48 protein-coding genes (2 of these 48 running past the window's edge) are annotated in these 57,671 nt (G+C 35.7%); 18 read left to right on the top strand and 30 right to left on the bottom strand.

Going from position 1 to position 57,671, the window contains the following annotated elements; genetic code table 11:
* Together H1R81_RS24590 and H1R81_RS24585 are read right to left on the bottom strand one after the other, a co-directional pair.
* Positions 1 to 1,447, bottom strand: the 5' portion of a protein-coding gene (locus H1R81_RS24590) for a sialate O-acetylesterase (protein WP_181843407.1). Its footprint begins 596 nt before the window's first position; the window shows 1,447 of its 2,043 coding nt (coding positions 1–1,447); the start codon lies at positions 1,445 to 1,447; the stop codon falls past the left edge of the window.
* A gap of 21 nt (positions 1,448 to 1,468) precedes the next feature.
* Positions 1,469 to 3,661 (bottom strand): glutamine synthetase III, encoded by a 2,193-nt coding sequence (locus H1R81_RS24585; protein ID WP_181843406.1) that lies wholly within the window; start codon positions 3,659 to 3,661, stop codon positions 1,469 to 1,471.
* A 193-nt stretch (positions 3,662 to 3,854) separates the two neighbouring features.
* Between H1R81_RS24585 and H1R81_RS24580 the strand changes: the two genes are divergently transcribed.
* Both H1R81_RS24580 and H1R81_RS24575 read left to right on the top strand, forming a co-directional pair.
* On the top strand, positions 3,855 to 5,693 hold the full coding sequence (locus H1R81_RS24580) for an LTA synthase family protein (RefSeq protein ID WP_181843405.1): 1,839 nt from the start codon (positions 3,855 to 3,857) through the stop codon (positions 5,691 to 5,693).
* A gap of 2 nt (positions 5,694 to 5,695) precedes the next feature.
* Complete coding sequence (locus H1R81_RS24575) at positions 5,696 to 5,962, top strand: ferredoxin (RefSeq protein ID WP_181843404.1); 267 nt, start codon at positions 5,696 to 5,698, stop codon at positions 5,960 to 5,962.
* 99 nt (positions 5,963 to 6,061) lie between these two features.
* Here H1R81_RS24575 and H1R81_RS24570 read toward each other — a convergent pair whose 3' ends face one another.
* Positions 6,062 to 6,592: a ferritin gene (locus H1R81_RS24570; protein WP_181843403.1), complete on the bottom strand. Its 531-nt coding sequence runs from the start codon at positions 6,590 to 6,592 to the stop codon at positions 6,062 to 6,064.
* A gap of 114 nt (positions 6,593 to 6,706) precedes the next feature.
* Complete coding sequence (locus tag H1R81_RS24565; RefSeq protein ID WP_181843402.1) at positions 6,707 to 7,072, bottom strand: DUF6686 family protein; 366 nt, start codon at positions 7,070 to 7,072, stop codon at positions 6,707 to 6,709.
* Between the two features lie 872 nt (positions 7,073 to 7,944).
* Between H1R81_RS24565 and H1R81_RS24560 the strand changes: the two genes are divergently transcribed.
* Positions 7,945 to 8,961, top strand: a complete 1,017-nt coding sequence (locus tag H1R81_RS24560; RefSeq protein ID WP_181843401.1) for a glutamine synthetase beta-grasp domain-containing protein — start codon at positions 7,945 to 7,947, stop codon at positions 8,959 to 8,961.
* Between the two features lie 62 nt (positions 8,962 to 9,023).
* Here the strand turns inward: H1R81_RS24560 and H1R81_RS24555 are convergent, their stop codons facing one another.
* Positions 9,024 to 9,512 carry a GNAT family N-acetyltransferase gene (locus H1R81_RS24555; protein ID WP_181843400.1) on the bottom strand — a complete coding sequence of 163 codons (489 nt, stop codon included), beginning with the start codon at positions 9,510 to 9,512 and terminating at the stop codon, positions 9,024 to 9,026.
* A 109-nt stretch (positions 9,513 to 9,621) separates the two neighbouring features.
* Here H1R81_RS24555 and mtaB point away from each other — a divergent pair, with 109 nt between their 5' ends.
* Positions 9,622 to 10,950 (top strand): tRNA (N(6)-L-threonylcarbamoyladenosine(37)-C(2))-methylthiotransferase MtaB, encoded by a 1,329-nt coding sequence (gene mtaB / locus H1R81_RS24550; RefSeq protein WP_181843399.1) that lies wholly within the window; start codon positions 9,622 to 9,624, stop codon positions 10,948 to 10,950.
* A gap of 131 nt (positions 10,951 to 11,081) precedes the next feature.
* On the opposite strand, the gene H1R81_RS24545 is transcribed toward mtaB, so the two are convergent.
* A complete protein-coding gene (locus tag H1R81_RS24545) occupies positions 11,082 to 11,384 on the bottom strand; it encodes a response regulator transcription factor (RefSeq protein ID WP_181843398.1) in 303 nt (100 codons plus the stop codon).
* Positions 11,365 to 11,715, bottom strand: a complete 351-nt coding sequence (locus tag H1R81_RS24540; protein ID WP_181843397.1) for a response regulator — start codon at positions 11,713 to 11,715, stop codon at positions 11,365 to 11,367. The genes H1R81_RS24545 and H1R81_RS24540 overlap by 20 nt, the downstream gene beginning before the upstream one ends.
* A 242-nt stretch (positions 11,716 to 11,957) precedes the next feature.
* Here H1R81_RS24540 and H1R81_RS24535 point away from each other — a divergent pair, with 242 nt between their 5' ends.
* Positions 11,958 to 13,322 (top strand): M28 family peptidase, encoded by a 1,365-nt coding sequence (locus H1R81_RS24535; protein WP_181843396.1) that lies wholly within the window; start codon positions 11,958 to 11,960, stop codon positions 13,320 to 13,322.
* Between the two features lie 144 nt (positions 13,323 to 13,466).
* The gene (locus H1R81_RS24530) at positions 13,467 to 13,880 is read left to right on the top strand and encodes a hypothetical protein (protein ID WP_181843395.1); all 414 of its coding nucleotides are present in this window, start codon (positions 13,467 to 13,469) and stop codon (positions 13,878 to 13,880) included.
* A 245-nt stretch (positions 13,881 to 14,125) separates the two neighbouring features.
* On the opposite strand, the gene H1R81_RS24525 is transcribed toward H1R81_RS24530, so the two are convergent.
* From H1R81_RS24525 to H1R81_RS24510, 4 genes are all read right to left on the bottom strand, one after another.
* Positions 14,126 to 15,469 (bottom strand): ammonium transporter, encoded by a 1,344-nt coding sequence (locus H1R81_RS24525; RefSeq protein ID WP_220275307.1) that lies wholly within the window; start codon positions 15,467 to 15,469, stop codon positions 14,126 to 14,128.
* Between the two features lie 78 nt (positions 15,470 to 15,547).
* On the bottom strand, positions 15,548 to 16,672 hold the full coding sequence (locus tag H1R81_RS24520) for a porin (protein WP_181843394.1): 1,125 nt from the start codon (positions 16,670 to 16,672) through the stop codon (positions 15,548 to 15,550).
* 342 nt (positions 16,673 to 17,014) lie between these two features.
* Positions 17,015 to 17,365, bottom strand: a complete 351-nt coding sequence (locus H1R81_RS24515) for a 4Fe-4S dicluster domain-containing protein (protein ID WP_181843393.1) — start codon at positions 17,363 to 17,365, stop codon at positions 17,015 to 17,017.
* Positions 17,366 to 17,586: 221 nt separating this feature from the next.
* Positions 17,587 to 17,937 (bottom strand): 4Fe-4S dicluster domain-containing protein, encoded by a 351-nt coding sequence (locus H1R81_RS24510; protein WP_181843393.1) that lies wholly within the window; start codon positions 17,935 to 17,937, stop codon positions 17,587 to 17,589.
* A gap of 112 nt (positions 17,938 to 18,049) precedes the next feature.
* Between H1R81_RS24510 and H1R81_RS24505 the strand changes: the two genes are divergently transcribed.
* The gene (locus H1R81_RS24505; protein ID WP_181843392.1) at positions 18,050 to 19,069 is read left to right on the top strand and encodes an acyl-CoA reductase; all 1,020 of its coding nucleotides are present in this window, start codon (positions 18,050 to 18,052) and stop codon (positions 19,067 to 19,069) included.
* Here H1R81_RS24505 and H1R81_RS24500 read toward each other — a convergent pair whose 3' ends face one another.
* The 6 genes from H1R81_RS24500 to H1R81_RS24475 form a co-directional block, all read right to left on the bottom strand.
* Positions 19,070 to 20,263, bottom strand: a complete 1,194-nt coding sequence (locus H1R81_RS24500) for a VWA domain-containing protein (protein WP_181843391.1) — start codon at positions 20,261 to 20,263, stop codon at positions 19,070 to 19,072.
* A 21-nt stretch (positions 20,264 to 20,284) separates the two neighbouring features.
* Entirely contained in the window at positions 20,285 to 21,145 is an 861-nt protein-coding gene (locus H1R81_RS24495; RefSeq protein WP_181843390.1) for a MoxR family ATPase, read from the bottom strand.
* Between the two features lie 16 nt (positions 21,146 to 21,161).
* Positions 21,162 to 21,695: a hypothetical protein gene (locus H1R81_RS24490; protein WP_181843389.1), complete on the bottom strand. Its 534-nt coding sequence runs from the start codon at positions 21,693 to 21,695 to the stop codon at positions 21,162 to 21,164.
* Positions 21,696 to 21,698: 3 nt separating this feature from the next.
* Entirely contained in the window at positions 21,699 to 23,144 is a 1,446-nt protein-coding gene (locus tag H1R81_RS24485) for an MBOAT family protein (protein ID WP_181843388.1), read from the bottom strand.
* A 536-nt stretch (positions 23,145 to 23,680) separates the two neighbouring features.
* Positions 23,681 to 24,985 carry a dihydrolipoamide acetyltransferase family protein gene (locus H1R81_RS24480; protein WP_181843387.1) on the bottom strand — a complete coding sequence of 435 codons (1,305 nt, stop codon included), beginning with the start codon at positions 24,983 to 24,985 and terminating at the stop codon, positions 23,681 to 23,683.
* 31 nt (positions 24,986 to 25,016) lie between these two features.
* Complete coding sequence (locus H1R81_RS24475) at positions 25,017 to 26,291, bottom strand: competence/damage-inducible protein A (protein ID WP_181843386.1); 1,275 nt, start codon at positions 26,289 to 26,291, stop codon at positions 25,017 to 25,019.
* 237 nt (positions 26,292 to 26,528) lie between these two features.
* Here H1R81_RS24475 and H1R81_RS24470 point away from each other — a divergent pair, with 237 nt between their 5' ends.
* Positions 26,529 to 27,257 carry a DUF4197 domain-containing protein gene (locus H1R81_RS24470; protein ID WP_181843385.1) on the top strand — a complete coding sequence of 243 codons (729 nt, stop codon included), beginning with the start codon at positions 26,529 to 26,531 and terminating at the stop codon, positions 27,255 to 27,257.
* 92 nt (positions 27,258 to 27,349) lie between these two features.
* On the opposite strand, the gene H1R81_RS24465 is transcribed toward H1R81_RS24470, so the two are convergent.
* The 4 genes from H1R81_RS24465 to H1R81_RS24450 are packed head-to-tail and all read right to left on the bottom strand — an operon-like array spanning position 27,350 to position 32,233.
* Positions 27,350 to 28,696 (bottom strand): glycoside hydrolase family 105 protein, encoded by a 1,347-nt coding sequence (locus tag H1R81_RS24465; protein WP_181843384.1) that lies wholly within the window; start codon positions 28,694 to 28,696, stop codon positions 27,350 to 27,352.
* Between the two features lie 13 nt (positions 28,697 to 28,709).
* Positions 28,710 to 29,750, bottom strand: coding sequence for an L-rhamnose/proton symporter RhaT (rhaT, locus tag H1R81_RS24460; RefSeq protein WP_181843383.1), 1,041 nt, complete (start codon positions 29,748 to 29,750; stop codon positions 28,710 to 28,712).
* 13 nt (positions 29,751 to 29,763) lie between these two features.
* The gene (gene rhaM / locus H1R81_RS24455; protein ID WP_220275306.1) at positions 29,764 to 30,081 is read right to left on the bottom strand and encodes an L-rhamnose mutarotase; all 318 of its coding nucleotides are present in this window, start codon (positions 30,079 to 30,081) and stop codon (positions 29,764 to 29,766) included.
* Positions 30,082 to 30,094: 13 nt separating this feature from the next.
* A complete protein-coding gene (locus H1R81_RS24450) occupies positions 30,095 to 32,233 on the bottom strand; it encodes a hypothetical protein (RefSeq protein WP_220275305.1) in 2,139 nt (712 codons plus the stop codon).
* Positions 32,234 to 32,516: 283 nt separating this feature from the next.
* On the opposite strand from H1R81_RS24450, the gene gldC reads away from it, so the two are divergent.
* The gene (gldC, locus tag H1R81_RS24445) at positions 32,517 to 32,861 is read left to right on the top strand and encodes a gliding motility protein GldC (RefSeq protein WP_181843381.1); all 345 of its coding nucleotides are present in this window, start codon (positions 32,517 to 32,519) and stop codon (positions 32,859 to 32,861) included.
* Between the two features lie 64 nt (positions 32,862 to 32,925).
* Here the strand turns inward: gldC and H1R81_RS24440 are convergent, their stop codons facing one another.
* From H1R81_RS24440 to H1R81_RS24405, 8 genes are all read right to left on the bottom strand, one after another.
* Entirely contained in the window at positions 32,926 to 33,699 is a 774-nt protein-coding gene (locus H1R81_RS24440; protein WP_181843380.1) for an acyl-CoA desaturase, read from the bottom strand.
* 145 nt (positions 33,700 to 33,844) lie between these two features.
* A complete protein-coding gene (locus H1R81_RS24435; RefSeq protein ID WP_181843379.1) occupies positions 33,845 to 34,519 on the bottom strand; it encodes a DUF4159 domain-containing protein in 675 nt (224 codons plus the stop codon).
* Between the two features lie 29 nt (positions 34,520 to 34,548).
* Positions 34,549 to 35,244 carry a 16S rRNA (uracil(1498)-N(3))-methyltransferase gene (locus H1R81_RS24430; RefSeq protein ID WP_181843378.1) on the bottom strand — a complete coding sequence of 232 codons (696 nt, stop codon included), beginning with the start codon at positions 35,242 to 35,244 and terminating at the stop codon, positions 34,549 to 34,551.
* Positions 35,245 to 35,274: 30 nt separating this feature from the next.
* On the bottom strand, positions 35,275 to 37,203 hold the full coding sequence (locus tag H1R81_RS24425; protein ID WP_181843377.1) for a fibronectin type III domain-containing protein: 1,929 nt from the start codon (positions 37,201 to 37,203) through the stop codon (positions 35,275 to 35,277).
* A 164-nt stretch (positions 37,204 to 37,367) separates the two neighbouring features.
* Positions 37,368 to 39,611 (bottom strand): sialate O-acetylesterase, encoded by a 2,244-nt coding sequence (locus H1R81_RS24420; RefSeq protein ID WP_181843376.1) that lies wholly within the window; start codon positions 39,609 to 39,611, stop codon positions 37,368 to 37,370.
* A 140-nt stretch (positions 39,612 to 39,751) separates the two neighbouring features.
* A complete protein-coding gene (locus H1R81_RS24415) occupies positions 39,752 to 40,489 on the bottom strand; it encodes a murein L,D-transpeptidase family protein (RefSeq protein ID WP_181843375.1) in 738 nt (245 codons plus the stop codon).
* 12 nt (positions 40,490 to 40,501) lie between these two features.
* Positions 40,502 to 43,120 carry a DUF5686 and carboxypeptidase regulatory-like domain-containing protein gene (locus H1R81_RS24410; RefSeq protein WP_181843374.1) on the bottom strand — a complete coding sequence of 873 codons (2,619 nt, stop codon included), beginning with the start codon at positions 43,118 to 43,120 and terminating at the stop codon, positions 40,502 to 40,504.
* Positions 43,121 to 43,156: 36 nt separating this feature from the next.
* Positions 43,157 to 43,960: an alpha/beta hydrolase-fold protein gene (locus H1R81_RS24405; protein ID WP_310588111.1), complete on the bottom strand. Its 804-nt coding sequence runs from the start codon at positions 43,958 to 43,960 to the stop codon at positions 43,157 to 43,159.
* Between the two features lie 374 nt (positions 43,961 to 44,334).
* On the opposite strand from H1R81_RS24405, the gene H1R81_RS24400 reads away from it, so the two are divergent.
* The 6 genes from H1R81_RS24400 to H1R81_RS24375 all read left to right on the top strand — a co-directional run bounded on the left by H1R81_RS24400 (position 44,335) and on the right by H1R81_RS24375 (position 51,246).
* A complete protein-coding gene (locus H1R81_RS24400) occupies positions 44,335 to 45,054 on the top strand; it encodes an alpha/beta hydrolase-fold protein (RefSeq protein WP_181843373.1) in 720 nt (239 codons plus the stop codon).
* A 94-nt stretch (positions 45,055 to 45,148) separates the two neighbouring features.
* On the top strand, positions 45,149 to 46,249 hold the full coding sequence (locus tag H1R81_RS24395; protein WP_181843372.1) for a RimK family alpha-L-glutamate ligase: 1,101 nt from the start codon (positions 45,149 to 45,151) through the stop codon (positions 46,247 to 46,249).
* An 86-nt stretch (positions 46,250 to 46,335) separates the two neighbouring features.
* Positions 46,336 to 47,433 carry a carboxylate-amine ligase gene (locus H1R81_RS24390; protein WP_181843371.1) on the top strand — a complete coding sequence of 366 codons (1,098 nt, stop codon included), beginning with the start codon at positions 46,336 to 46,338 and terminating at the stop codon, positions 47,431 to 47,433.
* Between the two features lie 183 nt (positions 47,434 to 47,616).
* Positions 47,617 to 48,426, top strand: coding sequence for a type 1 glutamine amidotransferase (locus H1R81_RS24385; RefSeq protein WP_181843370.1), 810 nt, complete (start codon positions 47,617 to 47,619; stop codon positions 48,424 to 48,426).
* A gap of 113 nt (positions 48,427 to 48,539) precedes the next feature.
* Entirely contained in the window at positions 48,540 to 49,736 is a 1,197-nt protein-coding gene (locus tag H1R81_RS24380) for a hypothetical protein (protein ID WP_181843369.1), read from the top strand.
* Positions 49,737 to 49,878: 142 nt separating this feature from the next.
* Complete coding sequence (locus tag H1R81_RS24375; protein WP_181843368.1) at positions 49,879 to 51,246, top strand: glycoside hydrolase family 140 protein; 1,368 nt, start codon at positions 49,879 to 49,881, stop codon at positions 51,244 to 51,246.
* Between the two features lie 96 nt (positions 51,247 to 51,342).
* On the opposite strand, the gene H1R81_RS24370 is transcribed toward H1R81_RS24375, so the two are convergent.
* Positions 51,343 to 53,607, bottom strand: a complete 2,265-nt coding sequence (locus H1R81_RS24370; protein WP_181843367.1) for an aconitate hydratase — start codon at positions 53,605 to 53,607, stop codon at positions 51,343 to 51,345.
* A gap of 305 nt (positions 53,608 to 53,912) precedes the next feature.
* On the opposite strand from H1R81_RS24370, the gene topA reads away from it, so the two are divergent.
* The 3 genes in view from topA to H1R81_RS24355 are tightly spaced (at most 38 nt apart) and all read left to right on the top strand, a layout consistent with a single transcriptional unit that may run on beyond the window.
* On the top strand, positions 53,913 to 56,381 hold the full coding sequence (topA, locus tag H1R81_RS24365; protein WP_181843366.1) for a type I DNA topoisomerase: 2,469 nt from the start codon (positions 53,913 to 53,915) through the stop codon (positions 56,379 to 56,381).
* Between the two features lie 38 nt (positions 56,382 to 56,419).
* Positions 56,420 to 57,115 (top strand): NAD-dependent deacylase, encoded by a 696-nt coding sequence (locus tag H1R81_RS24360; RefSeq protein ID WP_181843365.1) that lies wholly within the window; start codon positions 56,420 to 56,422, stop codon positions 57,113 to 57,115.
* A gap of 21 nt (positions 57,116 to 57,136) precedes the next feature.
* Positions 57,137 to 57,671 carry the start of a serine hydrolase gene (locus H1R81_RS24355; protein ID WP_181843364.1) on the top strand. Its footprint extends 560 nt past the window's final position, so the window shows 535 of its 1,095 coding nt (coding positions 1–535); the start codon lies at positions 57,137 to 57,139; its stop codon lies beyond the right edge, outside the window.

The raw sequence follows: 57,671 nt of genomic DNA, 5'->3' as shown, positions 1-57,671 counted from the left end.
GGTAAGGTATTCCCATCAAAGACTCTGAATTAAGCGTAAAATTATCGGGGCAATAGGTTACTTGTCTTGCATTACTTGGCTCTGACAATTTTAATTTTATTTTATTGCCTGTTGCCGAACCACCAACAACCTTACCTCCTTCTCCATCAAGATAAACATAGTCTTTAAAAAATGCTACTCCCCCACCATTTTTGGTAACACTATAATTTGGATATTGCATTTTCTGGTTTTTATCAAATTCTAAAGTCAATGAATCTCTGTTCTCTGAGAAATAAGCTTTTTTTATATTAGGAGTATGCACTTCTGATGTGTCTGTACTATTCATAAAATCTTTGGCAATTAGCCTTGACAACTCCTGTCCATTCTGTTGGTACCCTTCAAAAGTATAATGCAATCCATCAAAGCCCGGTGTTCCTATGGTAGATAATCCTTCACAGTCTGGATATATCTGATTAACTTTTCTTTGGAAATCTCTTAAATCTCCTGCTTTATTATTATCAGTCCAGTAAATATTATTCTGAAACACATAGATTTTCTTAACTCCAGGATAGTCCTCAAGAATTTGTTTTCGTAATTGTGCAAATTTACCTGGGTAAACCTCAGCACGGTTTGCTTCAAAGGCTTCGCTTTCTCCCTGTCGCCAAATAAAAATCTTTGCAGTCTTACTTAAACCAACTTTATTAGCTTTTTTAAGCATCTGACCGTAATAGTATTGGATATCCTCATGATTTTTTTCATTACGTATCATCAATTCATCAATGCTTTTGTTCCCTACAGCTCCATTAATAACTCCAATCGGTACTTTATATTTTTCAATCAATTGTTTCTGAATTTCCAGGCCAATCAAACCCGACATATAGTAATTCCATTTCATTGTCGGAAACCACGAATAGTCATTGGTCTGAAAATTTGCAAAAGTAGTACGTCCATACTTAAATTCATCTTTAAATTTAAGCAGTTCATTCCCGTCATTTGCCTCTGCATTTGACTGTCCATAAATAATAATGTTATCTCCGCATAGCACCTGGGTAGCCTCCCTTACCAGTACAGAATCAGGTCCTTTAAAAGCGTAAAAATAAAATTCATATTCAACTAAACCAGAGGTAATTAATGGCTGAAACAGGAAAGGAGCATTCAGTAAGTCACCCGGTTGAAATATGAGTTTTTGTTTTTTATAATAAATGTCTTTTTTATCCTTTTTGGCTATGACAGCTACATCCGTAAATCCTTCCGTGTACAGTCTTCCTTTAATAGTCACTGTTCCTCTATTCAGGTCATCACGCTGGTAAATTTGGGCCGTAATCGGGAATTCATCATAAATTACTGCCTGAGAATAGGCTGAAAATGAGAAAATAGAAATTAATATCCCAGAAATAAAAAAAGTTTGTCCAATTATTGCAAACCGGACAAACCTTTTTACTTGTATGCAGATTGTTTTTGTATTCATTCAATATGACTGACAAAATATTTAACGAATATACAACAATTCTCTATATTTAACAAGTGGCCAGTCTTCATCATCAATCAATAGTTCCAGTTTGTCAACTGGGTATCTGATTTCATCAAAGAAATTCTTGATATCATTACCGTACAATTTTGCACGTGATTCTAAATCTTCCACTGCATTTGCATTTTTACGTGCTTCTGTCATTTCCTCAACTTTCTTTGAAATTTCAGAAACCCGTGCCGATATTTCTTTAATGATATTAACAACCGGTTCTGCTTCGCGATGCAGCTCCATATCTTTTAAGGATTTGGCTGTCTGTACCAGTTTAGCTTGGTAATTAATAGCAGTAGAAACCACATGATTCATGGCTAAATCGCCTATTAAACGAGACTCAATCTGAATTTTTTTAATATAATTTTCTAACTCTATTTCATAACGTGCATGAATTTCTCTCTCGGTCAATACACCTAATTTTTCAAAAATCTCTATAAATTCAGGTCTTAAATAGGCCTTTAGTGCTTCTGGGGTACTGGCTACATTAGATAAGCCTCTTTTCACCGCTTCAGCTTTCCATTCTTCAGAGTACCCATTTCCTTCAAACAATATTTTTTTTGAATCTTTAATATAGGTTTTCAGAATTTTCACAATCACCTCTTCTTTTTTTCCTTCATGATCTGTCATTTCAGCATCATAAGCCTCTCTGAATTTTATCAGTTGATTGGCAACTATAGTATTAAGAACCATCATTGGCTGCGCTGAGTTAGCCGAACTACCCACAGCTCTGTATTCAAACTTATTCCCGGTAAAGGCAAATGGAGATGTCCGATTTCTATCAGTATTATCTAATAGAATTGATGGAATCCTGTTCAGCCCTAATTTAATATAGGCGTTTTCTCCTTTTTCAATCGAAACTATTTCCTTGTTCTCAATGTCTTCCAGAACCTTAATCATTTGAGATCCCAGGAAGATAGAAACAATAGCAGGTGGTGCTTCATTGGCACCTAACCTATGTTCATTTCCGGCGGTAGCAATACTTGCCCTTAGTAAGTCAGCGTTATCGTGTACAGCTTTAATAACATTAACCAGAAAGGTTACAAAACGTAAGCTTTCTTTAGGTTTAGTACTTGGACCTAAAAGGTTTACACCAGTATCAGTTCCTAATGACCAGTTATTGTGCTTACCACTACCATTTATTCCTGCAAATGGTTTTTCATGAAAAAGAACCTCAAAATTGTGCTTTTTAGATACTTTACGCATCACATCCATTAGAAGGATATTATGATCACAGGCAAGGTTTACTTCTTCAAAAGTTGGAGCAGCCTCAAATTGAGCAGGGGCAACTTCATTATGTCGGGTTCTTACCGGAATTCCAAGTTTTAAACATTCAAATTCAAAATCAACCATAAAAGCATTTACACGCGGTGCTATACTTCCAAAGTAATGATCTTCCAATTGCTGCCCTTTAGCCGGTGCGTGTCCGAAAACAGTACGGCCCGACATCATTAAATCTGGACGAGCATTAAATAGTGCTTTATCGACAAGGAAATATTCTTGCTCTGCACCCAAAGTTGCCGAAACTTTTTCAACATGACGGTCGAAAATGGTGGCCACATCAGTAGCAGCTTTATCTAAAGCGTGTAAGGATTTAAGCAATGGAGACTTAGAATCTAATAGTTCTCCTGTATATGAAACAAAGATTGACGGAACACAAAGTGTACCTGTACCAGCCTCATTGTAGATAATAAATGCAGGTGATGTAGGGTCCCAGGCTGTATATCCTCTTGCTTCAAATGTCGCCCTTATACCGCCACTCGGGAAAGATGAGGCATCGGGTTCCTGCTGTACTAATGAACTTCCCTTAAACTTCTCTAAAGCTTTTCCGTCGATATTAATATCAAAAAAAGCATCGTGTTTTTCTGCCGACCCCCCTGTTAATGGTTGAAACCAATGGGTATAGTGAGTTGCACCTTTTGAGACAGCCCAGGATTTCATAGCAGAAGCAACCTCATCTGCAATCTCACGATCTATTTTTTCGCCACTCTTAATAGCTGTTGTTACCTTAGTATAAGCCTCAGGCGAAAGCATGGCACGCATTACATCATCGTTAAAAATGTTGGCACCATAATATTCTGTTACCTTACCAGCAGGTATGTCTACTTTGATAGTTTGACGGCGTTGCGCTTCATCAACCGCCTTAAATCGTAATCTTGCCATTTTTTATTAGTAGTTTTGTTGGTATGTCCTATATTTGGGGTTAAAAATAGAGAAAGAACATTGATAAAAAAAACATTTATGCTTCTAACAGGTATAATTTTAGCCATTATGCTGTTATAAACTGACAATATTTATAATAATAAGCATACGATAAATAAACCTGAACTGAAACTTATTTTACTAAACAGATTCGATGAAAGAACGCTTACAATTTTTACTTATTTATTATGGTTTTTGGGTAATTTTTTTTCTGGTTGCCAGAGTAATATTTTTAGGTTATCATATTGAAGATACGAAGTTATTAACGCTTCAGACTATATGGGGTATTTTCTGGAATGGAATACGAATGGACTTCTCAATGGCTGGTTATCTCTCAGTTATTCCGTTCCTGTTGGTTTCTCTATCAAACTTCATCAAAAAAAGCAGGCTTGAAAACTGGATTTTTTCTTATACATTTTTAATGGTACTGATTGCAAACCTGATTATTGTGATTGATTTACAGGTTTTCAATACTTGGGGTTACCATTTAGATGCTACACCGCTTCGTTATCTGAAAACCCCTCGGGAAGCATGGGCCTCCGTAAGTTCTTCTCCATTGGTTCAGTTATTTATCAGTTTTTTAATCTTGCTGGTTGTTGCTTCACTGATTGTTTATAGAATTATAACCAAAAACATTGATAACTGGAATCATATCGATAATATTCCATTTATACCGATAGCTATAGTATGTACACTTGCCCTTTTTGTTCCGATCAGAGGAAGTCTTGGTATCTCACCTATGAATCAAAGCACTGTGTACTTTTCAACAAATAATTTTGCCAATATTGCTGCTGTCAATCCAACCTGGAATTTTTTCAGTTCTCTTGTAAACGGTTCTTATGATAAAGTCAATCCATATACTTATTTACCCAAAGAAGAATTAAGCAATAATATTAAAGAGCTTTATGAAAACTCAAACACAACAAATAGTGTTATCAGAAATGATATAAAAAAACCAAATGTACTGATTATTATTTGGGAGAGTTTTACCAGGAAGGTAACCAGTCGAACAATTGGAGGCACTGAAGTAACGCCACGATTCAATGAGTTAAAAAAAGAAGGTATCTACTTCTCTAATATGTTCGCCAGCGGAGATAGAACTGACAAAGGTATCCCTGCAATTCTAAGTGGGTATCCGGCACAACCTATGGCTTCAATTATTACTGAACCAAACAAATCATCAAAATTGCCGGTTTTAAGTAAAGATTTTGAAAACAATTCATACTCAACAGATTTTTACTATGGTGGAGAGGTAGAATTTGCCAATATCAAATCATATCTATATTCAGCTGATTTTCAAAAAATTGTTAGTAAACAGGATTTTGATTCTAAGTACTGGAATTCCAAATGGGGAGCTCATGACGATATTGTATTCAAGAAGTACCTAAATGACCACTCCACAATTAATCAACCTTTCTTTTCAACAATATTAACCTTGAGTAGTCATGAACCATTTGAGATTCCTACTAAGAATACATTTGAAGGTGATGATGAGGAGTCAAAATTTATGAATGCAATGTTTTATGCTGATCAGTCGTTAGGTAATTTTATTGATTCAGCCAAAAGACAACCCTGGTGGTCAAATACGCTCATTATTATTGTTGCTGACCATGGGCATAGAATTCCAGAAACTGACAAAAAAGTAGATGATTTTAAGATTCCAATGCTATGGCTTGGCGGTGCCTTAGCTAAGCACGGTTTTGAAATGGAAGGAATAGCCTCGCAGATAGATATATCAGCTACACTACTTAAACAGCTTGGCCTGGATGCTTATGCTTATAATTGGAGTAAAAATATTTTCGATCCTAAAACAAAGCAATGGGCTTTCTTTTCGTTTAATAATGGATTTGGGTTTATTCAACCCAAACAAGAATTGATTTTTGATAATATTGGTAAAAAGATGATTCAATTGAACGGATCATTAAACACACATGATATTGATTTAGGTAAAGCATTAATGCAAAGAACTTTTCAGGATTATTTAGACAAATAGCTATGAGCAAAATAGATATACCCAACCATACTATTTTCGTTTGTGATGGAAGTAAATGTGGCAAGTATAGCAAAGAAATTCGTCGGGTTTTTAAAGATAAAATCAAAGATAACCATTTAAAAGGAGAGGTAATTTTGATAAAAATGGATTGCTCTGATAATTGTGACCACGCTCCAGTAGTAAGTTTTCAACCCGAAAACATCTGGCATGGAGAGGTAACGGAGAGAAAAGCCGAAAAATTTTTTGACAGGTATATCTTAGAACGATAAGTAAAAATGAGTCATCCCGGATTTTAATTAATTGCCTGCTTAATTAACAATTAATCAAAATCCGGGATGACTCATATCTATTCAACTAATTAAAAAATCTTATTCTGCTTCTCCACTACCAATTTTACCGATTTCTTTATCGATAACAAATAGGCCGGTACCATCTTTTCCAATCACATCAAATAATTCGATAGCCCGACGAGCGTTTGCTTCTTCTTCAACTTGTTCTTTTACAAACCATTGTAAGAAGTTCTCTGTAGCATAATCCTCTGCATTACGAGCCTTAGTAACCAATTTGTTAATGGCGTGCGTTACATTAATTTCGCTTTGTAGTGCATCTTCGAAAATACTTTGGAAAGTCCCCCACTCTACCTGTGGTGTTCCTACTTCAGGGCTGATAGCCGTGCCACCCACAGATGCCACATAGTGGAAGATTTTGAGCATATGCTCACGTTCTTCATTTGACTGTTTATATAAATAAGCGGCGCTTTTCAGATAACCATTTCGCTCACACCATGAGCCCATCGATAAATACTTGGCAGAAGCCTCCGCTTCCATTTTTATCTGTCCGTTTAATGCGGTTTCTATCTCTTCTTTTAAGGAGGTGCGAAGTCTAACTAAATCTTTCATATTCTATAATAATGTTTTTTCAAATGTATAACATTATTACAAACCAAGTAGTAAAATTGTTCAAAATATGACCTAAAGGAGCAAAATTTAGAGATATTCTAAATATAATTAGGATTAAATAACCTCATATTCGCCTAAAACTTCGTTCAGGAAAGAATTTACGTATAGGGCAAATCTGGCTCCTGACAGTAATTCTCTTAAATGAATAAGCTCACAAAGATGAAGAGTAAAGGTTTGATTGGAATTGGGAGCGTTGATAATATCGAAGTCTGCTTCGTCTGATAAATCGTAGAGTTTATCAATGATGTTTATGCCGTCAATTAGTCTCTTGAAATTAATAAAGTTATGAACCTTGAAAGCGGTAGTAATACCGCCGAATTCTAAAAAGATTCTGTTTGAAAGATTACACTGATAAGCTTGTCCTTTAGTAGTTTTATATAACTCTATTTGCGAAGATTCCATTACTTGTTGGCACTCCATTTCTAATTGACTTAAAATGATGACACAAAAGTATAGCTTATTTAGAATAAATCCAAATTTAATTAGGAATTATTTGGAACGGGTCTAAATAGTCTTAATCAAAGCGCTTGAAGAATAATACATTAGTATGATTTCACCAAAAATCTCCCGCAATACCTTTGAATAAGAATCAAAAATTGGAAATTTATAAAACGCCCGGTTGCGGAAACTCAGTATTCAATAATCATTCATAACCAGCCCTCAGCATTAAAACTATTAGAAAGACCGAAGAAAAAGAAAGACCACAAGCGCAGTGAAGGCGGCGAAGGTATAAATGCATTCAAGTACTATTTATCAGATGCAAAACAATGAAACTTTTAAGATATTAACTTTTAAAACGAAACCAGAAAAGGTTACCAATATGGTGGGAACCTTTTTGGCTGAGGGCAGTAATCATAGCCACTACCAAAGAAGCAGCGCCATGAATAATCATTAAAAATAGCGCAATTTATTTAGTTATTTCTACTTAAAATCATACTTCCTGAAAGAAGTATTAATTCTTAAAAAAATCAAATCCGACAAAAATGCAATTTTCACAATTATTAGTACAATTTTCCGTTATATAATAGATATTTTTTATTTTTTCTAAAAAATGAGGTTTCAAAAAAGTAGCTACGATTCATTTTTTTATACTTTTAAGTCAAAATAAGAATATAGTTTATTTACAAATCAGAAAGCAATCTTAATATTTCCATAATTAATTGTATTATTTAAAGAATATACAATTTTAATCTAAAATAATTAGACTTCACAGAATCTTATATTGTTTTTTGAGTATATATTTGTAACATATTCTTTGATTAATAACCGAAACATATTAAAAAATTACAACAATGGCAGTAGCTAAATTAGAGTACATTTGGCTTGATGGTTACAAACCAACACAAAGCCTTCGCAGCAAAACCAAAATAGAAAAAAATTTCAGTGGTAAATTGGAAGATTGTGATATGTGGTCATTTGATGGCTCATCTACAGAGCAAGCTCCAGGTGGTTCATCTGATTGTTTGTTAAAGCCTGTATATATCTGTCCTGACCCTGCTCGATTAGGTACAGGCTATTTAGTAATGTGTGAAGTATTAAATTCTGATGGCACTCCTCACGAGTCTAACGGCCGTGCTACAATCGAAGATGATGACAATGATTTCTGGTTTGGTTTTGAGCAGGAATATTTCTTGTGGAATCCTGAAACTAACAAACCACTTGGTTTCCCTGCAAACGGTTACCCGGCTCCACAAGGGCAATATTATTGTTCGGTAGGTGCTGCTAATGCATTTGGTCGTGAAATTATTGAAGAACACCTTGAAATCTGTTTACAGGCAGGCTTGAACGTTGAAGGGATCAATGCTGAGGTTGCTGCTGGTCAATGGGAATTCCAGGTATTTGCTAAAGGTGCAAAACAAGCAGGTGACGAAACCTGGATTGCACGTTATTTCTTAGAAAGATTAGGTGAAAAATATAATGTTGCTATTAACTGGCATTGTAAACCATTGGGTGCAACAGACTGGAATGGTTCAGGTATGCATGCTAACTTCTCAAATACAATTTTGAGAACTGCCGGTAAAAAAGAAACTTACGATATCATCTGTCAAGCGTTTGCTCCATTCGTGAAAGAACACATTGCAGTTTATGGCGCTGATAACCATTTACGTTTAACTGGCAAGCACGAAACGCAATCAATTGACAAATTCTCTTATGGTATTTCTGACCGTGGTGCATCAATCCGTATCCCGATTGCAGCGGTTCAGAAAGGTTGGAAAGGCTGGTTAGAAGACCGTCGTCCTAACTCTGCGGCAGACCCATACAAAGTGGCCGCTCGTATCATCAAGACCGTAAAAACAGCAGAAGTTTAAGATTTTTTCGAATAATATTTTGTTTACAAAGCCTCATGACACTGTTATGAGGTTTTTGTTCTTTATTGTTTAATCATTTTTGTAAACAAATAAACCGTATTCCCGTTCCGCTCTATTTCCTGACTCTCTTTAATCAGTCCCATTTTTCTTAAAACTTTCATTGATGCAGGATTTCTGGCGTCTACATAACCAATAATTTTATCAGGGTTCAGATTTGCCAAGGCATAGTCTATCATTGTTTCAGCCATTTCAGTTGCATAACCCTTTCCCCAATACTCTTCAAACACACTATAACCTACTTCAATCACCCCCTTTGGTTCTTCAACAAATTTTACCAGTCCAATAACTTTTTGATTGGTATTATCTATTACAAAATAATTACCAAAAATCGGGTCGTCAGTATATCTCAAATATCTCTGAATCGCTTCTTCGGTTGTAAGTGCATGACCTGTAATGTATTTCATAACATTATAGGTAAACCGAATCTCATTAAATTTATGAATTGATGTTTCTTTAACTTTCAGAAAATCAAATCTTGAACTTTTTAACATAAAAAGGTATTGTTTTTCGGGGTGATGAAATAATAGTAGTGCTGGTTTTCAATGTAATAAGAGCAAATCTATTAATTTTCATTAAATTTGCACCTTGAAATTTGTTTTTATGAAAAAAGTAGCGTTTTACACATTAGGTTGTAAGCTAAACTATTCAGAAACCTCAACTATCGGACGCATGTTTGAAGAAAGAGGGTACCAGAAAGTGGAGTTTAATCAAAAACCTGATATTTTTATAATCAATACTTGTTCTGTGACAGAAAATGCAGACAAGAAGTGCAAAAAGATTGTTAAGGAAGCGAATAAGATAAACCCTGATGGCTATGTAGCTATTATCGGTTGCTATGCCCAGTTAAAGCCCAAAGAAATTTCTGAGATTGAAGGGGTTGATGCCGTTTTGGGTGCAGCCGAAAAATTCAGATTAATAGATATTATTGGTGATTTTGTAAAAGAACCTAAAGACCCAACCGCCAAAGTTTATAACTCCAAAATTGAGGAAGCGATTGATTATCATACTTCTTATTCTTTGAATGACCGTACCCGTACATTTCTTAAAGTACAGGATGGTTGTGACTATCCTTGCTCTTATTGTACCATTCCATTAGCTCGTGGTAAAAGCCGTTCCGATACTATTCAGAATGTAGTGAAAGCGGCTTATGAAATTGCCGAAAGTGGTGTGAAAGAAATTGTATTGACGGGTGTAAACATCGGTGATTTTGGTTTGCAGAACGATGAGCGAAAGGAGACTTTCTTTGAATTGGTCAAGGCACTTGATAATGTAGAACGCATCGAAAGATTCAGAATCTCAAGTATTGAGCCTAATCTTCTGGCCGATGAAATTATTGAATTTGTAGCTAACTCAAAACGATTTGTCCCCCATTTTCATATTCCTTTGCAATCGGGTTCCAATAAAGTATTAGGATTGATGCGCCGAAGATACAAAAGAGAATTATATGCAGATAGAGTTGCCAAAATAAAAGAACTCATGCCCGATTGTTGTATTGGGGTTGATGTGATTGTTGGGCATCCGGGAGAGACTGATGAGGAATTCATGACAACTTATCAATTTTTGAATGACCTTGATATTAGTTATTTACATGTATTTACTTATTCTGAGCGTCCGAATACTTATGCCTTGGGTATCAAGCCTGTAGTGCCAGCGAATAAAAGAGCTGACCGTTCAAAAATGCTGCATATACTATCTGATAAAAAGAGACGCTTTTTCTATGGGCAGCAAATCGGCAAAAACTTCTCTGTTTTATTTGAAGAAGACGTTCAAAATGGTTTAATGCAAGGCTTTACCGAGAATTACGTGAGAGTGGTGGCTAAATATGACCCTTTGCTTATTAATGAAACCCAAAACGTAAACTTAGTGAATATTAATGCTGAGATGTTAGTCGAAGTAGAGGAAGTATGTGAAGAGTTGCTTCATTCTTGATTGTTTTATTTGATGTAAACAGATAACTCAATTTAATATAAACAATAAGATTTCTGAATATAATAATATCATTGAACTCGGGTGAACGTATTATACTTTTAAATGGCACCAAACTTTACAGGGTGAAAGAATTATTTAACTAATTTTTCACGTATTGCTTTTGAAACGGCTTCAGTAGCCGATTGAACATGCAATTTTTGATAAATATTTTGTAGATGACGACGAACAGTTTCAATTGAAATTTTATTCGCAGCTGCAATTAATTTGTAAGAATTGCCATATGAAAGTAATTGGAGAATTTCTTTCTCACGCTCAGAAAGCTGATAATTTTTCGAACTCTCATTCTGATGAAATACCTGTAAAACTTGTCGTGCAATTGCAGGCGACATTGGTGCTCCACCATTCTGAACATCTCTAATTGCCTGAATTAGCATCGTAGCCGAATCTCTTTTCAAAATATAGCCATCTATCTGCCACTCTCTTCAAACATTCAAATAAACGTTTATCATCATCAAATACTGTATGCATTAATACTTTAATATCATTTTTTGCTTTTTTAATTAGCAAAACCCCATCTAACCCATTGACTTCTGGCATGTCTATATCCATTACAGTTAGATCAGGCCGCTCATTTTTAATATCTCTTATCACGTTGAGGCAGTTTTGATGAACTCCTACTACTATAAAACCATCGGAGTTTTCAAGCATCATTACTACTAAATCGCTGAGGCGAGTATTATCTTCATATACGGCTACTCTTGTCATGTTAGTTTGATTAGTAGATTTTCTAAAATCTGGTTATTTCCGACCGCTTTACAAATGAAATAGATAAAAACCATTTTCACAATAACATATAATGGTTACTAACCGACATCGTGAAAAAATTCAACTCATTTTTCTAAAATTAAACTACCAAATCATCATTTCGATCTAAATCTTTAGTAGTATCTCCAAGCATCTGAAAATTGTTTTGTATTTTTGTTAAACTTCTAATCTAAACTTCATTCATGAAAAAAGGAATTTTCGTATTCAGCTTCATCATCATTTCAATTAACCTCTCAGGTCAGAAAATTATTAACCGGGATCCTCAAATTGAATCATTAGTTAATCAGGTATCAAGTGATACACTCAAGGCATATGTTGATAAATTAGTAAGCTTCGGAACAAGAAGCACACTTTCAACTACAACTGATGTTAAACGTGGAATTGGGGCAGCAAGGAATTGGGCTTTGAGTAAATTTCAGGAGTTTGCAAAGCATACTGAAGGTCGAATGACAACTTATTTGGATACATGGATTCTTCAACCTGATGGAAAAAGAGTGGATAAACCTATTGAAATAGCAAATGTAATGGCAATTCTAAAAGGTTCGGATCCAAATGATAATCGAGTATTTCTTGTTAGCGGGCATATAGATAGCCGAGTAACTGATGTAATGAATAGGGAGTCTGAGGCTCCTGGAGCCAATGATGACGGAAGTGGTACTGTTGCTGTTATCGAATTGGCAAGAGTAATGTCAAAATCAAAATTCCCTGCTTCGATTATTTTTGTAACTGTTAGTGGAGAAGAACAGGGGTTGTTAGGAGCTAATCATTTAGCTGAAAAAGCAGTAACAGAAAACTGGAATTTAGAAGGCGTTCTCAATAATGATATTATGGGTTCAAATCACAGTAATGAAACTAATATTATTGATAATACCCGAGTTAGGGTGTTTAGCGAAGGTTTACCTGCTTTTGAAATGGATAAAAAAGTTGGTGCTATAAGACAGTATGGATTTGAGAATGATGGTAAAGCCCGCCAATTAGCGCGTTATTTAAAAGAAACCGGAGAACGTTACATAGATAATCTTGAGGTAGTAATGATTTACAGGAATGATCGTTTTTTAAGAGGAGGAGACCATACTCCTTTTGTAAATAAAGGTTTTGCAGCAGTACGTATTTCTGAAATGAATGAAAACTTCCTTCATCAACATCAAGACCTTCGAACTGAAAAAGGTATTGAGTTCGGAGATTATGCAAAACATATGGACTTTGAATACTTAAGAAAAAATACAGCTTTAAACTTAGCCACTCTTGCTAATCTTGCTAAATCTCCATCAATACCTGAAGATGTCATTCTCGATGTGCGAGGCTTAGGTAATTCAACGAGTTTGCGTTGGAAAGCTTCAAAAACCGGAAAAGTAAAAGGGTACTATGTGTTAATGCGGGAGACAGCCATGCCATATTGGCAAAAGAAATTTTTCACATCAGATTTAAAAATAACACTCCCCTACTCAAAAGATAATTTCTTTTTTGCTGTTCAATCTGTTAGTGAAGATGGCAACGAAAGCTTGCCTGTTTTGCCAAGAGTAGGTTTGAGAAATGCTGGAGAATAGTGTGTAAACTTTATCTTGTAAATGTATTAACTGATTAGTATCAGTAAAATATCTAAGCTATCTCATTAAAAATAACATTTAGTTATTGCAACTTTCCAACGTTTTTTTGGATAAGCTAATCTTAATAATAAATGTAACAAAATAATGAGAAAGTTGTATAATGGTATTGTGATTGTTCTTTTCTTTTTTGCCTGTGAAGCAAAAATTATAATACCCGAAAAACTAATAGGCAAATGGAACCCGACCTACTATATTCAAAATAAGACCCCAGATGGTAATTGGGGATCATGGATTATTATTAATACTCTTGTACCATTGCCAACAATAGAATTTTCTGCTAAAGGAAGATTCTTAACCGACGGTAAAGATGGTGCAGAATGCTGTTATGCTGGTAATAGATTTAGTGTTTCGAATAATATTATCACATTTACTGATACTAAATCCTGCCCTCAAATGAGTTGCACTAATTGCTTTCAATGGTTAATTCAAAGGTTAGATTCCGATACCCTTGTGTTAGAAGTTTGCAAAACAAGGAGTAAATATGTTAGAGCAGAGTAAAAAAAACATTACTAATTTTTATAAAGGCAAGTCATGGCCAAAATTAAAGGCTTGTAACTATCTTTAGTCAAACAACTTTGCTTAATGCGAGAATTAAATACCCGAATTATAATCACAAGATAAGTTTAAAAATAAAGAAAATGCCCACTAATGTAGCGGGCATTTTGACTTATGGAGTACAACAAAACCACAATAAAAGTACGGTTTAACCCGCAATTGTGATTTTGTTACATAATAAAATATCATTATGCTAATTCTGCCACACCAGCCTCCACTAAAGACTCATCATGTTGGCTTATATCAAGACCAGATTTCTCATCTGAATCTGATACACGTAATGGAAGAATTAAATCAGTAATTTTCAATAGAACAAATGACATCGCAAACGCAAATACCGAAACAACAACTAAGGCAATCATATGGTTTACAAACAATTTTGACGCTCCAAAGAATAATCCTTCATCTGCAACTGCTGAATTGACACCTTTACTTGCAAAAATACCTGTCATAATCATACCTACCATACCCCCAACACCATGACAAGGGAAAACATCAAGTGTATCATCTAAAGCTGTTTTAGTTTTTAGGTGAGCAAGGTAGTTAGATATAATAGAAGCAATCGCACCAATGAAAATTGAATGAGGAATTGTAACAAAACCTGCAGCAGGTGTGATAGCAACTAACCCTACCACTACACCAATACAAAACCCAAGGGCAGATACTTTTTTACCACGTGCAGCGTCGAACAATACCCAGGCTAAACCTGCTGCTGCGGCAGCTGTGTTAGTTGTTGCAAAAGCAGATGCAGCTAAAGTACCAGCACTTAAAGCCGAACCGGCATTAAAACCAAACCAACCGAACCAAAGTAAACCGGTACCTAATAATACGTAAGGAATATTTGCTGGTGGCAGAAAGCTCCCCTCAACATGAGCACGACGGCGTTTCAAATAAATTGCACCTGCTAAAGCAGCCCAACCTGCTGACATATGAACAACAGTACCACCTGCAAAATCAAGTACACCTAATTTGAATAAGAAACCTTCAGGATGCCACGTCCAATGAGCCAACGGCGCATAAATAAACAAACTGAACAGAATAATAAACAATACGTATGATTTGAAGTTGATACGTTCTGCCAAAGACCCTGTTACAAGTGCAGGGGTAATAACGGCAAATTTTAATTGGAAGAAGGCAAATACAACCAAAGGAATAGTGGGTGCTAAAGACCAAGGTTTACTTTCTAACACGCCTTTGAACATAAAGAAAGTTGAAGGATTACCAACAAAACCACCAATGGTGTCTCCAAATGCAAGGCTGAAACCAACTGTAACCCAAAGAATTGAGATTACACCCATAGCGATAAAGCTTTGCAACATGGTTGAAATAACGTTTTTAGTATTCACCATACCGCCATAGAAATAAGCTAATCCGGGCGTCATGATAAGAACTAAGGCAGTACTTACAAGCATCCAGGCTGTATCTGCTCCATTTATACCATCGGTAACGATTGTTGATGGCACAGCAGGCATAAAGACTCCTGCGATTGCAATTGCAAGCAAAATAATCAGAGGAAGAGGATTTTTACGCATAATGTGTTTGGGGTTTAAGTGTTGTACAAAAAAATTAAGGTATAAGTTTAGTTTAGGTTTATTGATGAAGTTAGTTTATTAGAATTTGAAAATTAATGCACCTCCTAATGTAGATTGAGAACTTTTGGTAAAATTTCCATCGCTATCCTGGAATTGCTCTCCACCGGTTCCGATACCTTTGGCATAGCTATCAAGACGGAACTCAGGTTTGAACAAAAGATTTTCAGAAATTGTGACATTACCCGTCAAGGTAAAGGAGTTTACAGAAGTACCTTCATTCGGTCTGCTTGGGTTTTTCAAACCACGAATACCACTTGTATTATCAAAGTATTCGTAACGAACTCCTAAGCCGAATTTATCTGTAAAGGCAACTTGAGCGTATAATGCTGCCCCACCCCATGATTTTTTATCTTGAGTACCATATGCTGCATTCACACCTAATAAGAATTTCTCTGTAATTTGATATGAGGTAGTTAAATCAATAATTGAGTAATATGATTTTTCTGTTACCCCTTCATCGCTTCCTAACCAGTTCAGATATAAGTTCCAACCTTCGGCCGGAGATACATAAAACTGAGCCATCACGCCTAATTTATCATTGTTATCATCTTTTGTATCTATTCCATTAACAAGACCAGCTGTTAATGAAGCTTTATCTGAAAGAGCTACGGTTGCCTTCAAGCCAGTATGGTAAAAAGGGCCATTACCGAACAGATTTGAAAGTGAATAATTAAAGTTTACTGGAGCATCTATCACTTCATAACCGATATGAGTACCAAATTGACCCGCTGTTAATGAAAACTTATCCGATGCCTTCCAAGTAATATAAGCCTGTTTAATAGCTAATGCAGTACTTGTTGCTCCTGCCACAGGGCTGATTGGGTTACCATAGTTTCCTAAGTCAGCATGGTTTCCAAATACTAAATCAATTACGGCATCAACTTTATCAGTAGAGTATGACAATTTAGTTTGAGCAAGACCTAACTGAAATTGGCCAGGCTTTTGGTCGAATATACGTTCAAAACCCGATACGCCTAAATTTGATCTTGATGCCGGATTGTTTAAGTTACCAAAAAAGTAAGTATCAACGTAGCCTGAAAATGTGAGTGGGTTCTTTTTCTCTTCTGTGGTTGTTGTACTTTCTTGTGCTTGGGTCGCTGCTATTGAAAACAACGATAATACTGTAAAAATCAATTTTTTCATAATAATCTTTGGTTTAAGTGGCGATTGTTTGAAATTAAATTTCATTACAAATGTTTAGTAAAATTCTTTTAATTCCAAATTTTAGATTCAAAAAAAATAACAATTTCTTTAAAAAAATATTTTTTTATAATTTTTGTATGTTAAAAAATATAATTTATTGAAATAATCCTATAATTTTACAAAACAAATTTTATACTGATTTTTTTAATATATTCAGTATATTATTCCGGAATGCAATTATTTCTTAAATATGTACAATTGTAAGATTTAATCAAAAAAAAGCCTGCCGAGAATCCGGCAGGCTTCTAATATGGAGAGCTAATTGATTATCAAAACCTACAATCAAACTTCAGCATGAAGCCATGCTTTTTTTGCGGTAAGCGTGTCGTCATCTTCAACATTATCAGGGTCTGGCACACAACAGTCTACCGGACAAACAGCAGCACATTGTGGCTCTTCATGAAAACCATGGCATTCTGTACATTTATCAGTAACTATATAATAAAATTCGTCCGATACTGGTGACATAGGATCTTTACCCCCAATTACCGTTCCATCTCCTAATTCAACCTCAGTCAATTTTGTCCCTCCTCCCCATGTCCACTCTACTCCACCTTCATAAATTGCCGTATTAGGACACTCTGGTTCGCATGCACCACAATTGATACATTCATCCGTAATCATTATTGCCATATTCTCTCTATTTTGTAGTTTTCAAATATTCAACAAATATACACCTTCAAAGTTTTAGTAGTACATGACTTTAAATTATGCACCATTCCTTTTAAGAATACCTGTAATTAAAAGACCTGATACTCAAAGTTGTTAAACCTGAAGATTTAATCAAAAAAAGCCTGCCGAGAAATCCGGCAGGCTTCTAATATGGAGAGCTAATTGATTATCAAAACCTACAATCAAACTTCAGCATGAAGCCATGCTTTTTTTGCGGTAAGCGTGTCGTCATCTTCAACATTATCAGGGTCTGGCACACAACAGTCTACCGGACAAACTGCAGCACATTGTGGCTCTTCATGAAAACCATGACATTCTGTACATTTATCAGTAACTATATAATAAAATTCGTCCGATACTGGTGACATAGGATCTTTACCCCCAATTACCGTTCCATCTCCTAATTCAACCTCAGTCAATTTTGTCCCTCCTCCCCATGTCCACTCTACTCCACCTTCATAAATTGCCGTATTAGGACACTCAGGTTCGCATGCACCACAATTGATACATTCGTCTGTAATCATTATTGCCATACTCTCTCTATTTTTGTAATTTTCAAATATTCAACAAATATACACCTTCAAAGTTTCAATTTAGTCGTATTTTTGCATGATTTTAAACAGCAAATCACTTTTTCTAAAAATAATGCAATTAAAAGACTTTATTCTCACATTTTCGCATTTAGGTGGCTTCATACTTAACGAAAATAACGCTGAAACAATCTCACAATGGTCCTATGCAGCTCGAAGCGAAAATGCCTGGTTTACAGAAGATAACGTTAAATTAGCTTTAAATAATATAGCCAAATACTATCTAAATAAGGACTTATTAGAAAATTTTGTTGCTACTAACCATATTCAAACAAACATTAGTCCTAAAAAAGTAGGGGTTGTTATGGCTGGCAATATTCCTGTTGTGGGTTTTCATGATTTGCTTTGTGTGGTTTTAAGCGGAAATATTGCTCTGATTAAATTGAGTTCAAGTGATTCGGTACTGATGCATTTTCTCATTCAAAAAATGTTTGAAATTAGCCCTGAGATCAAAGAATTTATACAAATTATTGATAAACTCAATTTTGCAGAAGCAATGATTACCACCGGAAGCGATAATACAGCTAAGCACTTTGAATACTATTTCTCAAAAATTCCACATATTATTCGTAAAAACAGAACCTCAATAGCTATCCTTACTGGTGAAGAATCAAGAACAGAATTAGCGAACTTAGGGAATGATATTTTTCAGTATTTTGGGTTAGGTTGTAGAAACGTATCAAAATTGTTTGTTCCCAAAGGTTATACATTTGATAAATTCTACGAAGCTATCGAATATTGGAGTACCATCAGAATTCACCATAAATACAATAATAATTACGATTATAATAAATCGGTGTTGTTAGTAAATAGAACACGGCATTTTGATAACGGTTTTTTACTACTGAAAGAAGACACTGCCTTGGTTTCAGCTATTTCGGTTTGTCATTTTGAGTATTATGAGGATGAATCTCATTTAAGGCAATTAATTGACCAACATCAAGAGAAGATTCAGTGTATTGTGTCAAAAGACCGAATCTTTGAAAACAGTTTTAACTTTGGGGAAGCACAATCACCAAGCCTGAATGATTTTGCCGATGGTGTAAATACGATTGCGTTTCTGAAGGGAATCTGATTAAAATTTCAATTTAGGATTCTTCAGGCATTTCATAGCTTTTTCAATGCCATTGATTGTTAAAGGAAACATCCTCTCATCAGACCATTCTCTGATTTGCTTAATAGTATGCGTGTATTGCCAATAACCATCGTTAATCGGGTTTAGCCATACAAAATTCGGGAATATATCTTTGAATCTTGCCAGCCATGTTAAACCTGATTCTTCATTATAATGCTCTATACTTCCTCTTGGCTCTGATAATTCCCAAGGGGACATGGAAGCATCACCCACGAAAATCACTTTATAATCCTTATTATATTTATTGAGGACTTCCCAAGTAGATACTCGGTCTTCATAACGACGGCCATTATCTTTCCACAAAGTTTCATATACACAGTTATGAAAGTAATAATGAACTAAATGCTTGAATTGGTATTTAGCAGAAGAAAACAAAGTGGAACATTCTTCTATATACTCGTCCATTGAACCTCCCACATCCAAGAGCAATAATACCTTTACCCTGTTTTGCTTAGAGGCCTGCATCTGGATATTTAATAGTCCTGCATTCTCACTTGTTTTGTGTATAGTTTCATCAAGATTCAATTCGTCTTCTACTCCTTCTCTTGTCAGAATACGAAGTCTTCGTAAAGCCATTTTCGTATTTCTTGTATTGAGTTCAAGGTCATTATCATAGTTTTTGAACTCCCTTTTATCCCATACTTTTACGGCACTTTTTCCGCCTCCTTTCCCTCCTATTCTAATGCCAGCCGGGTTATAGCCCGAGTTACCCAAAGGAGATGTACCACCTACACCAATCCATTTGCTTCCTCCTTCATGCTTTTCTTTTTGTTCTTCAAGTATTTGTCTGAATCTGCTTAGCAGCTCCTCCAAGCCGCCCATTGCTTTTATTGCATCCTTTTCTTCCTCCGACATTTCTCTGAGCAATTGGCTCTTTAGCCAGTTTTCATCAATCTCTGTTAAGATTTTTTCAACCGGAATATTCTCAGAATCTCCGAAGAATTGTCCGAAAAGTTTATCAAATAAATCCAGGTTTTGTTCGTGTTTGACAAAGATGGCGCGGCTTAAAAAATAAAAATCTTCGACACTGTAAGCAATCACTTCCTTATCGAGCGCTTCCAACAATGTCAGATGCTCTCTCAATGAAACCGGCAGTTTATTACTTTTCAGATGATAGAAGAAATCTAAGAGCAATTTTATAAGCGTTTAACTTTGTTATTTGATTCCTTTTTCCCTCAAGGCCTTATATAAATCATAATCTGATTCATTTTTAAGCAAAGCACCTAAGAATGGTGGCACTTCATTCAGTCTGCTTAAATCATTCAGATCGTCAGCAGAAACTTTTCCGACCAAAAGTAATTTAAGCCAGTCAATCAATTCACTGGTTGAGGGTCTTTTCTTCAGATTCTTGATTTCTCTGATACCAAAGAAAGTTTTCAAGGCATTTGCCAGCAATGTTTCCTCCAAATCTTTGTAATGCACATCAACAATTTGCTGCATGGTTTCTTTATCAGGGAAACGGATAAAATGAAAGAAACAACGCCTCAAAAAGGCATCAGGCAACTCTTTTTCGTTATTGGAGGTAATAATAATAACAGGCCGATGTCTGGCTTTTATGGTTCGCTTTAATTCATAGCAATAAAACTCCATTCGGTCAAGTTCCTGCAATAAATCGTTTGGGAACTCAATATCTGCTTTATCAATTTCATCAATCAACAATACACTCTGTTCTTCTGTATCAAATGCCTCCCATATTTTCCCTTTCTTCACATAGTTTTCTACCTGATTTACTCTATCGTCACCTAATTGAGAATCACGCAAACGAGAAACAGCATCATACTCATACAGGCCTTGTTGAGCAGTGGTAGTTGATTTTATATGCCAGGTAAACAACTGTTTACCCAATGCTTTAGCCACCTCATAGGCTAAAAGTGTTTTACCTGTGCCTGGCTCTCCCTTTATTAATAGTGGTCTTTGCAGGGCAATTGAGGCGTTTACAGCTGTTTGAAGTTCGCGTGTAGCAACATAATCAGATGTGCCGGAAAAGCTATTGTTTTTATCGGAATTACTTGCCATAATTGATTTTTATTTCCTATTCTTCTTCACTTGTAAAACTATACAAGGTTGGGTCGAGTTTCAGTGTGCCTCCATTAAATTCGTTTACGAATCTGGTAATTACTTCGTTATCAATCTCTTCCACATTTAAGGCGATATCTAAACCAATGCCATATTCAAAGTCTTCATCAATTTCTACAAATTCTGCCACCTGAATTGCCTCTTCCTCTTCTAACTCCTCAATAATTTCTTCCAGCATCAGTTCCATATCCTCATTTACCTTATAATTAGGTTTGCGCTTATCTACCTCAACATAGTTAGGATACGATTTTTTCATACGAATCTCCGCCTCTTCAAAAACCAAACTGCTATGGTTCAAGCGCAATGTACCCATTACGGCATCGTAGATTACTTCTTGCCCATCATGTTTTCCTATAAACTGAAAATGTGCGAATTCACCGGAGTCATTCATGCCGTCTTCATCTTCAACTATCACATAGTTCTGGCCTTCCTGTTTGCACTCAGCTTTCAGGTCAGCTATTTCCTGTGGATCATATCCTTCGTTTTTCATATCTTAAAATTGGAAATAAATAAATTGTGAATTATTATAAACACCGTAACATAATATCATACCTAAAATCAGATAATATGCTCCCCATCTTTGCCAACGTGGTTTGGCATCAATCCAGGCCGACAGGTTTTTGCCTCTCTGCAACCATTGAACTGATTCCATGATAATGATTGAAATGATAATTAAATATAAATCATTTTTACCAATCATGTATATGACATAGTCTAAAGAATGGGAGTTTCCTTTAAAAATATGCCTGGCTATATATATAGCATCAGCATTAGTATTGGCACGGAAGAAAATCCAGGCAAAAGCTACTAAAACAAATGTAATTGCTCCATGAATTAATTTTTGAGGAATAGTGGCATGATTCAATGTGGTTTTCACCCCCGTAATTTTCTTTTGAAACGATTCAGTGGCTTGCCCGATAATCAGATAAAAACCATGCAAAGCCCCCCATATCACATAATGCCAGTTTGCCCCGTGCCATAAACCACTAACCATAAAAACAAAGAAGCGATTGAAGTATTGACGGGGTTTAGAAACCCGATTTCCTCCTAATGGTATATACAAATAATCTCTGAACCAGGTTGATAGTGAAATATGCCAACGCCGCCAGAACTCTCCTACCGATTTTGACAGATATGGTCTGTCGAAATTTTTCATGAGTTTAAAGCCCATTACCCTTGCTGAGCCTATTGCAATGTCTGAATATCCAGAAAAGTCACAATAAATCTGAAAGGTGAAGAAAATAGTTGCTATAATTAAGGGTAAGCCCTGATATTCAGTTGGATTGTTGTAAATCAAATTAACAAATTTGGATAATCGGTCAGCAATAACAACTTTCTTAAACATTCCCCATAGCATAAGTCGCAGTCCACTAACTACTCTATTGTAGTCGAAATCGTGTTTTTCGTAGAATTGATGTATTACATTCTGGGGGCGTTCTATAGGTCCGGCCACCAACTGGGGGTAAAACATGACATACAAGGCATAAATGCCAAAATGACGTTCTGCTTTTTGATTTCCTCTATACACTTCAATTGTATAACTCATTGCCTGGAAAGTATGAAAAGACAATCCGATAGGCAAGATAATATCCCAGTAAGGTAAAAGCTTGTCAGGAATTAGTTTGAACAAAGCTGAATTAAAATTCTCAATAAAGAAATTATAATATTTAAATATAGCCAGTACTCCAATATTCGCCACCAAGCTCATGATAAGTGCCCACTTTCTTCGTTTACCTTTTGAATGTTCAATCCAGATTCCCGCAAAGTAGTCTATGATAATCGTAAAGAAAAGGATCAGAATATAGTAAGGAATAAAAAAACTATAAAAAATACAGCTTGCAATTAGTAAATGAAACCAGCGGTATTTATGCGGAAGAGCAAAATAAAGAAGCGTGACAACAGGAAAGAAAATCAGGAACTCGAGCGAATTAAAAAGCATTAGAAACAGTGTTCAAGGTTCGAGACTCAAAGGTCTTGGTTTAATATTATATTTTAAAATAAATTCGTGCTTTAGCACCAAATTTATTCTTTCAGCAAGGTTTAAATTAAACTTTTAAAATCAGGCTACCTATACATTTACTGAAAGATCAGACAAAAAAGATTTTGTTTAAGAAAAAACATTTTGTCCATGTTCACGCAACTTTTTCAAATTATTCACTAAACGTTTTCAACAATATTCAATTTCGGTTTTTATTATAAATTTTAATCTAATATGCATAAATACCTTTTTTTGTACAAACACCTGTCAATCTCTGACAATGAAAAACACGATTTTAATGATTTTTTTTTAACAAAACGTTTTGTTAAAAAAGAAACGTTTCTTAATAAATGAATAATTTTAGTTACTGTTTAATAAAGGTCACGTTCATCTAATTAACTCGTGGTTAACAGTACTGCAAAAATCCTGAAAATTATTTAATAGTCTGGCATAAAAACTGAAAAGGTCTGAAATTCAGACCTTTTCAGTTTTAAACATTAGAACAATTTCCTGTCTAAATCAAAGTTTTCTAAATAATCAGAAACCCGCTTCACAAACTGACCGCCCAAAGAGCCATCGACTACCCGATGGTCGTAGGAATGTGATATAATCATTTTCTGGCGTATTCCAATAGTATCGCCATGAGGTGTTTCTATTACTGAAACTTTTTTCTGAATAACGCCAAAAGCCAGGATAGATACCTGCGGTTGCATTATGATGGGTGTTCCGGCAATATTTCCAAAAGACCCTATATTAGAAACCGTCAGGGTTCCATCTGATAAATCATCAACTTTTAATTTATTTCCTCTTGCCCGACTTGCTAATTCATTTACTTTTTTTGTTAAACCAATTAAACTGTACGAGTCAGCTTCGTGAACTACAGGCACAATCAGGTTTCCAGATTGTAATGCAACGGCCATACCAATATTGATTTTCCCTTTCCGGATAATTTTATCTCCATCAATCTGGATATTAATTAACGGAAAATCTTTGATTGCTTTTACCACAGCTTCAATTAAAAGCGGGGTGAAAGTAATGTTTTCGCCAGTTTCCTGCTGAAATTTATGTTTTATTTTATCTCTCCATAATGAAACATTAGTCATATCTGTTTCTACAAATGAAGTAACATGAGCTGAAATCCGCTTAGACTCTACCATTCTCTCGGCGATCATTTTTCTCATTCTGTCCATTTCAATAATCTGGTCAGTTGAATTCGAAGATGAACTAACCCGAGGTAAGGAAGTGGCTGAGCTGGTAGAATCTTGTACTTGTGTTTCTTTTTTGTATTTTACATAAGCCAAAATATCATCTTTTGTCACACGGTTTTCTGAACCTGACCCTTTGATACTCTCCAATTCTTCACTCGAAATATTTTCCTCCCTTGCAATATTCTGTACCAAAGGTGAATAAAAACGGCCACTCAAAGAATTTGTTTTAGGTTCCACATTTTCAATCATCAGAGATGTTAATTGTGATTGTTTTTCAAGTTCACTAACGGCTACATCCAATTCAGTCTCTTCAGGTATCTGAGTCTCTGTTATGGGTTTATCGATGCTATCAGAATCAGTTTCAATTAAGCATATTGGTTTACCAATAATTGCTGTCTCTCCCTTCTTTATCAATATTTCTTTGAGGACACCATCATAAGCCGAACCTATTTCGGTATCGATTTTATCTGTGGCAACTTCAAGAATCATTTCATCTGATTCTATTCTATCCCCTACATTTTTCAGCCAGTTCAAGACAGTGCATTCAAATATACTCTCTCCCATTTTAGGCATTATCATTTCTACAAGAGCCATAGTCTATTTTTAGATTTTTGTTGATGTCAATTTAAGATTCGTAATCACCATTCAGCATTTTTCTCAAAAGATTCATGGCAACTATACTGCCATAATTTATGTTAGTTTCCCTTTGATTAGACATCTGAATCTTTCTGGCAATTGTCATTCCCTCCATCGCACACGCTATCCAAAGTGTGCCTACTGGTTTTTCAGGTGTCCCTCCGTCTGGCCCTGCAATGCCACTGGTTGCAACTGCAAAGTCTGTTTTCATTAATGCTCTTACACCTTCAGCCATTTGGGTAACAGTTTCTTCACTCACAGCACCATGTGTTTCAATCGTTTCAGATTTCACACCTAAAACATTGATTTTGACCGAATTGTCATAGCTCACAACACCTCCTGTAAAATAAGCCGAACTACCAGAAACTTTAGTAAACAAATGAGAAATAAACCCACCTGTACAACTTTCTGCTACTGAAACTGTTTTGCCTTTGGTTTTGAGCAGTTTACCTAATGCCGCCTCCAAATCCTGATCATCATACCCAAAAACAAATGATTCTATTAAAGGCAATACTTTATCAACTTCGTTTTGCACTTCTTGTTTCAGAACTTCTTCATTCTCCCCAACTCCTGTAAGTCTTAAACGCACTTGTCCGAAACCTGGAAGGTATGCCAGTTTAATATGTGATGGCAGGTTATCTTCCCATTTTTCTATTTTCTCCGCTAAAAATGATTCCCCTACACCAATAGTACGAATCATTTTATGATAGATTACAGGAGTTTCAAAGTATTTCTTCAGCCTTGGAATTACCTCATTCGCCATCAGGTATTTCATTTCATGAGGTACACCCGGCATCGATACAAATATTTTACCCTTCTCTGAATTGTCACTTTTTTCAAACCACATACCCGGGGCTGTGCCTGTTTTATTTGCCAGATAAGTGCAACGACCCGGTACCATTGCTTGCTGGCGATTCAATTCAGTCATCGGGCGGCCTCTCCTCGAAAAAAAATCGGTTATAAAAGCTAAAGCATCTTCATTAATGATTAATTCATCGTTGAAATATTTGCATAAGGTTTTCTTTGTAATATCGTCTTTGGTAGGTCCTAATCCTCCTGTCAATAGTATAATATCAGCCCTTTTTTCAGCTTCATCAAGAATTTGCAAAATTTTATCTTCCTGATCCCCTACCGACGACTTTCGTACTGTCTTTATCCCGATCTTATCCAATTCGGTACTCATCCATTGGGTATTGGTGTCGGTAATCTGTCCATATAAAATTTCATCTCCAATTGTTACTACTTCCGCTAAAATGGGTCTCATATTAATGACATTGGGTTTTGTTAGATTTTAAAGGGTCACTTAAACCATGATTTGTTTAAATGGTCTTAATGAAAATGAGATATCTTTGTGAAAGTAAGTTTATCTGTGCATTGTTCGTTTTTATGACCAAATTTAACCAGATCAATTTCTTAATTTGCACAAAAATACAATTTTCGGTGTTCATTCGTTAGTAAGACAATTATTAATTCTAAAAAAACAATTTTAAATTAATCAAAAATGAGAAGATTACTTATTCTTTCGTTGATTCTTAGTATTTTAGGCATACAAGGTTGTGCAGGACAGAAAATTAATCTTGGAAAAGTTTTAGATGGTATTTCAAAAGCTACCCAAAATGGCGGATTGACCAATGATGAGGTGATTTCAGGCCTAAAACAAGCCCTGCAAGTAGGAATTAATAAAGGGGCTGATAGTGCGTCAAGGCTTAACGGCTATTTTCTGAATCCAATGATTAAGATTCCATTTCCTCCAGAGGTACAGAAAGTTGAGACAGCTCTAAGAAAAGTGGGGTTAGGTGGTGAAGTTGATAAATTTGTAATGGCACTGAACAGAGGTGCAGAGGAAGCAGCAAAAGAGGCAAAGCCAATATTTATTAATGCAATTTTAAGTATGAATTTTTCTGACGCCTGGGCAATTCTGAGGGGTGAGAAAAATGCCGCAACTATGTATCTGAAACGTACTACTTCAGAGCAATTAATTGCGGCTTTCTCGCCTGTAGTTGAAAAGGCGCTCCAAAAAACCCAGGCAACAAGATATTATTCTGACCTTGCCAATACTTATAACAGGCTTCCTTTCGTACAAAAAGTAAACCCGGATTTGAAATTATATGCTACTGAAAAGGCAATTGACGGACTATTTATTTTAGTAGAAAACGAAGAAGCAAAAATCAGAGAAAACCCGTGGGCGAGAACTACAGACTTGTTGAAAAAGGTATTTGGTTCTATCTGATTGGCTCAGGATTTCATGCAAAAAATAATACTAATTAAATTTATTATTTTTTGCCTGAAATCCTGAGTTATACATATAACAGAAAATTATGACTATTTACTGAACATTACCGCGCTATCATTCAAGTCAAATTTTTTATTTCTCAGAAGTTTTATCATTTCAGAACCCGCTAATAGTACTGGTCCATAGCCATGAGCAGCATAGACATTTACAGGTCTATAATAGTAAAATGCCGGATCAAAACCCATTCCTGTACCAACACATACGCCCTCTACCTGTCCTTTTTCTGTAACTTTAGTAGCGACTGCATTCCACCCTAAAAGAGCCATAGGACCGTAGGTTGTCGCGTCTAACCATCCTCTGTTAATGGCTTTTGCAATGCAGTGTGTGTAAATAGCTGTAGCCGAAGTTTCCAAATATGAATCATGACGGTCAAGTAACTGGTGCCAGAAACCTGTACCAGATTGCTGAGTAGCTAAACCCCTGGCATGAGCTTTTAACTGCTTGAGTACATCAATCCTGCCAGGGTAATTTTCAGGTAATACTTCTAACAATTCAACCATTGCAAGAATTGCCCAACCATTGGCTCTTGCCCAATGGAACTCAGGATGGCTTTCCATTTCCTGAACCCAACCGTGCATGTAAATACCTGAATTCTTATTGAACATACGTGTTGAAAACTGTAAAACCTGTCTTACGGCATCATCATAATATTTCTTATTACCCGTCAAACTACCCATTTGCGCAATTGCAGGAACTCCCATAAACATATCATCAAGCCATAAGGTATTTGGTAATGGTCTGTTTCTTGCCAAAGTCCCGTCTTTCAATCGAAATTCTTTGGTGAAAATATAGTTGATATAGTTATCAATGATCGGTCTTAAATCTGCTCTCACAAGGCCACTTTTTGTTGCCCTAATCATGGCCGCACACATAGCCCCACAGTCATCCAATGCATGTGGTGTTATAATTTGCCTGAGTGAGGTTTGAGGATTTGTTTTATAGATTTCTTTAAAATAAGGCAGAACATCGGCAAGAAACTTGAATCTTTGGATAGTGTAATTAGTAAAGGAGGTGTCACCCGTTACTTCACCGGCCAATAGCATAGCTTCATAAGTTACGCCCCATTCATAACTTGTCAGGCTAAAATCACCTTTTAATATAACCGAATTTGTATTGATCTGTGAATAATCTGAGATTTCGATATTGGTATTTTTATCTACAACTCTGGTGGGTGTTGCTTTATCCAAATAATTCCTGACCCGGTTCAATACTACTATAATATCCTCAGGCTTTGTAGAGCCATACGTTGTAGGATAATCAGGTTTTGCTGTGTGTAAAGCATCGGAATGTAAGGTTTGGGCAGGTGCTTGCTTTTGTGCATAGCTGTATCCTGAGATTACCAAAACTAAGGCAATCAGCTTAAATAATCTTGACATAATAAATAATAGTTTAGTGAACGAAATAGCTACCCATTCCAATAAAAGCGGAGGAAAGAACGATCAGGAGTAACCCTATATATAAGACACGTATCGTTGACCCACTAACACCTTTCCATTCTTTATAAAATAATCCCCAAAGTGTACCTACCAAAATAATAAATGCCATGTGGAGTGTCCAGGAGGCAAAATCCAAAGACTTACCCAGTTTAGATTGACCCATTCCGTAGAAAAAAAACTGAAAATACCATGTTACCCCAGCCAGTAAGGCCCACAGATAGTTGGTTTTCAGCGGGGTTTTACTATTTGCATAATCTCCGAAAGATTTATTTCTGAAGTTGAGAATCATACACCACACAAAATTAGTAGCAAATCCACCAATTAACAAGACTGGTAAAATAGCATTATTTTTAAATAGAGGGTCTGTACCGTTAGTTTCTGCCGCGGTAGCTATTGGTGCTCCTACCGCAAGCCCGAAAGCAAAACAGGCACTCATAATGCCACAAAAAGTACCTACCAGTAAACCTTTTTTTAAATCAAATTCCTTTACCGTTTCTTGTTTACTACTTTCATCTAATTCTTTTTCTTTCATCATTCCAGCCCTGCCGCATACAAAAATTCCTATTACACAAAGCAATACTCCTGCTAAAGTAATTTGTCCTGAACCTGTAGCTACCAACTCGCCGAAACGACCTTCATAAATTGGTGGAATTAATGTACCGAAGGCTGCGCAAAAGCCCAAAGCCACAGCTACGCCTAATGATACTCCAAGATAGCGCATGGTAAGGCCGTAAGTAAGACCACCGAAGCCCCATAAAACTCCAAACAGAATTGTGTAGAAAATTGTCTGGCTATCGGCTGCCTGAATACTTGGTATTAAATCTTTAACTGTAAGAAAACCAAAAAGCCAGGGAGCGATTATCCATGAAGCTACTCCTCCGATAATCCAGCCACTTTCCCATGACCATTTTTTGATATTTTTAAATGGAATGTAAAAACTACCGGAAGCAAAACCACCGATAAAATGAAAAATAATACCAAGAATTGCGTTCATAAATAATTATAAGTTAGGGTAAGTAAAAGACTTCTTTTAAAGGCACAGAAACTGGTGAATTATCAGGATTGGTATCCATAATATCGGCCATGTATGCCCACCATTGTTTCACGGTTTCGGTTTGAGGCAATGTATCCAAGAGCTCCGGGTTTTCAATTTTTAGTGAAGCAAACAAAATATTAGTTTCTTCATCCAGAAAAATGGCATAATCCTCTACTCCTATACTTTTTAGGAGTTCCTTCATTTGAGGCCATAATTCGTCATGCCTGCGTTTATATTCATCGGTTTGGCCGGCATGTAATTTCATTTTTAATGATACTCTTTTTAACATATTATTTTGTAGTCTAAAAAAACTTTTTCAATCCTTCCCATTTTACATTCCATGTTCCATCTTTCGGAAAACCCGGATTTGACTCATTACAATTATCATACCCTGCACACATCAAAGCCACAGCGGTTAATAGTCCACCATTACCCGGCAAATATAATCTTAATCGTTTGTCTTGAAAATTATGCCCGTTATTTAAGTAAGTATTAGTACGGACATTCATCAACAAGCCGTCAAGCGCATACTTTGGCATTCCCAAACGCGTGGCTGTCATAGCAACCATCGGGAAATCCCAGCCCCAGGTATCGTCCCAATGCCATACTTCCCAAACTTTTTCAAAAGTATTTTTCATAATTTTCCTGTCAAGAACGGGAGTCTCTGGCAGCATCCCAAAGGTTGCTAAAACTGAAGGATGATCGGTAAGAAAAAGTGGATTTGTAAAAGAGTCCTGAGTACTTTCTGTAGCCAGATAAATCTTATCTTTTATGGGTAGCGGCGATAATTTATCAAGTACCTCCTGCCATTGTTTATCAGGCTTCAAACCTAATCTTTTTCGCCATTCCTGTGCAGTGGTTAGGGCCCAATACCAATAATTCAGCTCATAAGTAGGGTTAAAGGTTTTTTCTGGTTTAAATCGTTCCTGTGCTGGTATCAGGCCTTTCCCTAAAATATATCTACCTTTTATTTTATCAAAATAAGCATAAGAAGCCATAAAGTCAGCCGTCTCAAAAATCAGTTCTCTGTATTTTTCAAGGGTTTGCTTTGTAGGCTTTTCCCTATAACATAATTCTGCAAATGTAATGATATGCGGCTGTTGCCAGATTAGATACGCCCCAACTGAAGACCCCGTTTCTCCTCCTTTATAATCCGTCATTTTTTGCCATCTTGCTCCCCTGAACCCTTGCCTCTGAGCTATTTTCTTTGCTGTTGGTAAAGCAATTCTGTACCAGCCAAGGCTTTTTTCTAATAAATCTATTCTTCCCCATAAAGCAAAATGAACCGCATGCCACCAGTGCATTTCGAGATGTGGTTTACCAAACCAACTGTTGTAAGTTAGTCCTGTTTCCTGTGGGGGTGCTTTGGTAGTTCCTTGTACCTTAGTAAGATATTGAGATAAGATTATTCGTCTTTCCAATTCATTCGCCCGTTCATCAGTACTGCCAGAAAAATCAATCGCCCCTCCTGAGTCCCAGAAATTATTCCAGCCTTGCAGGCTATTTGTTTCGACAGAGGCAAAATTAATTGTTGCAGTAGTATTTTTATTTTCCGAGTAATCACAAGTAAACGACCAACTTGTGGATTGAGTTAAAGGCTGAATAATAAAATAATGCGCTTGCCTGATCTGAGACCGAAGGTTCAGATTAGAAGTAAGGCCAATAAAATACTGAAAATCATCAATTTTATGTTGAACTATGATTCGCTTCTCTCCTTGTTTTGTAATAATAGACGTATGTTTATCCGAGCTATCCCAATTATTTCCACTATCTAAAAACTTATTAGTCGGATATGGAATTCTTATCCTTATCATCAATTGATTTGTTTTTAGCAATGGGGATTCAACAGATACTCCTATCACATCTTTTTGTTGATGACAAACCGTCTTAATATCTACTGGTTGGCTGTCAAAGATGAAATGGCTTGAAATCTCACCAGTCCATAAATCAAGCGTCTGATTTACTTCACCTATATCTTCTATCTGACCTTTTGTACCATCTTTTTTGTAGAGTTCGAAACCAATATTTCCTAATTGAAGCCTGTGTGGGTTCTGACGAAGAAAATTAACTGCATCTTGCTTACGACCTGGCTCAGATAGTTGAGGGGTATAAATAATCTTTCTGCCGTGGCTTTCTATCTCTTTAAAGCCTTCTTCAATCCTGTAATTTTCTTTATTAGGGAAACTGTGCCACCCCCATTCAGACTGGGTGCCAAGTGGTATTCCGTTGGCATAGTAATCCGGAAAGGTCTGTAATCCGGTAGCATCTACTGTAAAAGCAAAACTACCATTACCCACAGTAAGAGAAGATAGGGTATCTAATGATTTTACAATAACTTTATGCCTGTTTACCAACGCCTGACGGTCGATCTTCTGCGCAAAGATAAAGAAAGGGAAAAACATTAAAATACAACATATAGGTAGTCTTAGTAGAAGAATCATTCTTTAAGCTGGGTATTTCCTCGAACCAAATATACTGATTATCGTCTTATATTCCTCTCCTGTACTTACATGAAATCAAATTTTTTCTGCGAAAAATCACATTTCCATCAAATTAATCTTAAAAAATGAAAAGACTAAATCAGAAATTTAAGGCTTAATGAACTTTCTGATAAAAAAAATAATTCTAAAACTATAAATTAACTATTGCACTTTAGTTATAAAGGCTGTTTGCTATTAAAAAAAAGGAATTACAAATCCGTTTTAATTATCTAATATAATTTGAATGAAGAAATCAGAAATTAATTTTACTGTCGAATTAGACGAAACACGAATCCCCGAAAAAATTTTCTGGGATGCTACAGAAAATCCAAATGAAGGAATTAACGAAAGTAAAGCAATTTCAATTAGCGTTTGGGATCATTATCATAAAGGTTTATTAGGGATCAACCTTTGGACAAAAGATATGGCATCTGATGAAATGAAGCATTTTGCAATAGACATTGTAGGAAATGTAGCACAAATGGTAGCTGACTCAACAGGAGACAAAAAAATGATTGAGATTTTAGAAAGTACTTGCAGAAGCCTGAAAAGGCATTTAGACGAAGAATTGAAAAATAATCCTCAATAAAAATTTGGCAGGAAATATTAAAGAAGGGCATTCTAACGATTTGTTAAGAATGCCCTTCTTTTTTTTAATGATTATGCGTATGAACAGAGCCTTTGGCAGCTTTTTTCGGTTTAATAATCTTTGTCCAAGTGAGAAACTTTATAACAGGATAAGTCGGATCGATTTCGTACCATTTTTTTCCGAAATTAATTGACATAGGATGCTTATGATGGTTATTCTGAAATAATTCACCCATCATCAGAAAATCAAAAAACAAAGAATTTTTAGATTCGTCTTTGTTATCAAAATTCTGATAACCATACTTATGACCACTCCAGTTCACAATAGCTCCATGAATTGGCCCCATTAAAAAATGAACAGGCAATAAGAAGAAAAAACCCCAGTGAATATCAAAATACAAAAAGCCAACAATATAAAAGATCACATAACTTGCACCCCAGGTAATCCTTGAAATCCAGGTATCACCAATTTTATCAATGATTTTCCATTCTGGTAAGTCTTTTTCAAATCTTTCTTCGATTTTGTACTTATAATTTAACAAAGCATTGTAAATCTCTTTTGTTTTCCACATCATAGTAAATACATTTTCTGTATGATGTGGAGAATGAGGGTCTCTTTCGGTATCACTATAGGCGTGATGCATTCTGTGCAAAATAGCATAAGAACGGGGATTAAGATAAGAAGAACCCTGTGATATGTAAGTAAGGAAATAAAAGAACTTCTCCCAGAATTTGTTCATTGTAAACATTTTATGCGCAGAATATCTGTGCAGAAAAAATGTCTGACTAAACAACGATAAATACCAGTGTCCTATAAAAAACGATAAAGCGGCAACCATTTTTCTTTGTTAGTAATTAGATTAAAATACAAATATACGTTCTAAACGCCAAAACTTATAAAAATGTTACCATGTTGCAAAAGAAACGAGAAACTTCTTTAAAATATCCAAATCTGCTTCTACGAATTATCCAATTCAGCTTTTATCAATAATTAGTAAAAGCGTATTGAACTAAGTTTGCACCCATTTGTAACGCTTTCAGACGTAATTCCTCAGGATCATGATAGACGCTCTGGTCTTCCCAGCCATTACCTAAATCACATTCATAACTGAAATAACTAATTAACCTACCTTGCCAAATCAAACCAAACCCTTGTGGTGGTAAATTATCATGTTCATGCACTTTAGGCAGGCCATTAGGAAATTTGTATTTCTGCTGATATATCGGATGATTATAAGGAAGTTCAATAAACTCTAATTCAGGAAAAACTTTTTTCATTTCTCTTCTGATAAATTTATTCAACCCATAGTTATCATCTATATGCAGAAATCCCCCGGAAATAAGATATTTACGAAGGTTCTGTACCTCTGCATCAGTAAAAACCACATTCCCATGCCCGGTCATATGTATAAAAGGATACTGAAAAATATCTCCGCTACCAACTTCCACAATATCTTCTTCAGGATATAAATTCATTTTAAGATTCTGATTACAAAATTTAATAAGATTTGGCAGGGAGGTCTTGTTGGCGTACCAATCCCCTCCTCCTCCATAACGTAGTTTTGCTATTTTTAAAGTCGGTTGCTGTGCCAAAGAAGTAATAATCAGTGTAAAAACCAAGCAAAGGCTTAAACAAGTAATGCTGATAATCTTTTTCATCTATTCAATCTTGGTGGTTAATTGGTCATTCAGGTAAACAAATTATTGCTTATTGTGCAAGCAACTATACCCGCAGTTTCTGTTCTTAATCTTGCATTTCCTAAGGTAATCCATTCAAATTTTTCTTGCCTGGCCAGTAAAATTTCTTCATTCGAAAAATCACCTTCAGGGCCAATCAATATACAATAAGATGACTGAGGTTTCAGCAAGCGTATTAACGGTTTAGAATCATCAGTTAAATGCGCCAAAAACTTTTGTTCCTGATTTACGGTTTTCAGAAATTCGCTAAAGGGAACCAAGTTGTTAATTTTTGGCAAATAGGCTTTCAGAGACTGCTTCATTGCAGAAATAGCTATTTTTTCCAGTCTATCAATCTTCTGATGCTTTCGTTCTGAATGCTTTGTCAATATTAACGAAATTTCATCTATTCCTATTTCAACACATTTCTCAATAAACCATTCAAGTCGTTCAGCATTTTTTGTAGGTGCTATTGCAATGTGCAGATAACTATTTCTTTGCTGATAATTTTTCTGCTCAGAAATAACCTTAAACTCACACTTTTTGTCATTCGCATTGGTGATTTCACATTCATATAGCCCCCCAGTCCCATCTACAATATAGATAATATCTTTAATAGTTTTCCTTAAAACTTTAACACAGTGACGGGAGTCTTCGATATCAAGAAAATAATTCTGCGAAATATTCGGTTGAAAAAAAAGAAGCATGAAATTTTATTACAATGGTTTTTAAAACCCTTAATCATTTTTACACCCACCAATCCGGGCTGTAAAAAAACTACCTTGAGGAGCATCAAAGCCAGGGTTCAGGTCTATAAATTTATTTGCTTCCAAAGTTAGTTGTTTTGTGCTATTTAAAGAAATAAGCGCGGTAATAGAAGTATTTGCCCCTATATATGCCAGTTGTGTAATGTTTTTTAATAGAATACTATCAAGACATTTCAATAAAACATCTTTAATATTTGACTGTTCTCCATTTGCTGTTTCAGCAACAACCCTGTAATAATACCTATTGTTTAACTCTACTTGAGTATCATAGTATATATCGCCATTAATAGTCCCGATCTCAGTCAGATTATTGGAATTACTGACACTCCTTTGTATGTGGTATTTGGTTTGGGCATTACCATTCCAGGTCAACTTCACCATAATTTCTTCATGAGGGCTTACTGTTAAATCTAAAGTAGTTGGTGCACCAGGGGACTCAGGGTTATTTGTAACTGGTGGTTCTACCGGTGGTTCAGGATTTGCCGGTGGAACCGGGGTAGTAGGTGTTTCTGGAGCTTGCCCGCCTATCCGAACATGATCAAAGCTGAAGGCCCGCATTCCCCTACTATTCTTAATATGTACTCCATTGTAAAATGGAAAGGTATTATCTGCAAACCAATCTGGCAGATATGAAACAAATTCAGGATTACTTGTATTGGCTATAGTCAGGTAAATTTTATTACCTATTGCCTCGCCTGATTGGACTACATTATTTTTTCCGTCCACATAAATAAAATCCTTCATACTTCGAATAGCAGAATTAGTTATAGAGTCTTGAGGATATATCATCTGCATACCTGCATCAAACTCTAAAACTAATCTGTTTCCTTCCCAAAATATTCTTTGAATATCTGGCGAATAGACTTCAATTGATTCATAATTACCGTAGATTTCTCTACCAATAACTCTGGACAGCTCAAATGCCGTTTGTTGATAACCATTAAAATTATAATGAAGGCCATCATATCCTATAGTACCAACCGTACTCAAAGTACTGATCTTAGGGTAGAGATACTTACTTCTTCTCTGGAAATCTCGGAGGAAACCAGCACTACTATTGGCCTGTGTCAAGATATTTGCCTGAAGATTGTAAATTTTTCTAAGATTCGGAAAATCTGTGTTCAAATAATCATACAAAATTTTAAACTGCTCAGGATAGGCATCTGAATCTCCAAAATAATAGCCGTCACTTTCGCCATGCCTGAATACGAGGTATCTAATCTGATCTTTTAAACCACTTGCTTTAGTCTGAATAATCATCTTTCCATAATTATTATTCGGATCTGCCGGATTCTGTGCATTCCTGTCATTCAATCCTTTCATGGGTGCTCCACCGACAGCAGCTACCACAACTCCTATCGGATAATTATATTGCTGACTTAATATCCTTTCCAACTCCAAAGCAATCAGGCCTGTTCCCGGCCATTGTGCGCTTTCGAAAGGCACAAGCCACTCTCCAGTACCATTATTAAAGTCATACATTACATAATACCGCAAAAATGGGTCTCTTGCTGGTTGATATTCATTAATACCCCCATAGCCCAAGGCATTGGACTGTCCATATATTAAAAATACATCTCCAGCGGCTACTCTTATAGCAGATTTCACCTCTTTACCGTCAAGATATAATCTGACTGAATAATTATATTTGCCAGCTGGAATTCTTGGTGAAAACTCAAATGGGGAAATCCCTGAAATATTGATAGTGTTTTCATAAAAGGTATTTTCATCTCTGAAGATTCGTAAGGTAATCGAAGAGTGGTTTCTTTCGGTAATCAGACCTTTTACATTAACTATTGCCTCATTTTGCTCATTTCTTTGCAAAACCTGATTAGAAAGCGGGAAATTCTGATAAGAAATCTGCGAGTAAGCACACTGCCAAAAAAATACAATTGGCACTGTGAGTTTTAAAAAACTTTTCTTTTTATAAAAATGATTTAAGATAAATACTAACAACTCATTTCAATTAGTTATAAATTCTGAATCAGAAAAAAACGTGCCAAAATTAAATTAAAAAATAGCCTGACATTAGGTTAACTATGGATATTTAAAAAGGTTTTGATTTATTGAACAACTATTTTCCCAGAATTAATGGTCTTCCCATTTTTCATTCTATAAAAATAAACTCCTTTGATTAAATTTTTAGTGGAAATTTTTTGCTGTTCATAGAACCTTACTTCATCAAGCAATTTTCCACTGGCATCAAACAAGCAAAAATCAGTAAGTATCTTATTCTTAGTACTGATAACAAAATATTCTGATGCCGGATTGGGAAAAATGACAAATAAGTCATTTTTCCCTTGTTCATTAAATAATACAATCTTATTTACTTCAATATTTGCTATTCCGATAGTTCTTCCAATTCCACACTCGTTTTTTACTTCAAGCACTGAATAAATAGTTGTTGTTAAAGGTTTTATTGCTAAATCCAACTCATTTTTTGTGGCCTGATGAGTTGATGAATCTGAAAGGATAAATTCAAATGGCGGTAACCCCGTAAACTTAAGATTAATAATTGCTTCTGCTCCTTCATTAATCTGTGGTGTTTTTGCTGAAATTGTTACTGATGGTTTTTCGTGTATAGCAAAACTATTCGTAGTCAATTCATTTGTTTTATTGTCTGCAATGAGCCTTATTTTATAGTTTTCGCCTGTTTTAATATCCTCTGGAAAATCGATCAGGATTGGAGAAGTTTTGCCTTCTCCAATAATTCTACCTAAATTAAAAGTGCCTGTGGGGTCTGACAGCTGAACCCTAAAAGTTACTTCTGAAGCATCTTCATAAGTAGTGTAAAATATTTCTGCCTGTGAACCTATGCACTTAGGTTCTGCATTTATATATATAGTCAGTGGCCCTAAGTGTGGGGAAACTTCTATCGGATTATTCTTAATAGTAACATTATCAAAACTGAAAGCACGCATTCCTAATGAATTAGTGAAATGTGTGCCTTCATAAAACGAAAGTGGTGACGGATTACCATAAGACGTGGGCAAATAAGATATAGTTGAACCTTTTTCAGTTGTATTCAGATAAATTTTATTGCCTACTCCTTTACCTGAGGTAACTAATCCACTTTTACCATCAATATAAATAAAATCTTTCATACGCCAGAGATGGTTGTTAATAGTTGTATCATGAGGATATGACATTTTCATGTTTTCATCAAACTCTAATACCAATTGGTTGTTCTCCCAATAAGCCTTTTTTAAGTCGGGTGAATAAATCTCCATATTCTCAGTTAAACCATATATCTCTTTACCAATAATTCTGGATAATTCAAAAGCACTTTGCTGATACCCTTTTGTATTGTAATGAAGACCGTCATATCCAGTAGTGCCGACTGTACTTAAATTAGTAATAATAGAAGAAACATTTTTTGAGTTGCGCTGAAACTCTCTTAAAAAACCCGCCTTTGTATTATGAGTGTTTAAAATATTAATCTGAAAATTATAGATTTTTCTAATATTCGGAATATCCGTTTTCAGATAATTTAGAAGTTTAGTAAACTGATGAGGGTACGCCTCTGAAAAGCCATAAAATACTGCGTCGCTTTCACCATGTCTGAAAATCAAGTATTTTAATTGGTCCTTTTGACCACTTGCAATGACCTGAGTCAGTAGTTTCCCATAATCTGTACGGATGTCAGTCGGATTTGCAGCATTCCTGTTACTTAAAGTAGCAATGTCTGCCCCACCTACAGCTCCCACAATTACGCCTATGGGAAACTTATGCTTTTCATAAAGCATTCTTTCCAATTCCAGGGGAAAGAGCCCTGTTCCCGGCCATTGAGATGTTTCAAACGGCACTAACCACTCACTTTCCTTATTTTCGAAATTATACATCACAAAATAACGCAGAAAGACATTTCTTAGAGGTTGATATTCATTAATACCGCTATATCCTAAAGCGTTAGATTGACCGTAAAATACATAAATATCGCCAGCTACTACTCTATCTGCTTTCTTTATTTCGTTATCATTGAAGTAGGCTTTCACCTGATAATTGTATTGGCCCGCTTTAATTTTCGGTAGGAAACTAATCTGGGTCTGACCGTTAAGGTTAATTTCACTTTCAAAAAAAAGTTTTTCCTCTTGCCATATTTTTAAAGTTACCTTGCCCTTTAGGGAGCTATTAACCACACCCGTAACAGCTATTGTTGCTTCATCTTTTTCATCTCTTTGCAAAATCTGATTGTTAGCAGGGAATTTACTGAACTCAATCTGGGAAAAGCTTTGAATAGAACATATCATAGACAAAAGAAGCAAAAGCAAATTTTGTCTACTTAAGCAGACTTTAATAGTTTTCATAGAGTTATGTAGTTATTAAAACAAATATACTTTTTTTCGATAGAAAAGTATAATCCTTTTAAATTCTAACATATTTTTTGAAACGATATTACGCTGTGAAGGAGAAATTTGTTTAGCAAATATAAAATCTGTCGAGAATACTAAATGATTCGGTATCTTCCTTTATCATCAAGTCCTATTTGAGGCAGGCACTTGTTTTCTTCAAATGCATCAAAGACAGGTTTAAGATCAGACCAGAATTTCAATAACTCCTGATTACCATGATACTCTGATTGTAATTTTGCATAAGCCGCTTTTTTAAGGTTTGCCGGGAAAATATGTACATGAATTACCCCGCCTGAACTTCTGGCTTTTGCTGCCAATAAATATAACTCTTCAATATTGTTATCACCTAAAGGTATGCAGCCAATTGTTACACATTTGCCATGTATATAAATATCATTACCAGGATGTTTCTTATCCCCAAAAATCATATCAGACTTATTGGGGTAATTTATTTTGAATGAAAGGTGATAAGTACTTTGAGGATTAAAATTATTTACCTGATAAAATCCCTCGGGAATCCGGTTGTCACCTTCACGTCTTTTCGGCCCTAACTCTCCTGAAGACTTACAAAATTTATACGTTTTGATTAAAGTAAAAATGCCCTGGTTTTTATTTTTTGCCCATACTTCTAATTGTTTTTCTGTTTTAAAAGCACGCAAAAAAAGATCATACTTTTCAGTATTAATATTTTTTATTTTTAATAATCTATCTATTTCCTTGCCTTTTAAAGCATAGGCTTTGGCAACTCTTGAAAATTCTAATTGTTTTTTAAAGAAATCCGGTTCTGAAGAAATCAGTGCCATACTCAGAATAGTTACGATTAGCGTTTTCATATAATGAAATTATTACATTGTTACACCCAATTTAACTCCCCACCTTTGGTATTTCCCATTTTCGTAACTTGTTACAGCCTCAATGCGGAGAGCTTTTAAAATTCCATCAATCCCATAGCCAATTTCAACATAGTTTTTCAAGGAGGGTGAATTAAGATAATTCACAAAAATATCTTCTTTTAATCCCCATATCCGGACAAATGAAGCTTGAGTAAATAGCAATTTCTTAAATTCATTAATAATATGTCCTTGCAGGTAAGGTCCGCTTGTACTAAATTTATATTGATTAATATAGCTTATATTCTCTTCTTTTTCTACAGGCACTCTTGTATCTAACAACCTATACCTTGCAAACAAGCCAGTTTGCAAGGCATTCAGATAATTATTGTTGATATGTTTCATATCCATAAGATAAACTTTTCTATCATTCAGAAAGTCTCCTACTTCAAACATATAATCTAATTTTCCAAGTTGACCAAGACTAATATTCTGTTTAATATTCAGGCTAAGGTAATCAAAATCTGTATCAATCATCCCTTTTTTATAGGTCAGCGTTATGGCTGGGGCTTTGCCGATAAGAATTTTGCGAATACCATTCCGAATGGCAATTTTTGAGGAGGGAGTCCACTTTACCTGGCCTTGCCATATAAATGCGGTATGTTTTGAAAAAGCTCCACTTCCTAATTCAATACTTGGCGGGTTATTGATAGAAAAGCCATTTTTTTCAAAGTCTTTAATTGTATAAATTTTACTTAAATTTTCTAAAGGAAATCTTTCGGCTACCTCTAAATTAGTTGTTAAACTCAATCTTGGGTCCCGTTCGTAGGTATATGCGAGGTTAATATACTTTTTATCATAGATTTTCAGAAAGTTCTGTTCATTCAAAAGTGTAGTAACAGAATTCATCCACTCAAATATAAAACTATTCGGATCAAACTGAGCAATATATTTACCAATACCAAATGTGATTTTTGACGGTCCTTTTTCAAATTCAAAGCCTAATTTCCCTCTCACTTTTTTTTCCTCAAAAGCATATCGAATATTACCATAAACATTGTATTTAAACCTGACTCTTGGGCTAAAAAATGTATAGTTTTTATACCCTAACCCCAAATCTGCCACAATACCCTCTACTGAATTATAGTTTAGACCAACCAAAGGCATATATGGTGGCTCAAAATGTAAATACCTGCCATTTTTAAGTTTGAAATCATAATTCATGATAAAGTACTGCCATGACTTTCGGATAGAATCTCTTTTAAGACTATCTCTTTTGAGCACCTGAGCAACTTTTATACTATCACCAAACTCATAACTTTCTTTTTCTTCGGCAGTTAATGGAATATTTCTGACTGAATTCCAATAGGTAGAATCTCTATTTTTTGCCTTTGGATCAATTTCAATAATTTCATTACTAATAACTCCGAAATCTTCGTTTTTTTCCTTGGCACGAACCCTTTCCTCCTTTTCAAAATCTTTCATTATTCTCTTAAGATTCTTTATGGAAAATTCTTTCTGGTCTTTCAGTAATTCTTCCGTTTTTGAGTTTTTTAAAGTTTTTCGGGTAAGAAGTTCCTGAATTTTACCCTCTTTAGTTTCATCTATCAGTTTAATTTCTTCAACAAAAGTAGGATTCGTTTTTATGGCTGAGTAATTTGCATTTACCTGAGCCTTTATCAGAAAGTCAAAGCCAAATAGTTTTCCTGAGAAATCAAGGCGTTGATTAATCGGTAGCCATACTTTTTCAATTGGCCCATAATACTGGCTCAATTTCAGATTAAGTCCATTATCAATTGTTTCAACATCTATACTATGGATATTCCAGAAATCGTCAATAATATGTATGGTCCCTTGCCAGACACCATCGCCATAAGATTTCGGAATAATTTTAATCTTATTTACTATTAATCCTCTGTCTTCAAAAAAGCCTTCATATTCAAATTTATAATATTTAAAAGCTAAAGGCGAGAGTGGAGATATACGATTGTTACCAGGGTCATAAAAATCAAACAGGTAAAAGCCATCGGAAATTGAAATACCATCAAAAGTGCTTTTCTGTCCAAAAATTTTGGTGTATTTAGCATTAGGCTCGGTATAACTTATCTCCATTACAGATTCTGACAAAAACGGCACTCCTTCCTTAATATTCTGCTTATTTAAATCTTTTCTTAAAACTAATGGGATTTTGTTGAGAAGAATTGAGTTTTTGACATAGGCCTTGGCCTGATAATTAACTACCTGTTTCTGGTGGATTTTACTTTTAGCTATAGCTTTACGCATGATAGTGTAAGCGGGGTCTTCTTCCTTTGAACTTATGTTTACCTCTTTCAGAGTAATGGTTTGTTCTTCCATTTTTATATTCATTTCAACAAAGTCCTGCCCAATTACTATATGCCGCGTCAGGGTTTTATATCCTAAAAACTGAAAGTTAATATCATAGTTTCCCGGCTTGAGATTTATCAGGTATTCACCATCAGCATTAGCCATTGTACCAGAATTCAGACCTTTTACAATTACGGAAGTAAAAGGAAGGCGTTCGCCTTTTGTATCAGTAATTATTCCTTTTATCCCTCCTGCCTGTATTTCAGTATAGAAAAAGAAGAAAAAATAAATGAGCGATTGTTTATGCATAAATATTTTAAACGTAAATTAAGCCAACTATGGGATTTATTTTCCGATCAGCCATTTCAAAAAGACCGGCATTGCTTCACTCCATGTCTTCTGGTTATGCTCACCTTCTTTTATCTCATAATATACTATATCAACGTTTTTTCTGTATCCAAGGTTTTCCAATTCCGTAATGAGATCAAGAGTATCTTCAATTGAATCGATTATTCCATTTTTATTTCTGTCATCTTTTTCATCATTTGTTCCACATTCAAACCAGAATTTTTGTCCATTATGATAACTGTCATTTCTCACTATATCGTGCATAATTCTATCTTTATCATCATCGTAGCCCTCCTCATATGCTTTCTTCCTCCACCAGAAAGACCCGCTAAAAACGCCTACCTTAGCAAAGGTATCAGGGTTATTCCAGACAATATCCATTGCAGAAAGCCCCCCTAATGAAAAACCACAGAAGAAATTATCCTGCTTTCGCATGGAGGTATTATAGGCCATCCGGATTTGAGGTAATAGTTCCTTTACTATAAAGTTATTATATTTCCCGGCCAGGTTCCCCCTGTTTTTATAGTCAGCCATAGCGGCAGTACCGTATTCCTTAATTCTGTTTTCATTGGTATGAATTGCTACTAAAACAAAAGGATCGATCTCATTGTTTTGATAAAGATTTTGAAGAATTTGTTCCATATTGAGTACTTCCAAATCCTGACCATCGTTCATAAAAAGCACTTTATTATAATCATTTTTGGCGTTGAATTGTGGGGGTAAAATAATATCATAAGCAACTTCCCTATTGAGGTATTCTGAATTAATTTTAAGGTTTCTACTAACGGAAATCTGATGCACTTGTGAATAGGTTTTAATTGGTAAAAAGATTGATAAAAAAGCTATTAGCCAAGTTGAAGGAACAAAATTTTTGCAAATCATTTGTTTCATTAGTTAAAATCGACTAATATTTCAGTTAAATGTTTTATTCTGACAAAAATACAAATTCAGCACCCGAAAACATCAAAACCCCACAAAACAATATTTTATTTTTTATAAAAAAGTTTTTACAAAATTTTATTTCAAATACAAAATACCATACAATTGTTATTCAAAATTTTATTTGGTAAAATATTTTTTCATTCACACATAATATACGATTTTTGCATTAAAAATATTTCATCAATCAAATAAACTGCTCTTAAAGCAAAGACTTTTTTAACACTCTAAGCTGTATGGACGAAAAACACATTAAATTCTTTTCTCATTTTCTGGGTAGAGATATAGACCTTTTAGTAAGCGGACATTGGGGGTATCCTGTTCTTATGTTTCCTACTTCTATGGGGAACTATCTTCAAAACCGAGATTTCGGACTCAATAATTCAATTGCTAATTTAGTAAACGAAGGGAAAGTAAAACTATACAATGTAGATAGCATAGATTTTCAGAGTTTTTACGCACAAGGCTTATCTCCGAATGTTAAAATATTCAATTACAATCTATATACCCGATTTATTCGTGAAGAGCTTATCCCCGCAATTCAAAGAGAATGTAGTGTGCATAGAGTAGCTGTAGCCGGGTGTAGCTTTGGTGGTTATCATTGTACCAATTTTGCACTTAAATACCCTGATGTAGTAGACTATTGTTTCAGCATGAGTGGTGCTTTTGATATAAAGAGCTTTATGAAAGGTTATTTTGATGACAATGTTTATTTTAATAATCCGATAGATTATATGCAAAATCAGGAAGGGTGGAAATATAATCATATGAAAATTGTCTTAGGAACATCTGATTGGGATATTTGTAAAGATGATAATATTAGTATGTCTCGTATTTTGGCAGAAAGAGGAATTGACCACTGGTATGACGAGAAAAAATGGGCTTCACACGATTGGCCCTTATGGCGTATGATGTTCCCGGAGTATATAGGTAAAATGATAGCCGGGCAAATTTAAGTTATGACCATTCAGATTTGACGAGGTCTGATAATAAAAGGAGTTGTAATAATTTCAGTTAAAAAAATATAGATTATTTAATCAAGACTTGTTTATGAAAAAAATAGGAATTCTTTTTGGCATGGAAGATACTTTTCCGTGGGCATTTATTGAAGAAGTTAATAGAACTGCTCCTGCCGGAATTATTGCAGAGCCGGTGTCTATTGCTAAAGTAGAGCAAGGAGTTGCAACTGATTATGCAGTAATTATTGATCGAATTTCTCAGGATGTCCCATTCTACAGAGCTTATCTTAAAAATGCGGCCCTTTGTGGTACTGCAGTAATTAATAATCCATTCTGGTGGAGTGCAGATGAAAAATTCTTCAACAACTGTCTGGCAGTTAAACTTGGTGTACCTGTACCAAAAACTGTTTTATTACCTTCAAAAGAGCGACCTACAGATACGACTGAGAAATCGTTCAGAAACCTGAAGTTTCCGATGGATTGGGAATATATGTTTGGGCAAATTGGTTTCCCGGCATATATGAAGCCTCATGCCGGTGGTGGCTGGAAAAGTGTTTACAAAGTATATGACCCAAATGACCTATGGCAAAAGCATGAAGAAACCGGGCAGTTAGTAATGTTGTTGCAGGAAGAAATTCAGTTTACAGATTATTACCGTTGTTATTGTTTAAACGGTAAATATGTACATATAATGCCATACGAACCCCGCAACCCGCATCATTTAAGATATGCTACTCAACCAAAAACTCAAGGAGAAGAGCATAAAAAACTTATGGCAACCATTACCGATTATGTATTGAAATTAAATAAGGCTTTAGGCTATGACTTCAATACAGTAGAATTTGCTATTCGAGACGGAATTCCATACGCAATTGATTTCTGTAACCCTGCTCCTGATGCAGATGTAAACTCTGTAGGTCAGCATAATTTTGAATGGATTGTAGAAAATGCGGCAAAAATGGCAATTGAAAGAGCCATTGAGCAAAAGGATGGACAGAATAACTGTACATGGGGCACATTTGTAGGTTCTGCTGTAGGAAATACTGCGCCTTATGTACCTCAGGCTCCGGCATCAGATAAAAAAACTGCTCCTGCCAAGAAGGCAGAGGCAACAACAAAAACAGCACCTGTTAAGAAAGCTATTGCTACTAAAAAGGAAGATGCACCTAAAAAAGCTTCTACAAAAAAATAAATCATTGATTAAGGTTGGCAATACACCTATTTATTGCCAACCGATACTAAACTGTTCCACTGTTAACACCCTGAACTAAGAAAATTATGTCACAATTTACATTAGGTATTGAGGAAGAATTTCAGACAATTGACCCAAAAACGCGTGAGCTTCGCTCTCATATGTCTAAATTAGTTGAGGGTGGTCAGGTAATTTTACAAGAAAGAATTAAACAGGAAATGCATCAGGCTGTGGTTGAGATGATTTCGAGTGTATGTGAAAATATTCAACAAGCAAGAGAAGAAGTAACCTATTTGCGTAGAATGTTGTTTGACCTGGCTGCTAAACAGAATCTTCACATAGCAGCGGCCGGGACTCACCCATTTTCTGATTGGCAAAAACAATTGATTACGCCAAATGAAAGGTATGAAAAATTGATTGATGATATGCGTGACGTGGCCCGTTCAAATCTAATTTTTGGTTTACACGTTCATGTTGGTATTCCAAACCGGGAAGAGGGAATGCAAATATTAAATACTGCAAGATATTTCCTGCCACATATTTATGCACTTTCTACCAATTCTCCTTTTTGGTGTGGCCGAAATACAGGCTTTAAATCTTATCGATCGAAAGTCTTTGACAAATTCCCGAGAACAGGCATTCCTGATTATTTTTCAAGTGTAGCAGAGTATGATAATTATATTAATCTTTTGGTAAAAACTAATTGTATTGATAACGGAAAAAAAATCTGGTGGGATATCCGACTTCATCCTTTCTACCCAACTGTCGAATTCAGAATATGCGATATTCCGATGAGGGTTGATGAAACCATTTGCCTGGCTGCTCTGATGCAAGCCATTATTGCAAAAATTCATAAATTACATCAACAGAATCTGAGTTTCCGTACTTACCACAGAATGCTTATCAGTGAAAATAAATGGCGAGCGGCAAGATATGGTATTCATGGTAATCTGATTGATTTTGGGAAAGAGGTTGAGGTGCCATATTCTTACCTTGCGGAAGAACTCATGGAGTTTGTTGATGATGTTTTAGATGAATTAGGAAGCCGCAAAGAGGTGGAATATATTCATGAAATACTCAGAATGGGTAGTGGTGCTGACAGACAGTTGAAAGTATTTGAAGAAACCAAGAGCCTGAAAACAGTGGTTGATTATATTGTTTCAGAGACTAAAATCGGGCTATAAATATGAACTACAAACCCAGATATTTTTGTTAAATACTTTTAGGTTTAACTAATCCTGCATGTCTGGTCCTTGCAGGATTATTAGTTTAACTCGTAGTTTTTTAGCCGAATCCACAAATTTACATTAAATTTGTGTTAATTTTACTAATTTATGCCTTGCCGATTTAGGCAAGCCTGAGTGTTTATGAATATTGCAATTTTAGATATGTACGATGGCCGACCAAACGAAGGTATGCGCTGTATAAAGATGTTATGTAATCAGTTTTTGTCTGAACAAGGAGTTGGCAGCTATGATATTTTTGATGTAAGGCAAAAAAACGAAATTCCTGATATTAATAAATATCAGATTTTTATTTCTACCGGAGGCCCTGGCAATCCATTACCGGAAGGTAATCTTTGGGAGAAACAATTTAATGATTTTGTAGATAGTATCTTTGAATATAACCAACTAAATGAGGTTAAGAAGTACCTTTTCCTGATATGCCATTCTTTCCAGATAGCCAGCCATCATTTAGGATTCGGGAATGTTTGCAAAAGAAGATCCACTTCTTTTGGAGTAATGCCAATTCATCGTACAGAAGAGGGTAACAATGAGCCTTTCTTCGAAAAATTACCTGAAATCTTCTATGCCGTTGATTCAAGAGACTATCAATTAATTCAACCAAACTGGAATAAAATCACTGGATTCGGAGCCAAAGTTTTATGTCTGGAGAAAGTCAGACCCTATGTTCCTTTAGAGCGTGCGATCATGGCTATCCGATTCTCTGATGAAGTCTTTGGAACTCAATTTCATCCCGAAGCTGACTCTGAAGGTATGATGCGGTATTTCAAGCAGGAAGAAAAGATGTTGGCAGTCATTAAGGAATATGGTACTGAAAAATATGAGGAAATGATTGAACGTTTAGACGACCCTGATAAAATTATGCTGACCGAATCTGTGGTTATCCCTACTTTTTTAAGAAATGCTGCTGAGCGCATCTTAGAACTGGCATAAAATAAGTATCGAGTCTGGGGAAATTGCAAACCTTATTTATTTGATAGATTATCTTTTTATTGTATTTTCTTCTAACGCTGGTGGTATTCATCACATTAAATTCCTTTCATAATATGATACCCGAAATCCGTCATCAATTCAACGAAAGTTTTTCTCCAGAAAAATATAAGGCTCTATTAGCAGAAATTGAAAAGGATTTCCCATCTCAATTAGATTTTCGTGTAGCAGAAACTCCGGTTTTTGTACCTCAATTGCTCAAGATCAAGCTACTACAGGCTTGCAACGATATAATTGATACACTGTTGAAAGATGATTTTAAATCTAAAACTGAAAGGGCGATTCCGATTAACCAGATAGTACCTAATGAAGATAGCCATCCGAATTTTTTAGCTATTGATTTTGCCGTCACTCGTGACGAAAAAGGAGAATTAAGCCCGCAATTAATTGAATTACAGGGTTTCCCATCTTTGTTTGGCTATCAATGGTATATCGGTCAGAAGTACAAGAAGTTCTTTTATCATCCAAAGAATTTTAATCAGTACTTTAATCGACTTAATATGGCAAGTTATGTAGAGTATATGAAGAAAGTCTTGCTTGGTGGTGAAAATTCAGAGAATGTAATTCTATTGGAAATTTACCCGGAAAAACAAAAGACACGGTTAGATTTTGAAATTACCAAGCAATTATGGGGGATTACACCTGTTTGCTATACTAAAATAAAAAAAGAAGGCCGAAAGCTTTATTATGAGAAAGAAGGCCGAAAAATTGAGATTAAACGAATTTACAACCGATTGATTTTTGATGATTTATTGCAGAATTTCCCTGATTTAGAAACAGAATTTAAGTTGACTGATGATGTTGATGTAAAATGGGTAACACACCCTAACTGGTTTTTCAGAATCAGCAAGTTCACCTTGCCACTGCTCAACAGTCCGTTTGTGCCTAAGAGTGAGTATTTATCAGAACTGAGGGGATATCCTATCGATTTAGAAAATTATGTACTGAAACCTTTGTTTTCGTTTGCCGGAAGTGGGGTAAAACTTAATTTTACAAAAGAAGATTTAGATGCCATTGAAGATAAAGAAAATTTCCTGCTACAACGTAAGGTAAAATATGAACCCATTATTGAAGACCCTGAGGGTAACCTGATAAAAACTGAAATCAGACTGTTGTTTGCCTGGGAAGACTCAGCACCTCGGCCAACTTTGGTTACTAATCTTGCCAGGTTGAGTCGCGGAGAAATGATAGGTGTCAACTTCAATAAGAACTTTGATTGGGTTGGTGGCAGTTGCGGATTTTTTGAAGATTAAAATTTAAATTAATAATGCTTTGGCCGATAAGCCCCTCTCTGGGATTATCGGCTTTTTTTTATAATAAATCCTTTAAATATTACATTTTATCGGTTTTTTTCATTAGTTTGTATGCATATTTAACCAAGCATTTCTACCAAAAATGAAATCAACGCGACCTAATTTGTTTTTATTACTTTTTTTTATTGGCCTGAATTTATCAGCCCAAACCTTCTCAGTTAGTGAAAATAAACGGTTTTTAATGAAGGATGGAAAGCCATTTTTCTGGTTAGGTGATACGGCATGGGAATTATTTCACCGACTTGACAGAGCAGATGCCGATTATTACCTAAAAAAACGTGCTTCTCAAAATTATACGGTTATCCAAGCTGTAGCATTGGCAGAATTTGACGGGTTAACCGTGCCGAATCCTTATGGAGATTTGCCTTTGATTAATAATGACCCAACTAAACCCAATGAGACCTATTTTAAACATGTTGATTATATCATTGACAGAGCGGCAGATTATGGCTTAACAATTGGCTTTTTACCAACCTGGGGAGATAAACTGAATAAATCAAGCTGGGGAAAAGGCCCGGAGGTTTTTAATATGGATAATGCCAAGGTTTATGGAAAATGGTTAGCGACAAGATATAAAAACAGAAAAAATATAATCTGGATATTAGGAGGAGACAGACAACCACGGGAAAATACTAATGATGTTGAGGTATGGAGAGCTATGGCGGCAGGAATTGTTGAGGGTATTGGTGGCAACGATATGGCACTGATTACTTTTCACCCACAACCGAATAAAGAAGGCTCGAGCCAATGGTTTCACTCCGATGATTGGTTTGATTTTAATATGTTTCAGAACGGGCATTGCAGAGATACGCCAATATATGATAATATCAAAGGTTCGTATGATAGAGCAGTTGTGAAACCAGTAATTGATGGAGAGCCTATTTATGAAGACCATCCGGTTTGTTTCAATGCAAATGATTTAGGTACTTCAAATGCCTACGATGTACGCAAATACGCTTATTTAGACCTTTTTGCAGGAGCATTCGGGCATACTTATGGTTGCCACGACATCTGGCAAATGTATTCTCCGAATAGAGAAGCGGTTAATGGCCCACATACTTACTGGCAGCAAGCCTTAGAACTACCAGGAGCGAAACAAATGCAACATGCCAGAAGATTAATTGAATCCCGTCCTTTTCTGGATAGAGTACCTGACCAATCGTTGATAGTTGAAAATAATCAGGCACCAAGTGAACGTATCCAGGCTACGAGAGGAAAAGATTATGCTTTTATTTATTCAGCAGCCGGTAAGCCTTTTACAGTTAATTTAGGTAAAATTTCAGGCTCGCAATTAAATGCTTACTGGTTTGACCCAAGAAACGGCAAGGTTCAGGGAATTAATAAAGTCGATAATAAAGGAAGTCAAAAATTCAGCCCACCTCGTTCAGGTTATGGACAAGATTGGATATTGGTTTTGGATGATGCTTCTAAGAATTTTCCTCAGCCGTAAATTCATAAAGCCTAATTGTATGTAAAAAACAAAAATCCTGTATTACTACAGGATTTTTCTATAATATGCTATTAATTATTCTATCTTATTAACTTGTTAAGCCTCTGCAGCTATCAGATTCAAAGCAGAACCAGCTTTGAACCAGCCAATCTGACTTTTATTATAGGTATGATTCAGTTTAATTTCGTCCTTTGAACCATTTGCATGATTAGCTACTAAAGTCAATGGAACACCTTCGGCAAAGGTAGTTAAGCCTAAGATATCGAATGTATCATTCTCCTGAATTTTGTCATAATCTGCTGGGTCAGCAAATGTCAATGCTAACATACCTTGTTTTTTAAGGTTTGTTTCATGAATACGTGCAAATGAGCGAACCACTATGGCACGAACACCTAAATGACGTGGCTCCATAGCAGCATGTTCACGCGATGAACCTTCGCCATAGTTTTCGTCACCCACTACAATACTTCCAACACCAGCCGCTTTATAAGCACGTTGAACCGCTGGTACTTCACCATATTCGCCAGTTAATTGGTTTTTTACTTTATTGGCTGTGCCATTAGCAAAATTAATTGCACCAATTAATAAATTATTAGAGATATTATCTAAATGACCACGGTATTTTAACCATGGGCCAGCCATTGAAATATGGTCAGTTGTACATTTGCCTTTGGCTTTTATTAATAGTTTCAGACCAGTTAAATCAGTACCCTCCCATGGTTTGAATGGCTCTAATAATTGCAGACGGTCAGAAGTTGGGCTAACGGCTACTTTTACCCCGCTACCATCTTTTTTAGGTTTCTGGTATCCGGCATCTTTTACGTCAAATCCTAATGGCGGTAACTCTACGCCTAAAGGAGGATCTAATTTAACCTGCTCGCCTTTTTCGTTCGTTAAAGTATCCTTTGCGGGATTAAATGTCAAACTACCTGCAATAGCAAATGCAGTTACGATTTCAGGAGATGCCACAAAAGCATGGGTATTCGGGTTACCATCAGCACGTTTTGCGAAGTTTCTGTTAAACGACGTGATGATTGAATTACGCTCTCCTTTTTCTGCGCCATGTCTTGCCCACTGACCAATACATGGTCCACAAGCATTGGCTAATACTACACCGCCAATGGAGCTAAACGTATTTAATATGCCATCTCTTTCGGCTGTATAACGAACCTGTTCTGAACCCGGAGTAATAGTAAACTCTGATTTTGCAACAATGTGTTTAGAGGCCGCCTGTGCTGCAATTGAAGCAGCACGTGTCATATCTTCGTAAGAAGAGTTAGTACAAGAACCTATCAAACCTACATCTAATTTCTCCGGCCATTTATTTTTCTTAACAGCTTTGGCAAATTTAGAAAGAGGCCAGGCAAGATCAGGTGTGAAAGGGCCATTAATACGTGGTTCTAATCTTGAAAGATTAATTTCAATTACCTGATCGTAGTATTGCTCTGGATTATCGATACATTCCTGATCCGGGCGAAGTAAGTTTTTGATACCATTGGCTAAAGAAGCAACTCTTGCACGGCCTGTAGCCTTTAGATAAGCTGCCATTTTACGGTCATAACCAAATAATGAGGTAGTAGCTCCGATTTCAGCACCCATATTACAGATTGTACCTTTACCTGTTGCTGATAAAGCATCTGCACCCTTACCTATATATTCAACAATATAACCTGTTCCGCCTTTTACAGTCAAGCGACCTGCTACTTCAAGAATTACATCTTTTGCAGATGCCCATCCTTTCAATTTTCCGGTTAATTTAACACCGATTAATTTTGGCATTTTCAACTCCCAAGCCAGGCCAGACATTACGTCGCAGGCATCAGCACCACCAACACCAATTGCAACCATGCCCAAACCACCAGCGTTTGGAGTATGTGAGTCGGTACCAATCATCATACCACCAGGGAAAGCGTAGTTTTCAATCACTACCTGGTGAATGATTCCTGCCCCTGCTTTCCAGAAACCTATACCATATTTATTAGAAACTGATGAAAGGAAGTCGTAAACTTCTTTATTTTTTTCGTTGGCAACTTTTAAATCGTCTGCCGCACCAACTTTAGCCTGAATCAGGTGGTCGCAATGTACAGTTGATGGAACGGCAACTTTTGGGCGTCCTGTAGTCATAAACTGCAATAAAGCCATTTGCGCAGTGGCGTCTTGCATAGCTACACGGTCTGGAGCAAAATCTACATAATCAACCCCTCTATTATAAGCTTTTGCCGGAGCTCCTTCCCATAAGTGAGAATAAAGTATTTTTTCCGCTAAAGTTAAAGGTCTTCCCACAATTTTGCGAGCTGCTTCTACTCTTTCGGGCATTTGAGCATACACGCTCTTAATCATATCTAAATCAAAAACTGCCATTTGTTAAAGAAAATTTTAAATGTTAAAAACTCAAATCTGGATTGATGAGATGAAGGATTGCGCCAAAATTACAAAACATCATCAATTATAAACAGTAATTTTTCAAATATTGCTAAAATATATGCTTAAACAGTTACAAAAAACTTTTTTATAAGTTGGTCTATATAAAAATAACCTCATTATGCTACTTTTTTGTTCAAATATTGTCTGTTTTATAATTTTTTAATAATTTTTCTAAAACTTTTGTATTCGGTTTTGCATTATTATCTTAATATCGCACAAAAATTAAAACTTAAGGCCAAAGAATGTCGAAGAATTTAGTAATAGTTGAGTCCCCAGCAAAAGCAAAAACCATTGAAGGTTATCTTGGAAAAGATTTTACAGTCAAATCAAGTTTCGGACATGTAAGAGATTTACCGGAAAAGGAGTTAGGAATAGATATAGGTAAAAATTTTGCACCTAAATATGCTATTTCTTCTGACAAGACAAAAGTAATTAATGAGTTGAAGAAATTGGCTAAGGATTCTGAAACAGTCTGGTTAGCAACTGACGACGATCGTGAAGGAGAGGCTATTTCTTGGCACTTAAAAGAATCTTTAGGGCTGAAAGATTCAACACCAAGAATAGTTTTTAGAGAAATCACAAAAAAAGCTATTACTTCGGCTATACAGAATCCACGTACAATTGATATGGATCTGGTAAATGCCCAACAGGCGCGTCGTATTCTTGATCGTCTGGTTGGTTTTGAGTTATCACCAGTATTATGGCAAAAAATCAGAACCGGAGAACGAACCAATCTATCAGCAGGTAGAGTTCAATCTGTGGCAGTAAGACTAATCGTTGAAAGAGAAAGAGAAATTGATAATCATAATTCGAAATCCTCATTTAAGGTAATTGCTCAATTCTTAGTAGAAAAAGGCAAGGTATTGAACGCTGAACTACCTAAAAATTTTGAAACTGAAGCGCAGGCTAAAGCATTTTTAGAAAAATGTATCAATGCAATTTTTACCATTAAAAACTTAGAGGTAAAACCAGCTAAAAAATCACCCGCAGCGCCGTTTACTACGTCCACTTTACAGCAGGAAGCATCAAGAAAACTGGGATTTTCTGTTTTGCAAACCATGACAGTAGCTCAGAAACTCTATGAATCGGGTAAAATATCATACATGAGAACTGACTCGACTAATCTTTCGGGTGAAGCAATTGAAAAAGCAAAGATTCAGATTGAAAATGCTTACGGCGAAAAATATATAAAAGTCAGACAGTACAAAACCAAAAGTGAATCTGCACAGGAAGCTCACGAAGCTATCAGACCAACTGATTTTGGTGTTGAAAAAGTTGAAGGCGATAGAAGCGAACAGCGTTTATATGAATTAATATGGAAACGCTCGATTGCTTCTCAAATGGCAGATGCTGAATTAGAAAGAACGATTGCAACCATTAGTATTTCAACAACTTCTGAGGAGTTGGTAGCTACTGGCGAAGTAATTAAATTTGATGGTTTTTTGAAAGTTTATCTTGAATCGAGCGATGATGAAGATGAAGAAAATAAAGGTATGCTGCCTCCATTAAATATAGGTCAAATACTTAATCTTTCAGAAATGAAAGCAACTGAAAGATTCTCTAAACCTTCGGCGAGATATACTGAGGCAAGTCTGGTAAAAAAGCTTGAAGAAATGGGTATTGGACGTCCGTCAACATATGCGCCTACTATCACCACTATCATTAAACGTAATTATGTAGTTAAAGAAGATAGACCGGGCAAGGAAAGAAACTTCAAAGAGTTTTCTCTTAGAAATAATATAGTTTCAGAAAGAACAGGAACAGAAACCTTTGGCACAGAAAAAGCCAAGTTATTCCCTACCAATATCGGTATAGTGGTAAATGATTTCCTGGTGGATAACTTTGATGATGTAATTGATTATAGCTTTACTGCCAATGTCGAAAAAGATTTTGATAAAGTTGCCGATGGCAAAGTAGAATGGCAAAAAATGATTGCTGACTTTTATAAAGATTTTCACCAGAAAGTAGAACAAGCGGATGGTGTAAAAGCTACCAAAGGTGCGAGAGAGCTTGGGTTTGACCCAAGAACTGGAAAAAAAGTTTCGGTAAAAATCGGCAAGTTTGGTCCTTATGTACAATTAGGTGATATAAATGATGAAGAAAAACCAATATTCGCCAGTCTGTTGAAGGGTCAGTTAGTGGACAATATTAACTTAGAGGACGCATTGGCCCTATTTGATATGCCTAAATTACCAAAAGAAGTAGGTTTTTTTGAAGATAAGCCTCTGGTAGTTGCTATTGGCAAATTCGGGCCTTATATCAAACATGATGATAAATTCTATAATTTAGAAAAAACCGACGATCCTTATCTTGTAAATCAGGAAAGAGCCATACAGATTATTGAAGCCAAACGGAATAGCGGTGATTTATCTCAACCCAAAGATTTAGGTATTTTTGAAGGGTTAGCAGTGAATATTGGTAAAGGCCGATTTGGTTTTTATGTAAAACATGGAGATAAATATTATAATATCGATAAAGGCATTAATGCATCTGCGATAGACTTTGAGAAAGCAGTCGAAATTATTAAAGTTAAGAAAGCAGCAGAGAGTAATAAAATTATCAAAGAATTTGCTGAAGATAAAACAATCCAGGTATTAAACGGGCAATATGGGCCTTACATCAAAGTAGGAAAAAGGAATGTAAAGATACCTAAAGGGACGGATCCTGCCTCGTTGACATTAGAAGACTGTAAGAAGCTGGCGAATGGATAAATTTCAAGATTACAATTAACCTAACTATTCACTTTTTTATGAAAAAACTGGTCGTTTTAACAGGTGCAGGCATTAGCGCTGAAAGTGGCCTTAAAACCTTTAGAGATAGTGATGGTTTATGGGAAAATCATAGAATTGAAGATGTGGCAACACCAGAAGGCTGGGCTAAAAACCCGGCCTTAGTTTTAAAGTTTTACAATGACCGCCGAGTAAAAGCCTATGAAGCCAAACCCAACGCAGGACATATGGTATTGGCCGAATTAGAGAAATATTTTGATGTAAGTATAATTACTCAGAATGTCGATAATCTTCACGAAAAAGCAGGCTCTACAAATGTTCTACATCTACACGGAGAGTTGACTAAAGTAAGAAGTGTCAAAAATCAGCATTTAATTACAGATATTGGTGGCAAGGTCATCGAAATTGGAGATTTGGGTGAAGATGGTTATCAGCTACGCCCACATATTGTGTGGTTCGGTGAAGCTGTACCAATGATTGAGCCCGCCACAGTCATAACAAAGAATGCAGATATTTTTGTAGTCATTGGCACGTCGTTACAAGTGTACCCGGCTGCAGGGCTTATTAATTTTGTCAATAAAACAATACCCAAATTCATTGTTGATCCCACCATTCCAGAAGCTTCGACTCTTTATAAAAATATTACATTTATTACTGAAACAGCCTCTGTTGGTGTACCTCAACTGGCCAGAATTCTTATTCATGATTATCAATAGTCTTGTCTTATATTTAGCTACATGAAAAAAACCATTCTAATTCTACTGATGGCAAATATTTCTCTTGCTCAATCTTTTCAGAAAAAACTGGATTCTTTACTTAAAGAAAATGTAGGTGAAGGTGAAGCCGGGGTGGCAATAATGATAATGAAAAACGGTAAAATACTTTATAATGACGCATTTGGATTGGCTAATATTGATACCCATATACCTCTTACTACTCAAACAAATTTCAGAATGGCATCTGTTTCGAAACAATTTACAGCAGCCTGCATCATTCTGCTTGAAAACAAAAAGAAACTGAGTTATGAGGATAATTTACTGAAATTCTTTCCTGATTTTAATCAGGAGGTTGGTTCAAAGATAAAAGTCAAACATTTATTGACCCATACTTCAGGCATTTTAGATTATGAAGAGTTAATTCCAGATAATCAGACTAAACAAATATCTGATTCCGATGTGTTAAAATTCTTGCAAAATCAGTCCAAAGTTTATTTTAAAGAGGGCAGTAAATTCCGTTACAGCAATTCCGGTTTTTGCTTGCTTGAACAGATCA

The organism is Emticicia sp. BO119 (assembly GCF_013912375.1).
In the GTDB taxonomy this organism is placed as follows: Bacteria; Bacteroidota; Bacteroidia; order Cytophagales; family Spirosomataceae; genus Emticicia.
This window is presented reverse-complemented; position numbering and strand designations above follow the sequence as displayed.

Coding starts and splice junctions, on each gene's coding strand:
- H1R81_RS24415 (WP_181843375.1), bottom strand. CDS start 40,489: ATGAAAACGCTAATCGTAACTATTCTGAGTATGGCACTGATTTCTTCA.
- H1R81_RS24380 (WP_181843369.1), top strand. CDS start 48,540: ATGATACCCGAAATCCGTCATCAATTCAACGAAAGTTTTTCTCCAGAA.
- H1R81_RS24490 (WP_181843389.1), bottom strand. CDS start 21,695: ATGAAAAACGAAGGATATGATCCACAGGAAATAGCTGACCTGAAAGCT.
- H1R81_RS24580 (WP_181843405.1), top strand. CDS start 3,855: ATGAAAGAACGCTTACAATTTTTACTTATTTATTATGGTTTTTGGGTA.
- H1R81_RS24555 (WP_181843400.1), bottom strand. CDS start 9,512: ATGTTAAAAAGTTCAAGATTTGATTTTCTGAAAGTTAAAGAAACATCA.
- rhaT (WP_181843383.1), bottom strand. CDS start 29,750: ATGAACGCAATTCTTGGTATTATTTTTCATTTTATCGGTGGTTTTGCT.
- H1R81_RS24535 (WP_181843396.1), top strand. CDS start 11,958: ATGAAAAAAGGAATTTTCGTATTCAGCTTCATCATCATTTCAATTAAC.
- H1R81_RS24475 (WP_181843386.1), bottom strand. CDS start 26,291: ATGAGACCCATTTTAGCGGAAGTAGTAACAATTGGAGATGAAATTTTA.
- H1R81_RS24485 (WP_181843388.1), bottom strand. CDS start 23,144: ATGCTTTTTAATTCGCTCGAGTTCCTGATTTTCTTTCCTGTTGTCACG.
- H1R81_RS24470 (WP_181843385.1), top strand. CDS start 26,529: ATGAGAAGATTACTTATTCTTTCGTTGATTCTTAGTATTTTAGGCATA.
- H1R81_RS24525 (WP_220275307.1), bottom strand. CDS start 15,469: ATGCGTAAAAATCCTCTTCCTCTGATTATTTTGCTTGCAATTGCAATC.
- H1R81_RS24395 (WP_181843372.1), top strand. CDS start 45,149: ATGAAAAAAATAGGAATTCTTTTTGGCATGGAAGATACTTTTCCGTGG.
- H1R81_RS24370 (WP_181843367.1), bottom strand. CDS start 53,607: ATGGCAGTTTTTGATTTAGATATGATTAAGAGCGTGTATGCTCAAATG.
- H1R81_RS24400 (WP_181843373.1), top strand. CDS start 44,335: ATGGACGAAAAACACATTAAATTCTTTTCTCATTTTCTGGGTAGAGAT.
- H1R81_RS24480 (WP_181843387.1), bottom strand. CDS start 24,985: ATGGCTCTTGTAGAAATGATAATGCCTAAAATGGGAGAGAGTATATTT.
- H1R81_RS24375 (WP_181843368.1), top strand. CDS start 49,879: ATGAAATCAACGCGACCTAATTTGTTTTTATTACTTTTTTTTATTGGC.
- H1R81_RS24465 (WP_181843384.1), bottom strand. CDS start 28,696: ATGTCAAGATTATTTAAGCTGATTGCCTTAGTTTTGGTAATCTCAGGA.
- H1R81_RS24515 (WP_181843393.1), bottom strand. CDS start 17,365: ATGGCAATAATGATTACGGATGAATGTATCAATTGTGGTGCATGCGAA.
- H1R81_RS24565 (WP_181843402.1), bottom strand. CDS start 7,072: ATGGAGTGCCAACAAGTAATGGAATCTTCGCAAATAGAGTTATATAAA.
- H1R81_RS24430 (WP_181843378.1), bottom strand. CDS start 35,244: ATGCTTCTTTTTTTTCAACCGAATATTTCGCAGAATTATTTTCTTGAT.
- H1R81_RS24570 (WP_181843403.1), bottom strand. CDS start 6,592: ATGAAAGATTTAGTTAGACTTCGCACCTCCTTAAAAGAAGAGATAGAA.
- H1R81_RS24495 (WP_181843390.1), bottom strand. CDS start 21,145: ATGGCAAGTAATTCCGATAAAAACAATAGCTTTTCCGGCACATCTGAT.
- H1R81_RS24420 (WP_181843376.1), bottom strand. CDS start 39,611: ATGAAAACTATTAAAGTCTGCTTAAGTAGACAAAATTTGCTTTTGCTT.
- H1R81_RS24530 (WP_181843395.1), top strand. CDS start 13,467: ATGAGAAAGTTGTATAATGGTATTGTGATTGTTCTTTTCTTTTTTGCC.
- H1R81_RS24520 (WP_181843394.1), bottom strand. CDS start 16,672: ATGAAAAAATTGATTTTTACAGTATTATCGTTGTTTTCAATAGCAGCG.
- H1R81_RS24390 (WP_181843371.1), top strand. CDS start 46,336: ATGTCACAATTTACATTAGGTATTGAGGAAGAATTTCAGACAATTGAC.
- H1R81_RS24440 (WP_181843380.1), bottom strand. CDS start 33,699: ATGGTTGCCGCTTTATCGTTTTTTATAGGACACTGGTATTTATCGTTG.
- rhaM (WP_220275306.1), bottom strand. CDS start 30,081: ATGTTAAAAAGAGTATCATTAAAAATGAAATTACATGCCGGCCAAACC.
- H1R81_RS24575 (WP_181843404.1), top strand. CDS start 5,696: ATGAGCAAAATAGATATACCCAACCATACTATTTTCGTTTGTGATGGA.
- H1R81_RS24360 (WP_181843365.1), top strand. CDS start 56,420: ATGAAAAAACTGGTCGTTTTAACAGGTGCAGGCATTAGCGCTGAAAGT.
- H1R81_RS24560 (WP_181843401.1), top strand. CDS start 7,945: ATGGCAGTAGCTAAATTAGAGTACATTTGGCTTGATGGTTACAAACCA.
- H1R81_RS24410 (WP_181843374.1), bottom strand. CDS start 43,120: ATGCATAAACAATCGCTCATTTATTTTTTCTTCTTTTTCTATACTGAA.
- H1R81_RS24545 (WP_181843398.1), bottom strand. CDS start 11,384: ATGCTAATTCAGGCAATTAGAGATGTTCAGAATGGTGGAGCACCAATG.
- topA (WP_181843366.1), top strand. CDS start 53,913: ATGTCGAAGAATTTAGTAATAGTTGAGTCCCCAGCAAAAGCAAAAACC.
- H1R81_RS24435 (WP_181843379.1), bottom strand. CDS start 34,519: ATGAAAAAGATTATCAGCATTACTTGTTTAAGCCTTTGCTTGGTTTTT.
- H1R81_RS24450 (WP_220275305.1), bottom strand. CDS start 32,233: ATGATTCTTCTACTAAGACTACCTATATGTTGTATTTTAATGTTTTTC.
- mtaB (WP_181843399.1), top strand. CDS start 9,622: ATGAAAAAAGTAGCGTTTTACACATTAGGTTGTAAGCTAAACTATTCA.
- H1R81_RS24505 (WP_181843392.1), top strand. CDS start 18,050: ATGCAATTAAAAGACTTTATTCTCACATTTTCGCATTTAGGTGGCTTC.
- H1R81_RS24385 (WP_181843370.1), top strand. CDS start 47,617: ATGAATATTGCAATTTTAGATATGTACGATGGCCGACCAAACGAAGGT.
- H1R81_RS24585 (WP_181843406.1), bottom strand. CDS start 3,661: ATGGCAAGATTACGATTTAAGGCGGTTGATGAAGCGCAACGCCGTCAA.
- H1R81_RS24510 (WP_181843393.1), bottom strand. CDS start 17,937: ATGGCAATAATGATTACAGACGAATGTATCAATTGTGGTGCATGCGAA.
- gldC (WP_181843381.1), top strand. CDS start 32,517: ATGAAGAAATCAGAAATTAATTTTACTGTCGAATTAGACGAAACACGA.
- H1R81_RS24540 (WP_181843397.1), bottom strand. CDS start 11,715: ATGACAAGAGTAGCCGTATATGAAGATAATACTCGCCTCAGCGATTTA.